Origin of the sequence: Pseudomonas sp. KB-10 (assembly GCF_018221585.1) — a bacterium.
Taxonomy (GTDB): domain Bacteria; phylum Pseudomonadota; class Gammaproteobacteria; order Pseudomonadales; family Pseudomonadaceae; genus Aquipseudomonas; species Aquipseudomonas yangonensis.
In genome coordinates, this window is sequence record NZ_QYYB01000011.1 from 56,556 (window position 1) to 114,226 (window position 57,671).

General features: G+C 61.7%; 45 protein-coding genes and 3 pseudogenes (2 of these 48 cut by a window edge). 31 read left to right on the forward strand and 17 right to left on the reverse strand.

Going from position 1 to position 57,671, the window contains the following annotated elements; genetic code table 11:
- The 14 genes and pseudogenes from DXK50_RS23230 to DXK50_RS23290 all read left to right on the forward strand — a co-directional run.
- A protein-coding gene (locus DXK50_RS23230) for an SDR family NAD(P)-dependent oxidoreductase (protein WP_212631898.1) crosses the window boundary here: on the forward strand, positions 1-719 show its 3' portion. It extends 46 nt beyond the left edge of the window; only the last 719 of its 765 coding nucleotides appear in the window; its start codon lies off the left edge, out of view; the stop codon is at positions 717-719.
- Between the two features lie 113 nt (positions 720-832).
- Positions 833-2,065 carry an ethanolamine utilization protein EutH gene (eutH, locus tag DXK50_RS23235; RefSeq protein WP_212631899.1) on the forward strand — a complete coding sequence of 411 codons (1,233 nt, stop codon included), beginning with the start codon at positions 833-835 and terminating at the stop codon, positions 2,063-2,065.
- A 142-nt stretch (positions 2,066-2,207) separates the two neighbouring features.
- Positions 2,208-3,011: a helix-turn-helix domain-containing protein gene (locus DXK50_RS23240; RefSeq protein ID WP_212631900.1), complete on the forward strand. Its 804-nt coding sequence runs from the start codon at positions 2,208-2,210 to the stop codon at positions 3,009-3,011.
- A gap of 366 nt (positions 3,012-3,377) precedes the next feature.
- Entirely contained in the window at positions 3,378-4,304 is a 927-nt protein-coding gene (locus tag DXK50_RS23245; RefSeq protein ID WP_212631901.1) for a LysR substrate-binding domain-containing protein, read from the forward strand.
- 495 nt (positions 4,305-4,799) lie between these two features.
- Positions 4,800-5,990 (forward strand): aromatic ring-hydroxylating oxygenase subunit alpha, encoded by a 1,191-nt coding sequence (locus DXK50_RS23250; protein WP_212631902.1) that lies wholly within the window; start codon positions 4,800-4,802, stop codon positions 5,988-5,990.
- Positions 5,991-6,000: 10 nt separating this feature from the next.
- Positions 6,001-7,446 carry an aldehyde dehydrogenase family protein gene (locus tag DXK50_RS23255; RefSeq protein WP_212631903.1) on the forward strand — a complete coding sequence of 482 codons (1,446 nt, stop codon included), beginning with the start codon at positions 6,001-6,003 and terminating at the stop codon, positions 7,444-7,446.
- A 5-nt stretch (positions 7,447-7,451) separates the two neighbouring features.
- Positions 7,452-7,616: pseudogene (locus DXK50_RS25040) on the forward strand (rubredoxin); the annotation flags it as partial.
- A gap of 63 nt (positions 7,617-7,679) precedes the next feature.
- Entirely contained in the window at positions 7,680-8,858 is a 1,179-nt protein-coding gene (locus DXK50_RS23260) for an FAD-dependent oxidoreductase (RefSeq protein ID WP_249186999.1), read from the forward strand.
- 12 nt (positions 8,859-8,870) lie between these two features.
- Positions 8,871-10,199 carry an NAD(P)/FAD-dependent oxidoreductase gene (locus tag DXK50_RS23265; RefSeq protein WP_212631905.1) on the forward strand — a complete coding sequence of 443 codons (1,329 nt, stop codon included), beginning with the start codon at positions 8,871-8,873 and terminating at the stop codon, positions 10,197-10,199.
- Positions 10,196-10,567, forward strand: coding sequence for a cupin domain-containing protein (locus tag DXK50_RS23270; RefSeq protein ID WP_212631906.1), 372 nt, complete (start codon positions 10,196-10,198; stop codon positions 10,565-10,567). Before DXK50_RS23265 ends, DXK50_RS23270 begins: the two co-directional genes overlap by 4 nt.
- Before the next feature lie 80 nt (positions 10,568-10,647).
- Positions 10,648-11,934, forward strand: coding sequence for an MFS transporter (locus DXK50_RS23275; protein ID WP_249186989.1), 1,287 nt, complete (start codon positions 10,648-10,650; stop codon positions 11,932-11,934).
- Between the two features lie 37 nt (positions 11,935-11,971).
- Entirely contained in the window at positions 11,972-13,219 is a 1,248-nt protein-coding gene (locus DXK50_RS23280) for a M24 family metallopeptidase (RefSeq protein WP_212631907.1), read from the forward strand.
- A gap of 225 nt (positions 13,220-13,444) precedes the next feature.
- Complete coding sequence (locus DXK50_RS23285; protein ID WP_212631908.1) at positions 13,445-14,998, forward strand: BCCT family transporter; 1,554 nt, start codon at positions 13,445-13,447, stop codon at positions 14,996-14,998.
- A gap of 95 nt (positions 14,999-15,093) precedes the next feature.
- A complete protein-coding gene (locus tag DXK50_RS23290; RefSeq protein WP_212631909.1) occupies positions 15,094-15,651 on the forward strand; it encodes a cysteine dioxygenase family protein in 558 nt (185 codons plus the stop codon).
- 477 nt (positions 15,652-16,128) lie between these two features.
- On the opposite strand, the gene DXK50_RS25595 is transcribed toward DXK50_RS23290, so the two are convergent.
- The 7 genes and pseudogenes from DXK50_RS25595 to DXK50_RS23320 form a co-directional block, all read right to left on the reverse strand.
- Entirely contained in the window at positions 16,129-17,010 is an 882-nt protein-coding gene (locus tag DXK50_RS25595) for a methyl-accepting chemotaxis protein (protein WP_461818890.1), read from the reverse strand.
- Positions 16,987-18,084: pseudogene (locus tag DXK50_RS25600) on the reverse strand (HAMP domain-containing protein); the annotation flags it as partial. The gene DXK50_RS25595 and the pseudogene DXK50_RS25600, both read right to left, overlap by 24 nt.
- A 116-nt stretch (positions 18,085-18,200) precedes the next feature.
- Entirely contained in the window at positions 18,201-19,304 is a 1,104-nt protein-coding gene (locus DXK50_RS23300) for an FAD-binding oxidoreductase (RefSeq protein WP_212631911.1), read from the reverse strand.
- A 59-nt stretch (positions 19,305-19,363) separates the two neighbouring features.
- A complete protein-coding gene (locus DXK50_RS23305) occupies positions 19,364-20,866 on the reverse strand; it encodes an aldehyde dehydrogenase (protein WP_212631912.1) in 1,503 nt (500 codons plus the stop codon).
- A 30-nt stretch (positions 20,867-20,896) separates the two neighbouring features.
- Positions 20,897-22,225 (reverse strand): NAD(P)/FAD-dependent oxidoreductase, encoded by a 1,329-nt coding sequence (locus DXK50_RS23310; RefSeq protein WP_212631913.1) that lies wholly within the window; start codon positions 22,223-22,225, stop codon positions 20,897-20,899.
- A gap of 25 nt (positions 22,226-22,250) precedes the next feature.
- Positions 22,251-23,141: a 4-hydroxy-tetrahydrodipicolinate synthase gene (dapA, locus tag DXK50_RS23315; RefSeq protein ID WP_212631914.1), complete on the reverse strand. Its 891-nt coding sequence runs from the start codon at positions 23,139-23,141 to the stop codon at positions 22,251-22,253.
- A gap of 240 nt (positions 23,142-23,381) precedes the next feature.
- The gene (locus DXK50_RS23320) at positions 23,382-24,332 is read right to left on the reverse strand and encodes a LysR substrate-binding domain-containing protein (RefSeq protein ID WP_212631915.1); all 951 of its coding nucleotides are present in this window, start codon (positions 24,330-24,332) and stop codon (positions 23,382-23,384) included.
- 222 nt (positions 24,333-24,554) lie between these two features.
- Here DXK50_RS23320 and DXK50_RS23325 point away from each other — a divergent pair, with 222 nt between their 5' ends.
- The gene (locus DXK50_RS23325) at positions 24,555-25,775 is read left to right on the forward strand and encodes an aromatic ring-hydroxylating oxygenase subunit alpha (RefSeq protein WP_212631916.1); all 1,221 of its coding nucleotides are present in this window, start codon (positions 24,555-24,557) and stop codon (positions 25,773-25,775) included.
- A gap of 209 nt (positions 25,776-25,984) precedes the next feature.
- The gene (locus tag DXK50_RS23330; protein WP_212631917.1) at positions 25,985-26,896 is read left to right on the forward strand and encodes a DMT family transporter; all 912 of its coding nucleotides are present in this window, start codon (positions 25,985-25,987) and stop codon (positions 26,894-26,896) included.
- An 80-nt stretch (positions 26,897-26,976) separates the two neighbouring features.
- Here DXK50_RS23330 and DXK50_RS23335 read toward each other — a convergent pair whose 3' ends face one another.
- From DXK50_RS23335 to DXK50_RS23345, 3 genes are all read right to left on the reverse strand, one after another.
- Positions 26,977-27,969: an isopenicillin N synthase family dioxygenase gene (locus DXK50_RS23335; protein ID WP_212631918.1), complete on the reverse strand. Its 993-nt coding sequence runs from the start codon at positions 27,967-27,969 to the stop codon at positions 26,977-26,979.
- Between the two features lie 85 nt (positions 27,970-28,054).
- Positions 28,055-29,038, reverse strand: coding sequence for a GlxA family transcriptional regulator (locus tag DXK50_RS23340; protein WP_212631919.1), 984 nt, complete (start codon positions 29,036-29,038; stop codon positions 28,055-28,057).
- A 445-nt stretch (positions 29,039-29,483) separates the two neighbouring features.
- Positions 29,484-31,520 (reverse strand): NADH:flavin oxidoreductase, encoded by a 2,037-nt coding sequence (locus DXK50_RS23345; protein ID WP_212631920.1) that lies wholly within the window; start codon positions 31,518-31,520, stop codon positions 29,484-29,486.
- 244 nt (positions 31,521-31,764) lie between these two features.
- Here DXK50_RS23345 and DXK50_RS23350 point away from each other — a divergent pair, with 244 nt between their 5' ends.
- From DXK50_RS23350 to DXK50_RS23385, 8 genes are all read left to right on the forward strand, one after another.
- Positions 31,765-32,436 (forward strand): TetR/AcrR family transcriptional regulator, encoded by a 672-nt coding sequence (locus DXK50_RS23350; RefSeq protein ID WP_212631921.1) that lies wholly within the window; start codon positions 31,765-31,767, stop codon positions 32,434-32,436.
- Positions 32,437-32,448: 12 nt separating this feature from the next.
- The gene (locus tag DXK50_RS23355) at positions 32,449-33,267 is read left to right on the forward strand and encodes a pyrroline-5-carboxylate reductase family protein (RefSeq protein WP_212631922.1); all 819 of its coding nucleotides are present in this window, start codon (positions 32,449-32,451) and stop codon (positions 33,265-33,267) included.
- 461 nt (positions 33,268-33,728) lie between these two features.
- Positions 33,729-34,904 carry a glycine betaine/L-proline ABC transporter ATP-binding protein ProV gene (gene proV / locus DXK50_RS23360; RefSeq protein ID WP_212631923.1) on the forward strand — a complete coding sequence of 392 codons (1,176 nt, stop codon included), beginning with the start codon at positions 33,729-33,731 and terminating at the stop codon, positions 34,902-34,904.
- 47 nt (positions 34,905-34,951) lie between these two features.
- On the forward strand, positions 34,952-35,902 hold the full coding sequence (gene proW, locus DXK50_RS23365) for a glycine betaine/L-proline ABC transporter permease ProW (protein WP_212631924.1): 951 nt from the start codon (positions 34,952-34,954) through the stop codon (positions 35,900-35,902).
- Between the two features lie 60 nt (positions 35,903-35,962).
- Complete coding sequence (gene proX / locus DXK50_RS23370) at positions 35,963-36,988, forward strand: glycine betaine/L-proline ABC transporter substrate-binding protein ProX (RefSeq protein ID WP_249187002.1); 1,026 nt, start codon at positions 35,963-35,965, stop codon at positions 36,986-36,988.
- An 88-nt stretch (positions 36,989-37,076) separates the two neighbouring features.
- Entirely contained in the window at positions 37,077-38,420 is a 1,344-nt protein-coding gene (locus DXK50_RS23375; protein WP_212631925.1) for an MmgE/PrpD family protein, read from the forward strand.
- 184 nt (positions 38,421-38,604) lie between these two features.
- The gene (locus tag DXK50_RS23380) at positions 38,605-39,363 is read left to right on the forward strand and encodes an SDR family NAD(P)-dependent oxidoreductase (protein ID WP_212631926.1); all 759 of its coding nucleotides are present in this window, start codon (positions 38,605-38,607) and stop codon (positions 39,361-39,363) included.
- A gap of 64 nt (positions 39,364-39,427) precedes the next feature.
- A complete protein-coding gene (locus DXK50_RS23385) occupies positions 39,428-39,595 on the forward strand; it encodes a hypothetical protein (protein ID WP_212631927.1) in 168 nt (55 codons plus the stop codon).
- Between the two features lie 292 nt (positions 39,596-39,887).
- Here DXK50_RS23385 and DXK50_RS23390 read toward each other — a convergent pair whose 3' ends face one another.
- The 3 genes from DXK50_RS23390 to DXK50_RS23400 are packed head-to-tail and all read right to left on the reverse strand — an operon-like array spanning position 39,888 to position 42,529.
- Complete coding sequence (locus DXK50_RS23390) at positions 39,888-40,592, reverse strand: DUF4198 domain-containing protein (protein ID WP_212631928.1); 705 nt, start codon at positions 40,590-40,592, stop codon at positions 39,888-39,890.
- A 12-nt stretch (positions 40,593-40,604) separates the two neighbouring features.
- The gene (locus tag DXK50_RS23395) at positions 40,605-40,928 is read right to left on the reverse strand and encodes a DUF3325 domain-containing protein (RefSeq protein ID WP_212631929.1); all 324 of its coding nucleotides are present in this window, start codon (positions 40,926-40,928) and stop codon (positions 40,605-40,607) included.
- A complete protein-coding gene (locus DXK50_RS23400) occupies positions 40,925-42,529 on the reverse strand; it encodes a PepSY-associated TM helix domain-containing protein (RefSeq protein ID WP_212631930.1) in 1,605 nt (534 codons plus the stop codon). The genes DXK50_RS23395 and DXK50_RS23400 overlap by 4 nt, the downstream gene beginning before the upstream one ends.
- 448 nt (positions 42,530-42,977) lie before the next feature.
- Here DXK50_RS23400 and DXK50_RS23405 point away from each other — a divergent pair, with 448 nt between their 5' ends.
- Complete coding sequence (locus tag DXK50_RS23405; RefSeq protein ID WP_212631931.1) at positions 42,978-43,658, forward strand: response regulator; 681 nt, start codon at positions 42,978-42,980, stop codon at positions 43,656-43,658.
- A 4-nt stretch (positions 43,659-43,662) separates the two neighbouring features.
- On the opposite strand, the gene DXK50_RS23410 is transcribed toward DXK50_RS23405, so the two are convergent.
- On the reverse strand, positions 43,663-45,657 hold the full coding sequence (locus DXK50_RS23410; protein ID WP_249186990.1) for a TonB-dependent receptor domain-containing protein: 1,995 nt from the start codon (positions 45,655-45,657) through the stop codon (positions 43,663-43,665).
- A 66-nt stretch (positions 45,658-45,723) separates the two neighbouring features.
- On the opposite strand from DXK50_RS23410, the gene DXK50_RS23415 reads away from it, so the two are divergent.
- Positions 45,724-47,088, forward strand: a complete 1,365-nt coding sequence (locus DXK50_RS23415) for a sensor histidine kinase (protein ID WP_212631932.1) — start codon at positions 45,724-45,726, stop codon at positions 47,086-47,088.
- A 215-nt stretch (positions 47,089-47,303) separates the two neighbouring features.
- Here the strand turns inward: DXK50_RS23415 and radC are convergent.
- From radC to DXK50_RS23430, 3 genes and pseudogenes are all read right to left on the reverse strand, one after another.
- Positions 47,304-47,809, reverse strand: a pseudogene (radC, locus tag DXK50_RS23420) (RadC family protein).
- A 494-nt stretch (positions 47,810-48,303) separates the two neighbouring features.
- Positions 48,304-48,651: a LasR-specific antiactivator QslA gene (locus DXK50_RS23425; RefSeq protein ID WP_212631933.1), complete on the reverse strand. Its 348-nt coding sequence runs from the start codon at positions 48,649-48,651 to the stop codon at positions 48,304-48,306.
- Positions 48,648-48,917, reverse strand: coding sequence for a hypothetical protein (locus tag DXK50_RS23430; protein ID WP_023106401.1), 270 nt, complete (start codon positions 48,915-48,917; stop codon positions 48,648-48,650). Before DXK50_RS23430 ends, DXK50_RS23425 begins: the two co-directional genes overlap by 4 nt.
- Positions 48,918-49,423: 506 nt before the next feature.
- Between DXK50_RS23430 and DXK50_RS23435 the strand changes: the two genes are divergently transcribed.
- The 5 genes in view from DXK50_RS23435 to DXK50_RS23455 are tightly spaced (at most 48 nt apart) and all read left to right on the forward strand, a layout consistent with a single transcriptional unit that may run on beyond the window.
- Complete coding sequence (locus DXK50_RS23435; protein WP_249186991.1) at positions 49,424-50,956, forward strand: sigma-54 interaction domain-containing protein; 1,533 nt, start codon at positions 49,424-49,426, stop codon at positions 50,954-50,956.
- Between the two features lie 48 nt (positions 50,957-51,004).
- On the forward strand, positions 51,005-54,388 hold the full coding sequence (locus DXK50_RS23440; RefSeq protein ID WP_212631934.1) for a type I restriction endonuclease subunit R: 3,384 nt from the start codon (positions 51,005-51,007) through the stop codon (positions 54,386-54,388).
- 32 nt (positions 54,389-54,420) lie between these two features.
- Entirely contained in the window at positions 54,421-56,004 is a 1,584-nt protein-coding gene (locus tag DXK50_RS23445; protein WP_212631935.1) for a type I restriction-modification system subunit M, read from the forward strand.
- Positions 56,001-57,176 (forward strand): restriction endonuclease subunit S, encoded by a 1,176-nt coding sequence (locus tag DXK50_RS23450; protein ID WP_212631936.1) that lies wholly within the window; start codon positions 56,001-56,003, stop codon positions 57,174-57,176. Before DXK50_RS23445 ends, DXK50_RS23450 begins: the two co-directional genes overlap by 4 nt.
- A gap of 14 nt (positions 57,177-57,190) precedes the next feature.
- Positions 57,191-57,671, forward strand: partial view of an AAA family ATPase gene (locus DXK50_RS23455; protein ID WP_212631937.1) — the 5' portion only. Its footprint extends 1,346 nt past the window's final position; 481 of the gene's 1,827 nt are visible here — the first part of the coding sequence; it begins with the start codon at positions 57,191-57,193; the stop codon falls past the right edge of the window.

Here is a 57,671-nt window from a genome sequence, read left to right on the forward strand (position 1 = left end):
GTGGTTGCGGGCTGGCCGCCTCACAACTGTTCGCTAAAGAAGGCGCAGCGGTAGCCATTCTCGACCTACCGAGCAGCCAGGGTGAAGCACTGGCCGCAGAGATAAATACCGATGGGGGCAAGGCCTGCTTCTTCGCTGCGGATGTGTCAAATGCCGAGCAGGTCAACCGCGCGGTGCGCCACGCCGAGGAGCTCTTCGGCCCTATAACAGTGCTGATCAACCATGCAGGCACCATCTCCGCCGGTCCTTTCTTGGAAACCAGCGAAGCTGAGTGGGATCGTTTGATGAGCATCAACGTCAAGGGCATGTACCTGGTCACCAAGGCCGTGTTGCCGAAGATGATCGAGGCCGGTGGCGGCAGCATCGTCTGCACCTCGTCGATTTCCGCCGTGGTCGGCACGCCGATGGAAGTCCTCTACTGCACCACCAAGGGCGCCTGCCACATGTTCGCGCGCGGTATCGCCGTGGAATACCGCGACAAGAACATCCGCAGCAACGCAGTGTGCCCAGGCTTTATCGGTACCGCCCACGGTCAGCGCGAACTCGAACTGTTGCGTGGCTATGGCGTCGACGTGTCGGATGAAAGCATCGCCGCGATGCAGGGCCGTCTGTGCGATCCGAAGGAAGTGGCCGCAGCCGCACTGTTTCTGGCCAGCGACGAGGCGAGCTTCGTCAACGGTACCCATCTTTTTGTGGATAACGCCTACACCGCGATCTGACGCAGTTGCAGCAAGACATACCAATAATACTTAGCCACAAGAGCCTCATTCAGCTCAACTTGATCGCTTCACTTCTGCCAGAACCACAAGTCTTACAATAGAAGAGGCAGCAAATGGAAAACATCGGCACTTACGTCGTCTACGTCATCATGGTGTGCGCCGTCATCGGCGCGATCGCCTCGATCTTCGATGCGGAATCCGAACTCGGCCGGGAGTTTACCGCCGGCCTGCATAGCATCGGTCCGATCTTCATCCCGGTGGCCGGGATCATGGCCTCCATCCCCTTCATATCCAGCTTCATCAGCCAGTTCATTGGTCCGATCTTTACCGCCATGGGCGCCGACCCGGGTATCGCCGGGGCGATTTTCATCGCCTCCGACCTTGGTAGCTACCAACTGGCCCATCAACTGGCAGAGAGCCCGGAAGGCTGGATTCTCGGCCTGATTACCGGCTTTCAGTCCGGCTCTACGGTGATCTTCGTCATCCCGGTGGGCCTGGCCATGCTGGCCAAGGCCGATCACAAGTACATGGCGTTGGGCATCATGGCTGGCCTACTGAGCATCCCGGTGAGCATCGTGGTCATCGCCATGCTTATACAGGGCCTGGGCATTGGCGTGCGTCCGGACATCGCGACCAGCGGTGAAGCCAGCCAGGTGCTGCACTTCACCCTGCCGCTGCTTATCCAGAACCTGATGCCGCTGATCCTGTTCTGCATCGCCCTGGCCGCTGCTCTGCGCTACCTGCCGAACCTGATGGTCTACCTGTTCCTCAAGCTCGGTCAGCTGATGTATGCGGCCGTGACCCTGGTGCTGGTGGCTTCGGTGGTCGAGTACTTTACCCAGGTCTTCAGCACGGTGTTTGGTGGCTGGGGCTTCGCGCCGATCATTGCCGATGCCGAGGACCAGTTCCGCGCGCTGGAGATCGCCGGCTACGTCGGCATCATGCTGTGCGGCGCGTTCCCGATGGTCTATCTGATCAAGCGTTACCTGTCCAAGCCGATCGAGAAAGTCGCCGCGCTGATGGGCCTGTCGGCCACTGGTGCCGCCGGCATGCTCGCCGGTTCCGCCAACGTGCTGGCACTGTTCCGCCTGATCGGCGAAATGCCGCCGAAGGATAAGGTGCTGGTGATTGCCTTCGCGGTCTGCGCGGCCTTCACCTTCGGTGACCACATGGCCTACTCGGCCAACTTCCAGCCGTCGATCATCCTGCCGCTGATCATCGGCAAGCTCAGCGGTGGTCTGCTCGGCATGCTGCTGGCGTACTGGCTGGCGGTGCCGAAGGCACTGGAGCTGGGCGCGCAGGAAGAAAACAACGGCAAGTCCCTGGCCTTGCCAGAACTCGCCTGAGTCTGAAGCTCGTCCCACCACCCCGAGTCTCGCAAGAGACTCCGGGTTTTGTGCTTGCCGCGTCTTTGCCCGCTGCGCAACGACCGTGGCAGTATCCACGAAGCGGCAGGGACCGCCGTCTGGACCAGACCCTGTGCGAACCATGAAAGCCGAAGACGCCGCTACGTTATCTACAGTCATCGCCGCCATTGGCTCCGACCATCTCGGCGCCGCCATCGACGATGCCCTGCGCCGCAGCCTCAGTTTCGACATGAGCTGCTGCTACCTGTTTCGCTTCAATCACAATGCCGTGCTGCTGCATAACGGCTACAACGCGCACGTGTCGGAGAAAACCCTGGACGCCTACCGGCGCGGCGGCTATCTGCTCGACCCGTTCTACGTCGCCTGCGTCAACGAACACCCGGCCGGGTTGTGGCGCATGAGCGAGCTGGCCCCGGACAGCTTCTATTCCTCGGGCTTCTCCATCTCCAAGGACATTCACCCGTGCGTCTCGTCCGAGCACGGTGCGCTGATCGAGGAAGTCGGATTCATCATTCCCATCCGTCCGCAGGTGGCGCTGGTCTACTCGCTGATGCGCAACCTCGAAAGCGGCGCCTTCAGCGCAGAGGAAATGCAGGCGCTGAGCAACCTCGAAGCACTGTTCGGCTCGGTGCTCACCCTGCACTGCCAGATCCGCCACAGCGACTGCTTCAGCGACACGAGGGCCAGCGGTGCACGCCTGGAAGATGCCTTCGTCGACATCCTCCAGGGGCAGCTGACCGAGACCCAGCGCTACATCGCCAAGCTGATCCTGCAGGGCCACAGCACCGCCTCGATCGCCGCCCTGCTGAAGATTTCCGAAGGCACGGTGAAGGTGCACAGGCACAATATCTACCAGCGACTGAATATCTCTTCCAATGCTGAGCTGTTCCGCCTATTTATCGACTATCTAGCGGGATCAGGATAACCCTCGGTGGACTTGCCCCTATCAAACCGATCAGGCCGTATCAATTCAATCACGGGCTACCACCTGCGGTGGCCGAGGAAAAACTTAACCCACTGTCCGGGATGGGTTGACCACTATAGGCCAGCACGATGTGGCGTAGCAGCAAGAGGGGGCTAGGTGGCTCCGCTGTAAGCACGAAGAACTGACGACCAAGAGGAGACACAAGATCGACATTTCAGCGATGACATAGGTACCAGCGGCTACCGGAGTGCGCAGGTCCATTTTGATAGGGGAGAAGTGACCTCTCGGCATAATTTGTATGTCGGAGGTCTGACCTGCCCTATAGACTCGTATAAAAGAACAACAACGCCTGCGTGAAAAGCCTGCATGAAAATTCAACCACTACCGCCCTTGAACAGCCTGGTGGCGTTCGAGTCCGCGGCCCGGCACCTGAGTTTTACCCTGGCCGCCAAGGAACTGAACGTCACTCAGGGGGCGATCAGTCGACAGGTTCGCCTGCTTGAGGACTACCTCGGCAAGACCCTGTTCGAGCGCACCACTCGCGAGATCAACCTCAGCCCCACCGGCAGCCAGTACTACGAAACGGTACGCGAAGCCCTGTTGCAACTGGCTCATGCCACTGGCGAGATCCGCCATTGGCGCGGTGCGCAGCAGGTGACGGTGGTCACCAGCACCGCCATGGCCTCGCTCTGGCTGCTGCCCCGGGTCGCCGAGTTCCAGCGCGACAACGAGGAAGTCGACCTGCGGATCATCGCCTACGATCATGTGAAGGATTTCTCCCGGCTCGATTGCGATTTGGCGCTCTACTATTGCCGCACTCCACCGAAGAACATGCAGGTGACGCCGCTGTTCTCCGAAGAGGTGTTCCCTGTGTGCAGCCCTGGCTATCTCGCCAAACACGCTAACCTCTCCCGTCTGGAGCAGTTGGCCGCGGCTACCTGGCTTTGGCTGGAGGACCCGCAGCGCGACTGGATCAGCTGGCCGGAATGGTTTCAGCGGCTGGGCCACAAGGCGCAGGAGCCGAGGCAGCGGATCAATATCAATAGTTACTCGATGCTGATTCAGTCGGCCCTCAGCGGTCAGGGCATCGCGCTCGCCTGGTCGAATCTGGTCGACAATCACCTGCAGACGGGGGCGCTGGTGCGGCCAATCGAAGACGTATTACACACCGATGCGCAGTTCTGCCTGCTCGAACCCATCGGTCGCGGCAGCAGCAGGCAAAGCGTCAAGCGTTTTCGCGGTTGGCTGATGGAGCAGGTGGGCAAGCCGAACGGCGAACAAACCACTCCCTGAAATGTACGCTGCCGCCGGCTTGTGGCCTGCGGCAGCGGCTCGTTTGAGCAGGTAACCTCAGATGGTGCGGATACCCGTCAGCGGCAGGCCATCGTATGGCTGATACGAAACGGCTACGCCCGCGCGACGTTGCTGACAACAGCGGTGTCGTCGGGTTGGTTGGGTTGAAAGCCAGCGTTCCGCTGGTTGGCGGATAGCCGGTAGAGCTCACAGCCGCACCGAACGGTCGGTTCGGCTGCATCCATAAGGTGGTTTCTCCCCAGCCTTTGGACAAATCATTTCTTCTCATGAGTCGATTACTTCTTCGCGGCAGTGAAGCCAAGAAGCTAGCTCCGCACTTGCTCTTGCCCTGCCTATTAATGAGCTAATGTCATAAGTTGACTGGCAAAAAATCGTTTGTCGAACAATCCCTGCTTTTCGAAACTGGCGGCCCACGAACGAGGCCCACGAGCCCGTTTCGATCATCACCACCGTGCCTTGCAGGGGATAACAACAATGACCCACACCACTTCTCAGCAGATCCCAGTGCATCAGCTGGAAAGCGTACTCGCTCCGATCCATGAGGCTACCGGCCTGTCGAACGAGTTCTATACCGATCAGAAACTGTTCGAGCTCGAGCGCGACCAGATCATGGGCAAGACCTGGGCCTGTGTCGGTTTCGCCAGCGACCTGCCGAACAATGGCTCGGTCAAGCCAGTCGACTTCATGGGCCTGCCGCTGCTGCTGATGCGCAACCGCGAAGGCCTGGTGCAGGTGTTCCACAACGTCTGTAGCCACCGCGGCATGAAGCTGGTGGAGGAGGAGGGCACCGTGCAGGGCGTGATCCGCTGCCCCTATCACTCCTGGACCTACGACCTCAACGGCGGCCTCAAAGGCACCCCGCATGTCGGCGGCATCGACAAGCACAAGGACGAGCGCTTCGCCTGCGAGAAGCACGGCCTCAAGGCGCTGCGCAGCACCATCTGGATGGACATGGTGTTCGTCAACCTGTCCGGCGACGCGCAGCCGCTGGAGGAGATGCTCGCGCCGCTGACCGAGCGCTGGAAGCAGTTCCTTGGCGAGGACGGCATGGGCCTGATGCGTCGTCGCGCGCATATGGATGCCACTACCCTCGACATCGCCTGCAATTGGAAATTGGCGGTGGAGAACTATTGCGAGGCCTATCACCTGCCGTGGGTGCACCCGAGCCTGAACTCCTATTCGCGCCTGGAAGATCACTACAACATCCTGTTCGACGAGCAGTTCGCCGGCCAGGGCAGCTACGCCTACAACCTCTCCGATGTCGCCGGTACCCACCTGCCGCAGTTCCCCAGCTGGCCGCAGGATCGTCTGCGCAACGCCGAGTACGTGGCCTTCTTCCCCAATGTGCTGCTGGGCATCCAGGCTGACCACGCCTTCGCGATGCAGCTCGAGCCGGTCGCGCCGGGGCGCACCATCGAGCACCTGCGCCTGTTCTACGTCGGCGACGAGGCGCTGGGCGACGAGTACGCTGCCTGCCGCAACGCCATCCTGGAGTCGTGGAAGGTGGTGTTCGCAGAGGACATCGCCTCGGTCGAAGGCATGCAGAAGGGCCGTCATTCGCCCGGCTACGGCGGTGGCGCCTTCTCCCCGGAAATGGACATCCCCACCCACTACTTCCACCAGTGGGCCGCGCGCAAGTTGCTCGCCGTCGCGCAGAACGACTGAGGAATTGGCCATGTACCCGATTGCCGAACACTGGTTGAACTATATCGACGGGCAGTGGTGCGACAGCGAGTCGCGCCTGACCGTCAACAATCCCGGCACCGGCGAGCCTGTGGCGAGTATCGCCCAGGCCTCGGTGGAGGATGCCGAGCGCGCCTTGCTGGCGGCGCGCCGTTGTGCCGACAGTGGCGAGCTGACCCGCGCCCGCCCGGCGCAGCGGGTGACCTGGTTGCTGCGCATCGCCGCGGAAATCCGCGCCGTGGCCGAGGAAGGTGCCTGGGTGCTGTGCCAGGAGAACGGCAAGAGCCTGAATGATGCCCGCGACGAGTTCATCGAGGCGGCGCGCTACTTCGAGTACTACGCCGGCATGGCGGACAAGATCGAGGGCACCTCGATCCCGCTGGGCGACGGCTACATGGACTTCACCGTCTACGATCCGATGGGCGTGTCGGCGCAGATCGTGCCGTGGAACTTCCCGGTTTCCATCTGCGCCCGCTCGCTGGCTCCGGCCCTGGCCGCCGGCAACGCGGTGGTGATCAAGTCGCCGGAACTGTCGCCGCTGGGCATGTGCGTGCTGGTCCACGCCATCGCCCGCGCCGGCCTGCCCAAGGGCGCGGTCAACCTGATCTGCGGCCGTGGTCGCGAGGTTGGCAGCCACCTGGTGCAGAGCGCCAAGGTCGACCAGATCGTCTTCACCGGCTCGGTGCCGACCGGCCAGACCATCCTGCGCGACGCCGCGGCGCATGCCATTCCCAGCGTCATGGAGCTGGGCGGCAAGTCGGCGGCCATCGCCTTCGCCGACGTCGACCGCGCGCAGTTGCTGGCCAGCGTCAAGGGCGGCATCTTCTTCAATGCAGGCCAGGTCTGCTCAGCCATGTCGCGCCTGCTGGTGCAGCGCGAAATCTACGAAGAAATCGTCTCCGCCGTGGTCGAGCTGGCCGAAGGGCTCAGCGTCGGTCTCGGCCAAGACAACCCAGACCTCACCCCGGTGGTCAGCGCCGGACAACTGGCCAGCATCGAAACCTTGTGTCGGCGCGCAATCGATGAGGGCGCGGTGGTGGCCACCGGTGGTGAGGCCTTCAGCGACCGCGCCGGGCATTTCATGCGGCCGACCGTATTCCGCGACGTGCGCCCTGACATGTGCATCGCCCAGGAGGAAGTCTTCGGCCCGGTGCTGGCGATCATTCCCTTCGACAGCGAGGAAGAGGCTCTGGCGATCGCCAACGGCACCGAGTTCGGCCTGGTCGCCGGCGTGTTCACCCAGGACATCAGCCGCGCCATGCGCTGCGCGCGCCGCCTCAAGTCCGGCCAGGTGTTCGTCAACGAGTGGTATGCCGGCGGCATCGAGACGCCGTTCGGCGGAGTGGGGCTGTCCGGTTTCGGCCGGGAGAAGGGCCAGGAAGCGCTGTACAGCTACGTGCGTACCAAGAACGTCGCCATTCGCGTGGCGGGGGAGTGAGCGAGATGTTCAAGACCTGGCTCTGTGTGGTCTGCGGCCTGATCTACGACGAGGCCCTGGGCTGGCCGGACGACGGCATTGTCGCCGGCACCCGCTGGGAGGACGTACCGGCGGACTGGAAGTGCCCGGAATGCAAGGTCGGCAAGGAAGATTTCGAGATGCTCGACATCAGCCCGGTGGTGGCCGCGGCTGCGGCTCCCGCTAGCACTCCGCTGCCTGCGGCGCCGCAAGCGATGCAACCGCTGGCCGCCGAACTGCGTCAGCCGATCGTCATCATCGGCAGCGGCTATGCCGGTTACGGCCTGGCCCAGGCGCTGCGCCGCGCCGATCCCGAGGTCGAGATCCGTGTCTTGACCCAGGAGTCCGGCCACCTGTATTCCAAGCCGGCATTGTCCATCGGCCTGGCCCAGGGCAAGACTGCCGACGCGCTGGCCGGCGAATCGGCCCTGGCCATCGAGAAGCGTCTGAAGATCCGCGTCTATCCGCATTGCAGGGTCGAGCGCATCGACGCCGCGGCGCGGCGCCTGCACACGAATATCGGCGAGATGGACTACGGCCAACTGGTGCTGGCCAGCGGCGCGGCGCCGATCCGTCTGCCGATCGAAGGCGACAGCGACGCGTTGATCAGCGTCAACAACCTGCACGACTACCATGCGTTTCGCGAGCGGCTGGTCGGCGTGCGCCGGGTGGCCATCCTCGGCGACGGCCTGATCGGCTGCGAGTTTGCCAACGATCTGGCGGCCAGCGGCTTCCAGGTCAGCGTGATCGGCCTCGGCCAGTGGCCGATGGAGCGCCTGCTGCCGGCCGAGGCCGGCCAGCAGTTGCAGGCGGCCCTGGCGGAACTGGGCGTGCGTTGGCATCTGCAGAACACCCTGCAGTGCATCGAGCGCGCCGAGCAGGGCTACCGCCTGACCCTGGCCAATGGCGAAAGCCTAGAAGCCGATCTGGTGCTGTCGGCCGTCGGGCTGCGGCCCAACCTGGAACTGGCTGAGAACGCCGGCCTCGCCGTTGGGCGTGGCATCCAGGTGGACGCCCGCCTGCAGTGCTCGCAACCGGGGATCTATGCCCTGGGCGATTGCATCGAAATCGACGGTCAGCTGCTGCCCTACCTGGCGCCGATCAACCAGGGCATCGCGGCCCTGTGCAAGACCCTGCTCGGCCAGCCGACCGCCGTCAGCTATCCGCTGATGCCGGTGACGGTGAAGACCCCGGCCGCGCCGCTGTGCCTGTTGCCGCCTGCCGTCGGCATTGCCGGCGAGTGGCGCTGCACGGCGACGGCTGATGGTCTCAGTGCCGGTTACTACGACGCCGCCGGCGCGCTGCATGGTTTTGTCCTGCTCGGCCGCCAAGCCCAAGCGCAGCGCAACAGCTGGCTGCAATCCTGTCAGAACGCACAACGGGCCGTGGCCTGAGGGCGCAAGAAAATGAACAAGAACGTCAATCTGCCCCACGACGATTCCAGCTGCGGCTGGTACGCCGCGCTGCCTGCCGCCGAGCCCGCCATCCGCCTGCAGGGCGAGCAACGCGCCGACTATGCGGTGATCGGCGCCGGCTTCGCCGGCCTGGCCGCCGCCCGGCGCTTGGCCGAGCACCACCCCGCGGCGCGCATCCTGCTGGTCGATGCCCAGCGCGTCGCCCAGGGCGCCTCGGGGCGCAACTCCGGCTTCGTCATAGACCTGCCGCACAAGTTCGCCCTGGAGCATCCCGATCCGGCGCACAAGCAGCGCCTGCTGGGCCTCAACCGTGCCGCCATCGCCCAATTGCAGGGGCTGATCGAACAGCACGGCATTGACTGCCAGTGGTCCCACGCCGGCAAATACCAGGGCGCCGTCGGGCCCCGTGGGATGGCCTATCTGCAGCACTTCGAGCGCCTGATGCAGGATCTCGGCGAGCCGTTCGAGTGGGTCGGGCGCAACGAGCTGGCCAAGGTGTTGGGTACCCAGCACTACAGTGGGGCCATCTTCACCCCGGGCTGCTATCTGATGCAGCCGGCGGCGCTGGTCACCGGTCTGGGCCGCTCGCTGCCGGGCAACGTCGAGCTGCTCGAAGAGTCGCCGATCCAGCGCCTGGAGCGCGACGGCCAGGGGGGGTGGATTCTGCACGGCAGCGCCGGGACCATCCGTACTCCATGCCTGCTGCTGGGCACCAGCATCTTCACCCAGGAATTCGGCTACCTGCGCAACCGCCTGCTGCCGGTGATGACGTTTGCCAGCTGGACCCGGCCACTGAACGACGCCGAGTTGGCCGTTTATGGCGGACAGCTCGACTGGGGGCTGACCCCGGCCGACCACGCTGGCACCACGGTGCGCATGACCCAGGATCGCCGCCTGATCATCCGCAACACCTACAAGCACGTGCCCAAGTACGGCAAGAGCACCAGCGATGCCATGCGCGAATCGATTCGCAACGATCACCGCAAGGCTTTCCTGGCGCGCTTCCCGCAACTGGCCAACGTGCCGTTCAGCCATACCTGGGGCGGCGTCTATGCGATCTCGCGCAACTTCACCAACTTCTTCGGCGAGCTGGAGCAGGGCGTCTTCGCCTCGGCCTGCGACAACGGCGTCGGCGCGGCCTGGGGCACGATTTCCGGGACGCTGCTGGCCGATCTGGCGGTCGGTGCCGACTCGCAGCAGCTGCGCGATATCCGTGCGGTCACCGGCATGCCGTCGCTGAATCCCCCTGAACCTTTCCTCGGCCTCGGCGTGCGCTCGCGCATTCGCCTGGCGGCCTGGAACAGCCGGAGCGAGCTATGAGTCAGGGTACTTCCGGCAAAGGGCCGGTGCTGTTGGTCGATCATCGCGACCTGGACTTCGTGCCGCGCGGCGGACCGCCCGGCGCCGCCTTCGTGGCACGGGCGATCAGCAACGAAGTTTCGCCGAACATCGGCGTCGGTTTCGCCCGCTGGGAGGGCGCGGAGGTGGCCTGGACCCTGCTGTACGACGAGGTAATCTTCGTCATCCAGGGCTGCTTCGAGCTCAAGGCCAACGGCGAGCTGTACCGGGTCGAACCGGGCCAGCTGCTGTGGATTCCCGAGGGCACCGAGCTGGTCTACGGCGGCCATGCGCTGTTCGGCTACGTGGTGCATCCGGGCGACTGGAAGCAAAGACACGGTCTGGCGTAGTCGATGAATACCCTCGTGTTCCTATTCGCAGGGGCGCAAGCCCTCTTTGCCTGCCGCTGCGGGAGCCGGGGGGCGATTCGATGCTTGGCCTGACTCGGGCCTTCGCGGCGCTGTATCTGTCCAGCCTGCTGATGCAACTCGGTTCGAATCTGCTGATGACCTACCTCGCCTTGCGCGTGGTCGCCAACGGCCTGGACGAGTTCTGGGGCGGTGCGTTGATGGCGGCCAATGCCCTGGGCATGGTGATCGGCTGGAAGGCCGGCCAGATCCTGATCGGGCGTGTCGGTCATATCCGAGCCTATGTCGCCTGCGGCGGGGTGATCTGCGCGGGCGTGCTGGTCCACGCCTTCAGCGACGCTCTGTCTCTGTGGCTGGTGCTGCGCGCGCTGGTGGGCGTGGCCTGGATGTGCCAGCTGATGGTGCTGGAGAGCTGGCTGAACCACTCCGCGCGAAGCGATCAGCGCGGCAGCGTGCTGGGCATCTACATGGTGGCGGTGTACGTCGGCATGATTCTCGGCCAGCTGGCCTTGAGTCTGGATGGCGATCTCGGCATTCACACCCTGCTCGGCATCGTCATCGCCTTTGCCCTGAGTCAGGTGCCGATGGCACTGACGCGCATACCCCATCCGGAATCGACGCAACCGCAGTCGATCGATCCACGCCTGTTCCTGCGCAAGGTGCCGCAGTCATTGTTTACCGTCCTGGTGTCGGGGATGCTCAACGGCAGCTTCTTCGCCCTGGCATCGATCTACGCCAGCCGGCAGGGCTTGGGTATCGCCCAGGTCGGCCAGTTCATGGCGCTGACTATCGCGGCCGGCTTGCTCGCCCAGCTGCCATTGGGCTGGCTTTCCGACCGGCTGCCGAGGGTGAGTCTGATTCGCGCCACGGCGCTACTGCTGGCGCTGGCATGCCTACCCTTGGGTTTCTACCAGGGGCTGTCGTTCCCGGTATTGCTGCTGTGCGGCGTGCTGATCGGCTTTCTGCAGTTCTGCCTGTATCCGTTGGGCGTGGCTCTGGCCAATGACAACATCGAGCCCGAGCTGCGGGTTTCCCTGGCCGGCCTGTTGCTGGTGGCGTTCGGTATCGGCGCCGGGCTCGGCCCGTTGCTGGCCGGCGCGCTGATGGAGCACTTCGGCTCCGGCAGCCTCTATTACTTCTTCGCCGCCTGTTCCGGCCTGCTGGTATTGGCGGTGAGCCAGAAACGGGTGACCGGCGAATATCTCCAGGCGGACGCGCCGCTGCACCACCAGGCCACTCCGGTTGGCCTCGCCTGCGCCACCCTGGCCGCGGTGGTGGAGCCCGCCCTGGGCAGCGAAGACCAGCAAACCGAGACGCCGTTGAGCGTCGTCGACCCGCCCGAGGGCTAACGGCGCCGCCCATTTCTAATCCCAAGGAAGCCCTGCCGTGTTCGAAAACAAGAATAAGTACCTAGCCGACGAGGCCGCCACGCAGCCTTTGCGCAACCCGGTCAGCGTCGAGACCCACGAGGCAGCGCGTAGCTATCGCCTACAGCGAGTGCGTCAGCAACTGAAGGCCGCCGATTGCGCGGCCATCCTGCTGTACGACCCCGTGAACATCCGCTACGCCACCGACACCTCGAACATGCAGGTATGGACCCTGCATAACTACGCCCGCTATGCGCTGGTGTTCGCCGAAGGGCCGGTGGTGCTGTTCGAGTTCCACAACTGCGAGCATCTGCACCAAGGCAACGAACTGCTCGACGAGATCCGTCCGGCGATCAACTGGAGCTATTTCGGTGCCGGTTCGCGCATAGGCGAGAAGGCCGTGGCCTGGGCCGACGATTTGCGCGCAGTGATCCGCCGGCATGCCGGCGACAAGGTGCGTCTGGCGGTGGACAAGGCCGACCTGGAAGGACTCGATCTGCTGCGCGAGGGTGGTCTATGCCTGGTGGAAGGTCACAGCCTGATGGAGGAGGCGCGGCGGATCAAATCCACCGAGGAGCTGGAGCTGATGCGCTGGACCATCGCCGTGTGCGAGCGTGGCATCCAGCGCATGCACGACGAACTGCGCCCCGGCATGACCGAGAACGAGCTGTGGGCCTGGCTGCACTACGAGAACGTGCGCCACGGTGGTGAATGGATCGAGACCCGCCTGCTGGCCTCGGGGCCGCGTACCAATCCCTGGATGCAGGAGTCCAGCGACCGGGTGATGCAGGAAGGCGAGATCGTCTGCTTCGACACCGACCTGATCGGCCCCTACGGCTACTGCGCCGACATCTCTCGAGCCTGGACTGTCGGCCACGTCGCCCCCAGCGCCGAGCAGCGCAAGCTCTATCGCCTGGCCCATGAACAGGTACAGCACAACATGACGCTGTTGCGTCCGGGCTTGAGTCACCGCGAGTTCGTCGAGCAGTCCTGGGATATTCCGCCGGCCTACTGGCACAACCGTTATTGCTGCGTGGTGCACGGCGTCGGCCTGGTCGACGAGTACCCGGCCCTGGCGCACAAGGGCGCCGACTGGACCGGCAGCGGCTACGACGGGGTATTCGAGGAAAACATGGTGCTCTGCGTGGAGAGCTATATCGGCGAGCAGGGCGGCAAGGAGGGCATCAAGCTGGAGCAGCAGGTGCTGATCACCGCCAACGGCTGCGAAGCCCTGTCGCGCTACCCGTGGCAAACGGACTGGTTGTGAGGGGGCCACAGGATCGGGCGGTGGAAGGTACCACTTTGGCAGTGCGAGGCTCCGCTCTATTGATGATGAAAAATCATGAATTGCGGAGATTAAATGGTTTGTCCCAGGCATGACCCTGCCTGACCATGAGGTATCTGCAGAGCTTTAAACACTGGAAAAAACCAAGTTTTCCGGTGCGACCTCCTGCAGACAGAAGTAATTACAAGAACAAATAGAGGTGCGTGCATGAAACCTGTAACAGCGGAAGGCCTGGACACTCGGGATTTCAATATTCGAGTGCTGGGTTTCAACTTCCATCGCGTTATTTTCCCCCTGTCGTTCTCGATAACCTTTGCCCTGGTTCTGCTGGCACTGAGCAACCCGGTAGTCTTCGGCCAGACGCTCGAAGGCATCAAAGGCTGGATTCTGCAGAACTGCGACTGGTTCATCATCATCATGGGCAACCTGGCCGTGCTGTTCTGCGCTGGCCTGGCGCTGTCTCCTCTGGGCAAGGTGCGTTTGGGCGGGCGCGACGCCAGGCCCGAGTTCAGCACGCTGTCCTGGTTCTCCATGATGTTCGCCGCAGGTATGGGCGTAGGCCTGCTCTACTGGGGCGTGGCCGAGCCGGTGGCCCAGTACACCGCCTGGTGGAAGACGCCCCTCGAAACAGCTGCCAACACGCCCGAGGCCCAGCATGCGGCGATGGGCGCCACACTGTTTCACTGGGGCTTCCATCCCTGGGCCATCTATCTGACCAGCGCGCTGGTGGTCGGCTACTTCTCCTACAACAAGGGGCTTCCGCTGTCCCTGAGTTCGGGCCTGCAGCCGCTGATCGGTAAGGCGCACAAGGGCCTGCCGGGGCAACTGGTCGACGTGTTCACCGTGGTACTGACCGTCTTCGGCCTGGCCACCTCCCTGGGCCTCGGCGCCATGCAGGCCACCGCTGGTTTCTCCCATGTATTGGGCGTGCCCAACACCTTCACCTTTCAACTGCTGTTCATCGCGGCCGTCACCGGTATCGCCGCGATTTCCCTGTGGCGCGGGCTGGATGCCGGGGTCAAGTTGCTGAGCAACATCAACATGCTGCTGGCCTTGGGGCTGTTCCTGTTGGTGGTGGTGGGTATCGGCGTGCTGGAATTCTTCTTCGGCGTACTGACGACCACGCTCGATTACGGTCGCTACTTCCTGCCTCTGAGCAACTGGGTCGATCGCCCCGATCAGGACTGGTTCCAGGGCTGGACCGTGTTCTACTGGGCCTGGTGGTGCACCTGGGGGCCGCTGGTCGGCATCTTCGTCGCGCGTGTCTCCAGAGGCCGCACCCTGCGCCAGATGGTGGGCATGGTGATGCTCGCACCGACCGTGGTGGCTGTGCTCTGGTTCGCCGCCTTCGGTGGCGGCGCCATCGCCCAGGTCATCGATGGCAGCGGGGCGTTGGCGGCAGGTTTGAGCGACGTCAACATGGCCATCTTCCAGTTCCTCGAAGTGCTGCCGCTGGGAGGCATCGCCTCGCTGCTGGTCGTGGCGTTGCTGATCATCTTCATGGTCACCTCCGTCGACTCCGGCGCCATGGTCGTCGACAACCTGGCCGCCGGCGGCGATCCCGATACCCTGCCGCTGCAGCGAGTGCTCTGGCTGGTGATGATCGCCTTGGTCACGGTCACGCTGTTCGTGGTGGGCGGCGATACCGCGCTGAAGGGCATCCAGGCCGGCGCGATCGCCATGGGCCTGCCGTTCATGGTCCTGATGCTGCTGCTCATGATCGGCCTGGTGAAGGGGCTGATCAGGGACTGCCGTAGCTGAACGATCAGCCCAGGGGTTGTTGCATAACCCGCCTCTGCGCCTGATCCGATCATGGGCGCAGGGGCGTTTTTCGTAGTGTGTTCGGGAGCGTAAAAATGGCCTACGGTCTGATGGGGTTCATCAGAGATTTGCGCCGGGTCGTCGCCTCGGCGACAGACGAGGCGAGTATTCTCGCGCAAGTGGAGCCGCTGGCTCGACGGATGGCTCAGCTGCCAGACTGGCTTAATGACTCGATGTACGAGGCCGATCCCGCATGCGGCTACGGCACCACGTTGCTGCATGTGGAGGCCGACCAGACCTTGTTCGTGGTAGTGGACAGCTGGCTTCCCGGGCGTGGCGTCGAGCCCCACGACCATGGCACCTGGGCCGCGGTGGTAGGGCTGGTGGGGGAGGAGCGCAATTGCTTCTGGCAACGTACGGACGATGGGTCGAATGCGCCGGGCAGCGTCGAGTTGCAGCGCCTCGAAGAGCATCGAATAGGGCCGGGCGAGGTCTTGCTGATGCCGAGCGGAACCATACATAGCGTGACGAACGATTCCGCTGCCGTGACCCTGTCCTTGCATATCTACGGACGGCATCTCAACTGTACGGACCGGCGCTTGTTCGACTTGCAGAACAAATGCGAGCGCCCCTTTCTAATAGAGCCCCGCTAACGGCCTCAAGGGCCGTCGGCCGGCTCCCAGCCGATTAACGCGCCGACATCTTTCAGGTCGCAAGCGGAGGCTGGCAGCTCGTCGCGGTGGGATTCGCTGCGCTAGTTGCCGCCAGCGGATGACGGCTCGGGTCTCAAGACTATCCGCAATCCCACGGCCATTAACGGCCGCATACCGCTAGCTGTCGAATGTTGAGCCTGAAGACGGGGCAGGCGATAGCAGCCGAGATCTGCGTATGGCCTGGGGAGAGAAGACAGTCGCCATCAGAGGCGCCATCCTTTTCCTCAACTGCGCCGTCACGCGGAAGCGTCTGATTCGGCGTCAGGGTAGTACATAGGTCGGGCACGATAAGTGCGGCGGCGTTCGGTGGCGCTGCACAGGCCGTGGTTGGTTTGCACGATCGCTTCTGCCATCCTGCCTTGCCTGGGCTTACCTCGCCCGCACTGTATAGCGCGAGGGGCGAGGAGAGCGAATGATCTAGGTACGAAACTCCGCCACCAGCGCCTGCAACTCGCCGCCCAGGCGCGCCAGTTCGGCGCTCGAGGCGGCGGTCTGCTGGCTGGCGTTGGCGCTCTGCTCGCCAATGTCGCGCACCCGGGTCACGCTCTCGCTGATGTTTTCCGCCACCGCACTCTGCTGCTCGGCCGCGGCGGCGATCTGCTGGTTCATCTGCTCGATGGTGCTCACCGCCTGGGTGATGCGCGCCAGGGCGTCACCGGCCTGCGCGGCGAGGGCGACGGTGTGCTGGGTCAGGTCGCGGCTGGCGTCCATCTGCTGCGCTGCACCCTTGACCATGCGCTGCAGCCTGGCGATCAGGCCTTCGATCTCCTCGGTCGAGTCGTGGGTGCGCCGCGCCAGTGCGCGCACCTCGTCGGCAACCACGGCGAAGCCGCGGCCCTGGTCGCCGGCCCGCGCGGCTTCGATGGCGGCATTGAGCGCCAGCAGGTTGGTCTGCTCGGCAACGCTGCGGATCACTTCCAGCACGCCGCCGATTCGTTCGCTCTCCTGGTTCAGCGCGGCGATCGCCTCGGTCGACTGCTCGACCTCCGTGGCCAATTCGCCGATCTGGCTCACTGCCTGCTGCACCACCCGGTTGCCCTGCTGCGCCTCGTGATCCGCGTCGCGTGCGGCCAACGAGGCCTGTTCGGCGTTTTGTGCCACCTCCTGTACGGTGGCGGCCATCTGGTGCATGGCGGTGGCGGTCTGTTCGGTTTCAAGTTTCTGACTCTGTACCCCGGCGCTGGTCTGTGCGGTGACCGCCGACAGTTGTTCGGCCGCCGTGGCGATCTGCCCCACCCCGCCGCCAATGCGGCAGACCAGGGTACGCAGGCTGACGGTCATGCCCTGCATCGCCGCCATCAGTTGGCCCAGTTCGTCGCGGCGCCGCTGCTGCAGGTCCTGGCTCAGATCACCGCTGGCGATGCGCTGGGCGAAGGCCACGCTCTGGCGCAGGGGGGCGATGATCGAGCGGGAGATCAGCAGGGCGGCGAGCAAGCCGAGCACCACGGCGGCGCCGCCAATGGCGCCGAGCAGGATCGGCGCACGCTCGCTGGTGGTCGTCATCCGCCGGCCTTCCTCGGTCTGCGCCGTTTCCGCCAGACCGAGTACCGCACCGGCCCGCTCGATCATCGCGTCCTCGGCGCTGCGGCTCTGTTCGCGGGTCTGCTGGTAGTTGGCGAAGGCCTGCTGGTAACTGACCAGGGCTTGCAGCGCGCCGTCGATCACCTCCTTCTGCTCCTCGTTGAGCCAGCTGCGCATGCTGCCAGCGACATTGCGCAGGTCCTCGCTGATGCGCGACCAGCGGTTCAGTGCCTCACTCGAACCGTCGATGATGAACAGGCTTTCCTGGCCACGCAGATCCAGCATGCGCTTGCTCAGCCCGGAGGCGGTCTCGGCCAGTGCCAGCGGGTCTCTGCCGCGCATGCCAGTGGATTGTTTGAGCAGTTCGCGCACGGCGTCATACATGTCCAGCTCCACCACTTCGAACTGATCGCGCGCCTCGGTGGCGGCTTCGTCCATGGCCAGGCGTGCCTCTCGCGCGCGCTCCTGCAATTCGACATAGCGGTCGAACTGCTGACGGTACTCGGCGGCGGCTTGCTGCATCTCGCTGACTGGCGTGCGCTGCGATTGCGACGCGCTGCGCGACAGATGTTCGAGCAGCTCCTGCAGATGCAGCAGGCTGTCGCGCACCCGGCTGGCGCTCTCGACGCTCTGCTCGACGGCGAAGCTGCGTTCCAGGCGGCGCGCCTGCAGGATCTGCATATTCACAGCGGCCAGTCGTTCGACCTGCTCGTGGCCCTGCAACACCGCGCGCACGGCCAGAAAGCCGCTGGCCGTGACGGCGAGGGTAAGCAGCAACACCAGGGAAAAGCCACAGAAGAGCTTCTTGCCCACGCCAATGTCGGTGAACAGGCGGGTGGCGGATTGCAGCATATGCACAGCTCCATTGTTGTTATTGGAAGCGCCGTGCTCGCCCGCAGGCGGAGCGCGCCAGATGGCGCTGAAGGAGGAGGCTCAACGGGGCAGGGGCCGCCTGCCCGCATGGAGCGCTAATACTCGACGGTCACCGCTTCGGTCACCCGTGAGCAGCAGCTCAGTACGTAGCCTTCCGCGATTTCTTCCTCGGTGATTCCGCCGTTGTGTTCCATAGCCGCCGTGCCACTGGCCAGGCGCACCTTGCAGGTGCCGCAGATACCCATGCCGCAGGCCTTGGGAATGGTCAGGCCGGCACTGGCCGCAGCTTCGTAGAGGGTCGTGCCCAGCTCTGCCTGAACCGACTTGCCGGACTCGCTGAAGGTCACCCAATGACTGGCCTGCGGCGTCTCGCTCTGCGCTACCTCGGCCTGTTTCTCGGCGGCGGCGATATCCTCGTCGGGCGTCGCGCCGAAAGACTCCTCGTGGTAGCGCGACATGTCGTAGCCGGCTTCGCCGAGGATGCGCCGTACCGCGCGCATGTAGGGCGTCGGGCCGCAGCAGAACACCTCGCGCTCGAGGAAGTCCGGTGCGATCAGTTGCAGCATTTCGCGACTGAGGAACCCGCGGTAGCCGCCCCAGACCTGACCGATTTCGTTGCGCTCGCAGATCAGGTGCAGCTTGAAGTTGTCGATGCGCGTGGACATGTAGTCCAGTTCGGCGCGGTAGATGATGTCGGCCGGGGTGCGTGCGCTGTGGGCGAACACCATGTCGACTTCGCCGTTGGTGTTGAAGAACCAGCGGGCCATGGACATCACCGGGGTGATGCCGACGCCACCGGACAGCAGCAACACCTTGTCAGCGGGAAAGTCGATGCAGTTGAACTGGCCGACCGGGCCGTGCACCGCGATCACGTCGCCTTCCTCGAGGTTGTCGTGCAGCCAGTTCGACACCCTGCCGCCGGGTACGCGCTTGACCGTGATGGAGAAGCTGTAGGGAATCGAGGGGGCGCTGGAAATAGTGTAGGAGCGCATCACCTGCTGGCCGTCGATCTCCAGTTCCAGGGTGACGAACTGCCCTGGCTTGAAGAAGAACAGCACTGGCTCCTGCATACTGAAACAGTAGGTGATGACATCCGCAGTCTCGCGGATCACCTTGAGGCAGCGCACCAGATGCCGGCCGTTGGCCCAGGTCTGGGTGTTGACCGGATTGAGGTAGACGTTGCTGCTGATGCTGCTCATGTTGGTTCTCTATATCAGGGACGCGCCCGGCTGCTGTCAGCCGGGGCGCATCGGGGGACTCAGGACAATTGAATCCAGGTGGTCTTCAGTTCGCAGTACTGGTCGTGGGCGTACACCGACTTGTCGCGGCCGCCGAAACCGGACTGCTTGTAGCCGCCGAACGGGGTGCAGATATCACCCTCGGAGAAGCAGTTGACCGACACGGTGCCGGCGCGGATGGCCGCAGCCACGCGGTGGGCCGTGTTGATGTTGGCGGTCCACAGCGAGGCGGCCAGGCCGTAGCAGGTGTCGTTGGCGATGGCGATGGCTTCTTCCTCGGTGTCGAAGGTGATCACCGCCAGCACCGGGCCGAAGATCTCCTCTTGGGCCACCGAGGCGGCATTGGAGTCGACTTCGAAGATGGTCGGGGCGACGAAGTAGCCACCGCTCTGCTCGTGCAGGCGCACGCCGCCGGTGATCAGCTTGCTACCCTCGGCCTTGGCCTGGGCGATATGGCTCAGGACCTTCTCCATGTGCGCCTGTTCGATCAGCGCGCCGAGGCGCACGGCCGGATCCAGCGGGTCGCCGGTGACCCAATCCGCCAGCTGGCTCTGCAGCTCCTCGAGCAGGGCGTCCTTGATCGAGCGATGCACGATCAGGCGAGAGCCGGCCGAACAGTTCTCCCCCATGTTCCAGAAAGCCGCGGCGAGCACGTTGCTGGCCACTGCCGAGAGATCGCCGGCATCATCCATGACCACCTGCGGGTTCTTGCCGCCGCACTCGAGAACCACGCGCTTGAGGTTGCTCTTGGCCGAATACTCGAGGAACAGACGACCGACTTCGGTGGAGCCGGTGAAGGCCGCCAGGTCGATATCCGGGTGCAGGCCGATGGCCTTGCCGGCGGTATGGCCGAGGCCCGGTACCACGTTGAGCACGCCGGCCGGGATGCCGGCCTCGAAAGCCAGTTCGGCCAGGCGCAGGGTGGCCAGGGAGGTCAGCTCGGCGGGCTTGAGCACCACGCTGTTGCCGGTGATCAGAGCCGGGCCGAGCTTCCAGCCGGCCATCATGCAGGGGAAGTTCCACGGCAGCACGGCGCCGACCACGCCGATCGGCTCGCGGCGAATCATGCCGACGTTGCCAGGGTTGGATGGCGAAATGGCGTCGTACAGCTTATCGCCGGCCTCGGCGTGCCAGCGGATGGTGTTGGCGGTGTCAGGAATGTCGATGCCGAAGCACTCGCCCACCGGCTTGCCGGCTTCCAGGGATTCGAGCACTGCCAGCTCCAGACGGTTGGCGTCGATCAGGTCGGCGAAGCGCAGCATGATGGCCTTGCGCTCGGCCGGCGCCAGGCGCGACCAGACCCCGGCCTCGAAGGCGGCGCGGGCGGCCTGCACGGCGGCATCGACATCCTCGGCGTCGCATGCGGCCACTTCGGTCAGCACCTTGCCGGTCGCCGGGTTGAGGGTGTTGAAGGTGGTACCGGAACGGGCGGGGACGAAGCGGCCGTTGATGAAGGCCTGGTTGCGATATTCCAGGCGCTCGATCTGCTCGTTGATGGCGCTGCGGGTGAGGGCGTCGCTCATGATGATTCTCCTGAAGTGGGGTGACTGTTCTTAGAGTTCTACGCCGGCGGTCCACTCTTTCCAGGCGAGGGACGAGCGCACGCCGATGCCGAGGAAGGGCTCCGGCGGGTTACGGCAGGGTTTGGGTTGTTCGAGCATGATGCTCAGCAGGTCGCTGTCCATTCCCAGGGCATATTCGGCGATCAACTTGCCGGAGATGGTGCCGCGGGTCAGGCCCAGGCCGTTGCAGCACACCGCGCTGAACACGTTGGGCGCGATCTCGCCGAACTGCGAGCCGGAATTGCGCGACAGGCACAGGGCGCCGCCCCAGGTGTATTCGAACTCGATGCCCGGTAGCATCGGGAAGCGATTTTCGTAGGAGCGGCGATGCGCTCGCTTGACCCGCTCCAGGGTGCCGGCCGAGGCGTGTACATCCGGGTTGTAGGTGAACGAGTTGCGGATGCAGATACGCCCGCTGGCCAGACGCCGCACCGTAGTGCCCAGCGGATCGGCCGGGATCAGCCCCCAGCTTTCCTCGCCGCCCAGGCGTGCCAGTTCCTCGGCGCTCAGCTGACGGGTCATGCTGGCGTAGGTGTAGATCGGTAGCAGGCGCCCCTTGAGGCCCAGCTCGCCGAAGTTGGAGGCGTAGGCGTTGTTAGCCAGGATCAGGCGCGGCGTCTGCACACGGCCATGGGCCGTGGTCAAAGTGTGCGGTTTACCCACCTCGATATTGAGCACCGGGCTTTCTTCGAACAGCTGCACGTTCTCCGGCAGCGTGCGGCCCAGCCCGCGGGTCAGCGCCGCCGGCTGCACCAGCACGCAACCAGGTGCATGCAGGCCGGCCTGGTAGAAGTCGCTGCCGGTGACCGCCTTCATTTCCTGGGCACTGAGCAGGCGATAGGGCTCGCCGAGCGATGACAGGCCCTTGGCGAACGACTCCAGGGCATGGGCGCCACGCGCATTGGCGGCACCGTGCAGCTTGCCCTGTTCGCGCCAGTCACAGTCGATGCCGTGACGCTTGACGATCTCGCGGGTGTAGTCGATAGCGCCGCGACTGAGGCGGATGATCTTGTGATCGGCCTCATGGCTGCTGGTGTAGCTGTGCGAGTTCAGGTCGTGCGGCAGGTCGACCATGAATCCGGAGTTGCGTCCGGCGGCGCCGAAGCCGACGCGCTTGGCCTCGATTAGCACCACCCGGGCCTGCGGCTGAAGCTCGGCCAGGCGGCGGGCGGCAGCGAGGCCGGTCAGCCCGGCGCCGAGCACCACCCAGTCGGCCTGCACGGCGCCGCGCAGCGGCGTGCTGGGCGGCGGCGGAGGCAGGGTTTCGTACCAACCGCAGTGACCGTCGTCCTGGGGCAGGAAGTTGCATTGCAGTTGCATGGAAGCTGCCTCCGGGTCAGGCCTGTTAGGCGCGATGGGCGATCAGTTGCTCATAGGTCTGCTTGAACACGGTCAGCTCGGCCTCGCTCGGTGGCAGCAGCGGGCGACGGGTCGGGCCCACCGGCAGGCCGGCCAGCTCGCAGCCGGCCTTGATGTACTGGCAGAATTTGCCGCCACCTTCGAGCAGGTTGAGCATCGGCAGCAGGCGCTGGGCCAGCTGGCGACCCTTGATCATGTCCTGCTCGACCACACAGGCCTGGTACAGGGCGACATGCTCGGGGGCGAGGAAGTTGGAGGCGCCGCATACCCAGCTGCGCGCGCCCCAGGCAAAGAACTCCAGTACCTGGTCGTCCATCCCGCAGCTGACCTGCAGTTGATCGGCATAGTCCTGAGTCAGGTGGTGCATGCGCTCGATCGAGCCGGTGCTTTCCTTAATCGCCTGGAAGTTCGGTCGGCTCTTGAGTGCGTCGATGAACTCGAAGCTCATCGGCGTGCCGGTACGCGCAGGGAAGTTGTAGAGCATGATCGGCAGGTCGAGGGCGTCGTCGACGCTGAGGGCGTGGGCGAGCAGTTCGTCCTGGGTCGGCTGGCAGTAGTAGGGCGCGGCGAGCAGGATGCAATCGAAGCCGGCGGTCTTGGCGTAGCGGCCCAGGTCGAGGCTTTCCTCGGTGCTGGTGGCGTTGATCCCGGCCATCAGCGGAATACGGCCCTTCGCTTGCTCGGCGACTGCGGCGAACACCTGCTTACGCTCGGCGTTGCTCAGAGCATAGTACTCACCGGTGGTGCCGCCGATGATCAGGCCATGGACGCCTTGGCCGATCAGCGTGTCGACGACCTTGGCCAACACCTCGAAATCGATCGCGCCGCTGGCGCTGAAGGGTGTTACCACGGGAGTCCAGATACCATCGAAATTCATAGGGCCACCTAGTTGCAAAGAGTTGAATGTGCGGTCTAGTTCGAGAAAAAGGTTACGGGCGATCTTTGCGAGGCAACAAGAAACATTTAGGGGCGGGAATTAATAATCAAATGTTATTGATTGGAGTCGTGGTGACTGCAAATGCCGAAAAACGTGTCGAGAAATCGTGGCCATAAAAAAACCTGCCGTTGGCAGGTTTTTTCATAACTTAAAGTGCAGGCAATCAATAACCCTGGTTAATCAGAGCTGTTGCATCAACCAGTCGCGCAGGCGGCAGCAGGCCTCGTCACCTTCCTTGTCCTCGTTGAAGGTCAGGTAGTGCAGGCTCTCGCGGTGCACGACTTCTTCCTCCACGGGGCGTACCAGTACCCCTTGTTCGACCAGATGCCCGATCAGGTGATGCCAGCCCAGTGCCACGCCCTGATGGCTGAGCACCATCTGAATCAGCATGTTGTAGTCGTTGGCGTTGAAGAAATGCGGACTGTCGTGGGCGCGGGTCTCGATATCGATATCGTTGAAAGCCAGCCATACGCCCCAGTCGACGTGCTCGGCGACCTGCGAGCGACCATAGGGGCTGAGGTTGAGCAACACGCTGTCGCGCAAGCCTTCGAGGCTGCGCAGCTCCGGATGCTGCTCGAGATACTGCGGCGTGCAAACTGGATAGATGACGTCATGAAATAGCGGCGTGCTGCGATAGCCCTCGTGCACCTTGGCCATCTTGGTGATGAAGATATCCGGGCGCACGCCGGGCTCCATCGACAGGAAATTCTGCGTGGTGATCAGGTTGAGATCGATGTCCGGGTTGGCGCTGAAGAAGCTCGGCAGACGGCGCGCCAGCCACAGTCCGGAAAACGCCGGCGAGCAGCACAGGGTCAGCACGCGCTTGCCGGTGTTGTGGCTGCGAATGCGCTCGGCGGCCTGGGCGATGTTGACGAAGGATAACTGCACCGCATCGTAGAAGATCGAACCAGCGGTGGTCAGCTCGACGGCGCGCCCGGCGCGGGAGAACAGCTCGGCGCCGAGATAGCCTTCCAACTCGCGGATCTGCCTGCTGATGGCCGCCTGAGTCACGCACAGGGCTTCGGCGGCTCGGGTGAAGTTCTGGTACTTGGCCGCGGCGATGAAGGCTTTTACCGCACGCAGGGACGGCATCTTGATCAGCGTCTGATCGGGTTCGGTATGTAGGACCATAACAACAGGTATTCAATTTCCTGAATAAAAAGTCGGTTCTGTCGGCTATGGCCGCGCTCTAGACTTCTTCTTATTGGCGATAGCATCAAACCACTGATGCTGGCTTTTTGGAGGGTAGCCGAAAGAGCTACCGAGCAATAGCCCCGGTCAACCGGGGGGGGGGTGCCTTTGCGGGCTTCCTGATAACGACTTTCAACAATATTGACCGGGATTGGTGTGGATATGACAGCAGACAACAAAGCGGCGGTGGCAAAGCTCATTCAGCAGCGCAAACCGCGCCATGCGCTGCCGAGCGCGCTTTACAACGATCTCGAGGTATACCGTCAGGACCTCGAGCAAATCTGGCACAAGGAATGGATCTTCGCCGGGCACACGTTCGAGCTGGAGAAGCCGGGGCAGTACATTACGCTGCAGGTCGGCGACTACCCGGTGATCGTGGTGCGCGGTGCCGATGGTCAGGTGCGGGCCCTGCATAACGCCTGCCGCCACCGCGGCTCCAAGGTCTGCAGCGAGCACCGCGGCAAGGCTGCCAAACTGGTCTGCCCCTACCACAAGTGGACCTTCGAGCTCGATGGCAACCTGATCTACGCCGGCAATATGGGCGAGAATTTCGACAAGTCCCAGCATGGTCTGAAGCAAGCCCATTGCGAAGTGGTCAATAGCTACATCTACGTCTGCGTGGCCGAGCAGGCGCCGGACTTCGAGAAGTTCCGCGCCGCCGTCTCGCCTTTTATCGCCCCGCACAACCTCGACGACTGCAAGGTGGCCTTCGAATCCAATCTGGTGGAGAAGGGCAACTGGAAGCTGGTATTCGAGAACAACCGCGAGTGCTACCACTGCGACGGCACCCACCCGGAGCTGCTCAACTCCTTCGTCGAGAACCTCTCGGTGGCCGGCGTCGGCGGCGAGGAAGACCCGGAGCTGGCCGCCCACTGGGATCGCTGCGAGGCCGCCGGCCTGCCCAGCCGCCTGGTGATGGACGAGGATGGGCAGTTCCGCATGACCCGCATCCCGCTGTCGGCCGGCGCCGTCAGCTACACCATGAACGGCAAGCCGGCGGTGGCCCGTCGCCTGGACAACAGCGGCGAAGAGAACATCGGCGCGCTGCTCTACTTCAACTACCCCTCGACCTGGAACCACTTCCTCGGCGACCACGCACTGAGCTTCCGCGTGCTGCCGCAAGGACCGAACGAGACCCTGGTGACCACCAAGTGGCTGGTGCCCAAGGATGCCCAGGAAGGCATCGATTACGACATGGAAACCCTGACCCGCGTGTGGCTGGCCACCAACGATCAGGACCGTCGTCTGGTCGAAGGCACCCAGGCTGGGGTCAATTCGCCGGCCTACGAGCCGGGCCCGTTCTCCGATATCGCCGAGAACGGCGTCTGTCAGTTCGTCGACTGGTACTGCGCGACCATGACGCGCAAGCTCAACGACCAATAGAGCGGACCTCAAATACCTGTCCGGTGTCTCGCCAGTCAGGGCAACAGCGGTTTTCGGCGCGGCAGACATCGGACAGGTCGTAACGATCAACTCCTTCCCGCATGGCGTCTTGTCATGCGGTTTTTTTATGGACGACCGCTCGACGAGCCACCCCTGGGCAATACCAGGAATTCTTCCACGCTTCTTCGTGCCGAGACCAGGGAGCCACCATGCTCAGTGCACCGCATACGGTATTCAGCAGCAGCTATTCCCGAGGCTTTGTATTGGTGCTGCTGGCTGCCTTCTGCTATGGGCTGCAACCTCTGTTCGCACGATATGCCTATGCCGGCGGAGCCAACCCCGTGGGTTTGCTGCTGGTGCGCTTTCTGATTGCCGCTTCCGTGTTGTTGCTACTACTTCGCCTGCGCGGTATTGGCCTGCCCAGTTGGCAACTGACCCGGCAGAATCTGTTGCTGGGTGTGGGCTATGGTCTGGCCGCGCTGGGTTACTACAGTGCCAGCCATTCCACCTCGGTAAGCCTGGCGGTGATCCTGATGTATTCCTTCCCGGCTTTCGTCACGGCGCTGTCGATTCTCTATCTGGGCGAGCGCACCAGCCGGCTGAAACTGCTCAGCCTGCTGTTGGCGTTGTGCGGCGTGCTGCTGGCCACCGGCCTGAGTTTCCATGGCGATCTGGAAGGCGTGCTGTGGGCATTGTTTGCCGCATTCAGCTACGGCGCCTCGATCATCTATGGCACCCATCGCATTCGCCATGTGCAACCGCTGGCCTCGGCGGCCGTCGTGCTGCTGGGCTGCGCGCTGACATTCGCCGTGGCGGCGCTGTACTGGGATGCGCGACTACCATCCGGCGAAGAGGCCTGGAGCGCGACACTGGGGCTGGCTGTTTTCGCCACTATCTTGCCGGTCGCGGCTTTCCTCGCCGGTTCGCCGAATATCGGCTCATCGACTGCGGCGACACTCTCCACTCTGGAGCCGGTCGTGGCGGTATCCATCGCCGTCATGCTGATCGGCGAGCCGGTGAGCACTGGGGTGCTGGGCGGTGGTGCGCTGGTGGTGCTGGCCGCGATCCTGCTCGCCCGGCAAGGCGATAGCCATTCCCCTGAGCCGGCAGACAAGCATTAACTTGAGCTCCAAACGCAGAAGCCAGGGGACGGGCCCTGGCTTCCTGACGAAACGGTCACAACCTTCTGCTCAGGGTTGCATTACCCACCGACAACCACATCCTGTAAATGGGTATAGCTGTCGACGAAGCGCTTATACTTGTGCTGGCCACTGGTATAGGGCGTGTACTTGCTGGGGTTGGTGGCGCTGAGGCAGGTCGGCACCACGTCGACCACGGCATCGAAGTCCAGGTCGATGAAGAACGGTACCGAGTAGCGATCCACGCCGCTGGTATTGATGACCCGGTGCATGGTCGAGATATAGCGGTCGTTGGTGAAGGTCTGTACCAGATCGCCAATGTTGACGATGAAGGTATCCGGCACCGGCGGGGCGCTGACCCATTCGCCATCTCTGTTTTGAACTTGCAGGCCGCCATTCTCATCCTGCGACAGGATGGTCAGAAAGCCGTAATCGGTATGCGCACCAATACCGATCTCTTTCAGGGTGATGTTACCGAACTGCGGTGGGTAGTGCAGCAGCCGCTGAATGGTGATGGGTTTCTGCTGCAGTTTCTCGAAATAGTCCGCTGGCAGATCCAGGCTCAGGGCAATGGCGCTTATCAGCTTGCGCGCCAGTTGTAGCATCGCCGCATGATATTGCTCCATTACCTGAGTGAACTCTTGCGGTGTCTCGGGCATAAGGTTCGGCCCGAAGAATGGAGAGACCCTTTCCTCGGGCAGGCCAAAGTCGAAGCACTCCTTGAAGTCCTTGGTGTTTTTAGGGTCGACGTTTTCCCCGTACATGGGAATGTAACCGCGCAATGTCTGCCCGGACTTGACGATATTCAGTTGATCCTTCGCTTCGAAGGGCTGGGCGAAGAACTCCCGGGAGAGCCGGTATACATCCTTGATCAGAGAAGCCGGGACTCCATGGTTTTTAATATAGAGGAAACCTATGTTCTCACAGATGTAACCGATTTGCCGCGCGACCGAACTAGCATCGCTGCCATCGAGCAGAGGGGCGATGTCGACGATAGGGATTTCATGGAACGAAGTCGATTTGCTAGCCAGACAACTCTCGATTGTTTGCGCCACGGTCTTTACCTCATCTCAGCGGGATTGGTGTGACCGTTAGCTTCCGCTTGTTCGCAGCGGCGAGATATAACAAAGCCGAAGAAATTTATAATCTTTTGTCGCTACGCAAGCGACTCGGGGAAATGCCGTAGGCCTCACGAAAACGCTTGGTGAAGTAGCTCTGCGAAGCGAATCCGGTGGCCTGGGCGATGCTGGCAATCGCCATCGACGTGTCTTCTATCATGGTCCTGGCGTGCCTCAGGCGCAGCTGCAGGTAGTAATTGACCGGGGTGGTGTGCTCATGAGTGCGGAACGCCTGTTCCAGGGTTCGTACCGTAGCGCCGATCTTGTGTGCCAGCACCTCGATGGTGCAGGGCGTTTCAATGTTGGCTTCCATCATCTCAATGGCCGCGCCCAGGCAGGGCGCCTTCATCTTTAACTCGAGATAACGGCGCGCATTCTGTAATTCATTCTGGCTCCTGATCCTATCTTGACAGAATTGCCGGGACACTTTCAGTGCGAAATCGGCACCGTGATCCTGGCTGATTATGTACAGCAACATATCCAGCGCAGTGGTGCCTCCCTGGCAGGTGAAAATACCGTCGCCTACGGTGTACAGGCTTTCTGCGACGGTAACGCAAGGGTAGAGTTCCTTGAAGGCCGGAATCTGTTCGCTGAACAAGGTACAGGAGTTGCTTTGCAATATTCCGGCTTTGGCCAGGATAAAGCTGCCGCTGGAGAGGGAGGCCAGCCTGCATCCGGAGTTTTTCAATGCGCGCAGTTTTGCAAAGAGCGTAGCGTTGTCATAAGTCGCAGCCCGTCTGTATGCACATATGAACAACAAGCTGCACCCCTCTATTCCGTCGAGCCCTTCCGAAACCTTGATTGGAATACCATTCGAGGTGACGACCTCGGTCTGCGTCGGATCGGTATCGCCACTATAGAGGTGATAGTCATAAGCACTGTTTCCCAGAAGAAGGTTGGATACGCTGAGTGCTTCGACTGCCAACGAAAACGAGGTCAGGGCGAAACCGGGAATCAGAATGAAACCTACGCGTCTGAACTCGGTTTGACGCTCTAGTTTGTGCATGGCTGCGATATCTCCGGCGAGGCTTTCAAATCGGACCAGGGCGATATCCCGGCTGCAGATCAAACTGACCGGGAGCCAGCTTGATAACGTTGAAAACCTGGAACTAGCGCAAGTAGCCTGCCAGCGCTGACAACGTGCTTGCCCGTGCACCGCACGCCCGATATCCGCTGGTAACTGCTACGGCGAAGTACGCTCCCTATATGTAGAGCCTCCGGTGGTTTGTGCTGCCCCGCGTTGAGGCTCGATACCTCGGTCTGGTTCGGGCGGCGCGACCAGCGATAAACACCATCACCGTGGGGTAAAACTGCTTATGCCAGATCGGAGTGCCCACCCTCGTTAATCGCTGCTCAGATTTGGTGCGCCGTTTGGCAGGGCGAACCCAAGTGGGTCGGCGTCGACCACGCCCCCGAGCCGTCTCGGAGGCGTGGCGGGTCGAACCAGCGGATCAGAGGTCCTTGACCAGGCGCAGGGCGTCGTAGATGGCTGCGTGGGTGTTGCGCGCGGCCACCGCGTCGCCGATGCGGAACAGCTGGAATTCGCCATCCGGGTTGTCGTCGCGTTGCTGCGGCTTGCCGACGATCAGGTCGGCGTATTCCACCGCGCCGCGGTTGCGCGAGAGCGGCTTGAGTTCCAGATAGAGGTCGTCCAGCGGCCGGGTGCCGTGGTTGATCACCACCTGGTCGACCTGGCGCTGTTTGCGCACGCCGCCATAATCGCTGACGATCTGCGCCACCAGTTCCTGGCCTTCGCGGGCCACCGCGGCCAGGCGATAGGTGACGGTGAAGATGGTGTCGAGCCGTTGCAGCGAGCGCATGTAGGGCACCAGGTTCATCGCCATGACTTCCGGGGCGAAACTGCGGTCCGGGGTCATGATCTCCAGGCGGGCGCCGCTTTGGGCGATGAACTCGGCGGCCTGCAGCGCGGTGTGGTCGCCGGCGTCGTCGAACAGCAGCACGTTGCGTCCCGGTTTGACGTCGCCGGAGAGGATGTCCCAGGCCGAAACCACCAGTTCGTTGCCGCTCTCCAGCACCTCGGTGTGCGGATAGCCGCCGGTGGCGACGATGACCACGTCGGGCCGTTCGCCGCGAATGGTCTCGGCTTCGGCCCAGGTATTGAAGTGAAAGCGCACGCCCAATGCGTCGCACTGGCTCATGCGCCAGTCCATGATGCTGAGCATCTCGCGCCTGCGCGGACTCTGCGCCGTCAGGCGGATTTGCCCGCCGGGTTGGGCGGCGGCCTCGAACACCACCACTTCATGGCCACGTTCGCCTGCGACCCGCGCCGCCTCCAGGCCGGCCGGGCCGGCGCCGACGACGACCACCTTGCGTCGCTGGGTGGCCTTGGCGATCTCGTGCGGCATGCTGGTCTCACGGCCGGTGGCGGCGTTGTGGATGCAGTAGGCCGCGCCACCCTGGTAGATGCGGTCCAGGCAATAGTTGGCGCCGACGCAGGGGCGGATGTCCTGTTCGCGGCCCTCGATCAGTTTGCGCACGATGTGCGGATCGGTCATATGCGCGCGGGTCATGCCGATCATGTCGACCTTGCCCGAGGCGATGGCGTGGCGGGCGGTGGCCACATCCTGAATTTTTGCCGCATGGAAGGTGGGGAAGTCGGTGGCCGCGCGAATCTGCCCGGCGAAATCCAGATGCGGCGCGCTGGCCATGCCCTGGATCGGGATCACGTCGGTCAGCCCTGCATCGGTATCGATGTGGCCGCGGATGACGTTGAGGAAGTCCACCATGCCGCTGTCCTTGAGCCGGCGCGAGATTTCCAGGCCTTCCTCGGCGCCCAGGCCACCTGGCAGGACCTCGTCGGCGGTATAGCGCACGCCGACGATGAAGCGTTCGCCGACACGCTGGCGAATCGCCCGCAGCACGTCGAAGGTGAAGCGCAGGCGGTTGTCCAGCGAGCCACCGTAAGGGCCGTCCAGCTCGTTGGTCAGTGGCGACCAGAACTGGTCCATCAGATGGCCGTAGGCCTGCAGCTCGATGCCGTCGAGGCCGGCGGCCTGCATGCGTTCGGCGGCATCGGCGTAGTCCTTGACGATGCGCTCGATGTCCCAATCCTCAAGCTGCTTGGGGAAGGCGCGATGGGCCGCCTCGCGATTGTGCGAGGGCGAGACCACCGGCAGCCAGTCGCCCTTGTCCCAGCGCGTGCGCCGGCCCAGGTGGGTGAGCTGGATCATCACCGCCGCGCCGTGCTCGTGGCATTCGTCGGCCAACTCCTTCATCCAGCCGACCACCTCGTCCTTGTAGGCGAGGATGTTGTTGAACACCGGCGGGCTGTCGCGCGATACCGCGGCCGAGCCGGCGGTCATGGTCAGGGCCACGCCGGCCTTGGCGCGCTCGACGTGGTAGGCCCGGTAGAGCGCCTTGGGCATGCCGTCCTCGGGGTAGGCCGGCTCATGGGAGGTGGTGATGATCCGGTTTCTCAGGGTCAGGTGCTTGAGCTGATAGGGCTGCAGCAGCGGGTCGTTCGACATGCTCGGGCTCCGGTGAGTGAAGGCATGAGCCTGTAGGGAGAGTTAATGTACACAGGTGTCCATTAATCTGACTTGGATGTACATTTCTCGCAAGCGACATGTCGCGTACGGTTATCGCTTGTCGTAATAGGTGCTGCTGGCTGGCGTTTGATGGCGTTTCGTTAATGTACAGCGGTGTCTTTTTTCCGGACGATGATGAACACTTCACATTGTGAAAGGACGACCGGATGGCTACCATCGACGCATGAACACACCTATCAAAGCGACTGACAGCGGCTGGCGCGGCTCGGCCGATGGCTGGCTGGAAGCGGCATACGAAAGCCTGATCGAATCGGGCGTCGAGGCCGTGCGCATCCTGCCGTTGGCCAAAAGGCTCAAGCTGTCCAGAACCAGCTTCTATTGGTTCTTCAAGGACCGCGAGGAGCTGCTGGCGGCGTTGCTCGAACGCTGGCGGGCGAAGAACACCGACAGTCTGGTGAACCAGAGCCAGGCCTATGCCGAGAGCGTCGCCGAGGCCACGTTGAATGTCTTCGATTGCTGGCTGAACCCTGCGCTGTTCGATTCGCAATTCGAGTACGCGGTGCGCAGCTGGGCCTTGCAGGACCCGCGTGTCGCCGCCGAGGTCGAGATTGCCGATAAGGCGCGTCTGGCGGCATTGACCGGTCTGTTCGTGCGTTTCGGCTACGAGGCCTTGCCGGCCGATGTGCGGGCGCGCTCCATGTACCTGACCCAGATCGGCTACATCAGCATGAACAGCCACGAAGACCTGCTGCTGCGGATGCAGCGGATTCCCGAATACGTGCGGGTTTTCACCGGACAAGAGCCGCAAGCCCGCGAGCTGCAACGCTTCTATGCCCGCCATGGCTATGCGCTGGCGGAGCAGCCGGTGCTGGTCTCGATCGCTTCAGGCTCTTAGGGAGAGACGCCCATGTTCAGTCGCTTGAAGGTCGGCATCATCGGCGGCGGGGGCTGGTTGGGGCGTGCCATCGGCGCCGCTCTGCTCGACAAGGGCGTTGTGGCGCCGGCCGACCTTATTCTTTCCAGCCGCAGCGGGCGGGTAGAGGGCTTCGATGCCTGGTCCGAGGTGCAGATCACCGCGGACAATCGGCAACTGGCGCGACAGGCCGACGTCATCGTGCTGTCGGTGCGGCCCGAGCAGTTCGCCGCGGTCTCCATCGAGGCGTCCGACAAATTGGTGATTTCCTTTATGGCCGGCATCTCGCTCGCCACCCTCGGCGAAGCTACCGGGAGCCGGCGGGTCATCCGCGCGATGCCCAATGCCGCAGCGCAGATCGGCCAGTGCTACACGCCCTGGTTCGCCGCGCCAGCGGTCGACGCGGCCGACAAGGCGTTCACCCAGGCGATGTTCGAAGCCTGCGGCAGCGCCGACGAGGTGGGTCGCGAGGCCGATCTCGACTACCTGAGCGGTCTGGTCGGGACCGGGGCGGCCTATCCAGCGCTGCTGGCCGAGGCGCTGCTGAGTCACGCGCTGGCCAGGGGCCTGCCACGGCACATTGCCGAAAACGCCGTCCGCGGCGTGGTGGTCGGCGCGAGCCAGCTACTCGGGCGCGACGGCATGCCGCCTGCCGAGATGCTCAAGGCCATGTTCGACTATCGCGGCACCACCGCGGCTGGCCTGCAGGCGATGATTAATGGCGGTTTCCAGCAGGCCGTCGAGGCCGGACTGGATGCGGCCGATGAAGCCGCGCGACGTATGCAGGCGCGCTTCGCCAGGCTGCGGCAATAATCACCCCACCGCGGACGACTGGCGGCTTTCACCCGTTACGGTGCCCCCGTCGCTGCCGATAGGTCGGGTGTTGAGCCGCTGCCAGTATGCGCTGCGGTAATTGTCGTGCGTCGTAGGGGAGAGAAGGTGGGCGCGTCTTGGTTGTTATCCGCACTGCAAGACGCGGCTTCGCCGCCTTCCTCGGCCACTTACGTTCGGCTCGCATGCCACGCAGGACGAGGCCTCAACCAATAACAACACGTTATGGTTTGGGCCGAGCAAATGTCGTTGGACGCTATAAACACCAGTCTCTACTTTTAACCCTACAAGAAGGCGGCACTTGCAGCGTGTGTGCCGTGAGTTTCCCCTATTTCAGTTCCTGCCGATCATTAAATAGTCCAGTTTCAAAAGGCACGGTCGCCCCAGTTACACCATGAGGCCGACCGATTGCCGATTGATTACAGATATAAGAAGAGGACGTTATGACCCAAGCCGACGAGATACTCTCGGTCAAGAATGTATTCAAGGTATTCGGCGCCCAGCCGGAAGTTGCCATGAATATGTTGCGTAATGGCGAGTGCAAGGACGACATTTTCCGTAAGACCGGCCAGGTGGTGGGCGTGTTCGATGCCAGCTTCTCGGTCAAGCGCGGTGAAATCTTCGTCATCATGGGGCTGTCGGGGTCGGGCAAGTCGACCATGGTGCGCTTGTTCAACCGCCTGATCGAGCCCACTTCCGGCAGCATTCACTTGAACGGTCGCGAAATCACCGGGCTGTCCGACAAGGATCTGCTGGAAGTGAGGCGCAAGGAAATGGGCATGGTGTTCCAGTCCTTCGCCCTGATGCCGCACATGAGCGTGCTGGAAAACGCCGCTTTCGGCCTGGAGATATCCGGTGTTAGCGAGACGGAACGCAAGGCACGCGCCATCGAGGCGCTGCGCCAGGTCGGTCTGGCCGGGCACGAGAACAGCTACCCACACCAGTTGTCCGGCGGCATGCAGCAGCGCGTCGGCCTGGCCCGCGCATTGACCAACGACCCCAGCATCCTGCTGATGGACGAAGCCTTCTCCGCGCTGGATCCGCTGATCCGCAGCGAGATGCAGGGCGAGCTGATTCGCCTGCAGGCCGAACAGCAGCGCACCATCATCTTCATCTCCCACGATATTGAGGAGGCGATCCGTATTGGCCATCGCATCGCGATCATGGAGGGCGGTCGGGTGGTGCAGATCGGCACTCCTCAGGAGCTGCTGTGCAACCCGGCCAACGAGTACGTGGAGAACTTCTTCCACGGCTTCGACAGCTCCCGCGTACTCAACGCGGGCGACGTGGCGCAGGTCGATCCCGCCGCGGTGTGCCGGGTCAATGGACACGCGCCGGGCTTCAGTGCCGGTGTGCAGTTTGGCTACCTGATCGGAGAGGGTGACCGCCTGCTCGGCGTGGTCGAGCCCGAGACCCTGAGCAGCGACGGCTCAGCCCTGCAGAGCCTGGAGCAGTTGCGTCTGGATCGCCATCAGCCGATCTACGTCGACACCCCGCTGCACGACGTGCTCAACCTGGTGGCTTCGGTGCCTTACCCGGTACCGGTGCTGGATCATAGCGGCGCCTTCAAGGGCACCATTTCCAAGAATCTGCTTTTGCAGACCCTGAGTCGCCACTGAGTGGCCGGCTGCAATCCTCCAGCAGAATCGAAGAGCAGGTAACTCCCATGTCCGAATTCAGCATTCTCGACCCCTTCCAAACCCTGACCATTCCCCTCGGGGACTGGGTGGAAAGCACTCTGAATTACTTGGTACACAACTTCCGCGAGTTCTTTCGCGCAGTGCGCTGGCCGATCGATCAGGTGCTCAACGGCACCGAATACGTGTTGCAGAGCATCCCGCCGTCCATCGGCATCCTGTTGTCATCGCTGCTGGGCTGGCAGGTGGCGGGGGCGCGCATGGGCTGGTTGTGCGCCATCACCCTGACCCTGCTGGGGCTTATCGGCGTCTGGTCGGAGGCCATGACCACCCTGTCGCTGGTGCTCACCTCGGTGTTCTTCTGCGCCCTGATCGGTGTACCCCTGGGCATCCTGACGGCCCGCAGCGATCGGCTCGAGAAAATCGTACGGCCGGTGCTGGATGCCATGCAGACCCTTCCGGCGTTCGTCTACCTGGTACCGGTGGTGATGCTGTTCGGCATCGGCAACGTGCCCGGTGTGCTGGTGACCATCGTGTTCGCCGCACCGCCGCTGGTGCGCCTGACCAACCTGGGCATCCGCCAGGTACCGGAAGACAAGATCGAGGCCGCCCGCGCCTTCGGTTGCACGCCGTGGCAGATGCTTCGGCGCGTGCAGTTGCCGCTGGCCGCACCGACCATCATGGCCGGCGTCAACCAGACCCTGATGCTGTCGCTATCGATGGTGGTGATCGCCTCGATGATCTCGGTCGGCGGCCTCGGCCAGATGGTGTTGCGCGGCATCGGCCGTCTCGACATGGGCCTGGCCACGGTCGGCGGCGTCGGCCTGGTCCTGCTGGCGATCTTCCTCGACCGCCTGACCCAGGCCATGGGCGAGCGCAGCAATGCCGATCCCAGTCTGCGCTGGTATCACAGCGGCCCGGTCGGCCTGGTGCTGCGGCTGTTCGGCAGCCGCCAGTCGGCCGCCAAGGTCAATGCCTGAATTCTGCCAACCCAATCGACACCGTTAAACCGAGAAGAAAACCACAAGAGGTAGATGACGATGATGTTGTACAAGCGTGGATTCACCCAGAAGTTGCTGCACTGCGCCGCGGTTGCATCCCTGAGCCTGCTGCCGCTCTACGGTCAGGCCGCCTCGGCCGAGAAGCCGGGGGAGGGTGTGAAGGTGACGCCGATCTTCCCGAGCATCGCCGAGGAGCGTTTCCGTGGCGAGCTGGCCATGGCAGGCCTGCGCGAGCTGGGCTACGAGGTGCAGGAGCCGAAGGAAACCGAGTACGCGACCATGATGGTGGCGCTGGCCTACGGCGACGCCGATTTCAGCGTGCACCTGTGGGACAAGCTGCACGACAACTTCTATCAGAAGGTTGGTGGTGACAGGGCATTGGTCAAGGCCGGCGATGTGATCCCGGGTGTACTGCAGGGCTACCTGATCGACAAGAAGACTGCCGAAGCACATAACATCAAGTACATCACCGATCTGAAGAAGCCTGAGATCGCCAAGCTGTTCGACAGCAATGGAGACGGCAAGGCCGATCTGACCGGTTGCAACCCGGGCTGGGGCTGCGAGCTGATGATTGATCACCACCTTAAAGCCTACGACTTGGAGAAGACCGTCAGCCACAACCGCGGCTCCTACTTCGCCCTGATGGCCGACACCATCGCCCGTTACAAGGAAGGCCAGCCGATTCTCTACTACACCTGGGTGCCGCAGTGGATTGCCGGTGTGCTGGTTGAGGGTAAGGACGTGGTCTGGCTGGAGGTGCCGCATACCGACCTGCCGGGCGGCGACAACTCGGTTGATACCAGTTTTGACGGCAAGAATCTCGGTTTCGCCGTGGACAAGGTCGAGGCGGTGTTGAACAAGGACTTTGCCGAGAAGAACCCAGCGGCCATGAAGTTCCTCTCTCTGATGCAGATCGCCACCGTCGACGAAAGCGTGCAGAACCTGAAAATGCAGAACGGCGAGAACAAGCCCGCCGATATCAAGCGTCATGCCGACGAGTGGATTGCCGCACACCGTACCCGTTTCGATCGCTGGCTGAAGCAGGCTCGTGCCGCGGCCAACTGAGGCCATTACTGATCAGGTCAACCCTTTTGGGCGCCCGATGGGCGCCCTTTTTTCCTCTCGATTCGAGCCTCGTCCGTGGAGTTCGCGCATGTCGCTGTATTCGTTCGTCCGTGATTTCACCTTCGGCCAGGCACCGCGGCATACCCGTGAGCTGCTGCAGATTTGCCTGCTGGATATCCTCGGGGTCGCCGCCGGCGCCCGCGATAACCACACCAGCCGGATACTCCGGCAGTACGCGACCGAGCACTATCCGGCAGGCAATCTGTCCAGCCGGCTGTTGTTCGATGGACGGCCGGTGCATCCGCTGGGCGCGGCGTGGGCCGGCGGCTTCAACATCGACAGCCTCGATGCCCACGAGGGGCATTTCACCTCCAAGGGTCACGCGGGCGCGACCGTAGTGCCGGCCGTGCTGGCATTGGTCGACGCCTTCTGCCAGCAGGGCCGCGACATCAGCGGCGAGGAGCTGCTCAGCGCCCTGTGCATCGGCTACGAGACGGGGCTGCGCGCCGGTGCCGCGCTGATGGCCACTGCGCCCGAGTACCACGCGTCCGGCGCATTCTCCGGGATCGGCGTGGTGTGCGCCGGTGCCCGCCTGCTCGGCCTCGACGAACAGCGTTTCCGGCACGCCCTGGGTATCGCCGAATACTTCGGCCCGCGTTGCCCAATGATGCGTCTGGTCGACCATCCCTCGATGCTGCGCGATGCCCACGGTGCCGGCGCCTATGCCGGGCTCAATGCGTTGTTCCTCGCTCAGGCGGGCGTCACCGGGGCGCCCGCCGAGACGGTGGAAACCTCTGCCGTGGCCGCGCAATGGCATGATCTGGGCCAGCGCTGGGAGATCGATGCGCAGTATTTCAAACCCTGGCCGGTATGCCGCTGGGCGCAGCCGGCGTTGACCGCGCTGACCGCTCTGCTCGCCGAGCATCCGCAGATCGACGGCACGACCGTCGAGCATATCCGGGTCGAGACCTTTCACGAGTCCATGCGTCTGCAGGGCCATATCCCGGCCAACGCCGACGAGGCGCAGTACGCCCTGGCATTTCCGTTGGCGGCCCTGGTTGCGCGTGGCCAGGTCGGACCGCTGGAAGTGACCGGCGAGGCGATTCATGCCGCCGACATCCTCGCCGTGAGCCGGCGTATCGAGATCGTCGAGGCCGAGGATCTTTCGGCTCGTTTCCCCAACGAGATCCTGTCGCGGGTGACGGTGACGCTCAAGGACGGTCAGCGCTTCGCCAGCCCGATCTCCGCGGCCAAGGGCGACCCGGCCACCGCCATGAGCGCGGCGGAGTTCAGCGCCAAGTTCCATCTGCTGGCTGGCGTCAGCCTCGAGCAAGACCATCGTGACGCCATCGAGCGGGCCGTAGCCGAGCTACCGACCAGGTCCGACTGCTCGGAGCTGTTCCAGCTCCTGTTCCGGATGGACGATGCCTGATCGAGCGGCGGCAACCGACGAGGTGGCGCATGTGGCATGAAGCTCGCGCAGCCGTCCCCCTGTACGTCGACGGGGCGGGAGAAGTCGACCGCGATCGCCATGCCGACACCGTAGACAGCTCGCTATAAGGTCGGCGAGCCCTTGAGGCTACCGGTACCGAGGCGGTATCGACTGAGGAGACAAGATGTTACTGACTGGAAAAAATGCCCTGGTAACCGGCGGGGGGCGCGGCATTGGCCGCGGTATCACCGAGAAACTCTTGGCCGCCGGAGCGCGAGTGCTGGTGGCCCAGCGCCAAGCGCTGGATGCCGATCTGGCGGATAATCCGAACCTGTTCTACGTCGAGGCGAACCTTGCCGATTCAGGGGCCCCGGCAGATATCGCCCGAGCCGCTTCCGAGTTGCTCGGCGGTGTCGATGTGCTGGTGAACAACGCCGGCTTGATGTTCGAGCAACCCATCGAGGAAATGAGCGAGCAGGACTGGGATCGCATGATGATCCTCAACCTGCGGGCGCCGGTATTTCTGGCCCGAGAGCTTTTGGGGCAGATGCGCCGACGGGGCGGTGGAAGCATCATCAATATCGGCTCCATCGAGGGGCTAAGCGCCAATCCCGAACATGCCGCGTATTGCGCGTCCAAGGCAGGGCTACATGGTCTGACTCGGGCACTGGCAGTGGATTTGGGGCGCGACGGCATTCGCTGCAACGCCATCGCTCCGGGATGGATCGATTCCGATCTGAGCAATGCCTACATCGACGCGCAACGCGATCCTGCAGGTGCCCGTCTAGGGCTTCTCGCCATGCACCCGGTCGGCCGTACCGGCGCGCCGCAGGACATCGGCGGGGCGGTGGTGTTTCTCGCCTCCGACGAGGCGGCGTTTATCACCGGTCAAGTATTGGTGATCGACGGCGGGCGTACGGCCAAATTGCCGCTGCCGTTCTAGCGCTTCGCCGTGGCCGGTTTCCTGATCGATGGACGTCAGATGACGATCGTCGCTCGAGAGCGTGTTGAAGGACAAGAACCAGATACACCTGGAAGGGGGGCAGTGTGGCGAGCCGACAACGGCTGCGCACCGGGCCGCCTTTGCGCTGCTGGACCACTTCTCGATGATGGCCTTAACCGGCGCAGTGGATGCGCTGGTAACGGCCAAACTGATGAGCGCTACGCCGCTATAAGCTATAAATAGCAGGGTAAAAGGTACCTGCTACACAGCTATGAACGCTGCCGCGCCCCCAGACAAAGCGGGTTTCGACTCCCGGCCCTGGTATTTACCACGACGGGCGCACTCTAGCCCGAGGGTTTCAGGATGGCAACCTACTGTGGCGTAGTTGATTGAGAGGGGACAGTTATTCTCGTTGCAGGTAGGGCTGAGGTCGTGCGATCTAGCTTGAGCTCGCTCGGACGTCATCAGCTTGGGCCGGTGTGTCCTCCTTGCTCTGGCGTCACCTCTACGGTCTTTGCGAGTCTTCAATCTATCGTTAGCAGCAGGCTGGCACTGGCCTCGTAACGGGCGCTACGCGCGTCGGCTTCATCGATATGGTGTCCACTGCGAATGACCCACGACCCAGCTGCAGGCAATTGCAGGTTGGCGACACCATTGGCGTCGGTGTGCGCCACCAGGCGATCCTGCTGTGGTGCCATGGCAGCCACTCGGGCATTGGCCAATGGCTGGCCATCGAACAGCACTGCCACACGCAGGGTATCGCCGGAGCTCAGGTGTGCAGGGTTATCCAGCGGCGCCAGTTCAAGTCGATCACCCGCGCGCAGGGTGTAGGCCTCTCCCGAGCCTTGCGGGTTGATCAGCGCCTTGGCGAAGGCTTCTATACGCAGCGTCTTGGCCGGGTCTTTGGTCTGTTGACCTTTCTCAATGGCGCGATAACGCGGGGCGCTGCGTGCGAGGGCGATGGCACTGCTGGCCGGCGTCGGGACCTCGCCGATGAGGGCCTTGGCCGTTTCGTCGGCGTGCAAGGTGATGTCTTGTTGTCCTTCGGCGCTAAGTAAGCGGAGGCTGACATCGCTGCTACTGAGTAGGCGTTCGCCCTGGAAAAGTTTCTCCGTCATCAGCACCGCTATCGATAGCTGATCGTCAGTTTGCTCGGGCTTGACCAGAAATGTGTGTGCTTGGGCAGCTATGGGGGCCAGCAAAAGGCTAGCAAGTAAAATGATACGCATTTGGATACTCCATCAGATGAGGTGTAAGAAAAGGGCGAACGGCAGGGCGCCGATGCTCAGCGCCGGTACTAGGCTGGGTCGATAGCTGAGCAGCGTAATCTGGGCAAAGGCAGCAAGGCCCAGCACCGATGTCCACAGCGCCAGTCCTATCGAGGTGCCGAGCGCGAAGATCGCGGGTGCAGCAGCACTAGTCAAAAGCAGCCAGCCAAGCAGGCGCAGCAGTTGGCGCCTGAGGGGAACGGGCTTATGCCCGAATACCTGCTCATGATGACGGTCGACTCCAAGACACAGCGAGCCGAAACCGCTGAAGCAAAAAGCAAGGCAAAGCACGATCATGCAGCGGCCTCCTGAGTCGTTTTGCGCGTCTGGCGTACTTTGCTCGGCATGGCTTGGTGGCGGGCGATATGCCAGGTTGCCAGGGCCAGTAGCGCGGCACAGGCCAACAGGGTCAGATCCATACCAGCAAGTAACCATTGGCCTTGGCTCAGGGTCGTTATCAGGTCGCTGCCTGGCAGTAACACGGCGAACAGCGGCAGGCCGCCGAACAACAAAGCGGCGAGGCTGGTCTGTTCGAGCCAGGCACGTTTGTGCGAGCGCAGCAGAGGATGCAGCAGGCACAGGGCCCAGGCCATGAAGAAGCAACGAATCTCCCAGTCGGCTCGTTGCACCAACCCTGCTGGCAAAAGCCGGTTGGCCCAGAAGTAGGCGCCGATAGCCACTGGCAGGCCGGCGATGCTGCCAACGTTGAGAACCTCGACCAGGCGCTGACCGAATGGGGTATGGCCAAGCTTCTTGCGCTCAGGCAGGCGCTTGACCACCCACAGCACCAGCCCGGTGGCGATCATGGCCGTACCCAACAGGCCGCTAAGGAAGAACAGCCAGCGTAGCGGTGGGCCGGCGAAGCGGATCAGGTGCAGGCTGGTGAAGACGTTGTAGATGGCGCTGGCCACGGGCGTTGTCGCCGTTTTGGGACCTTGTAGCGGCTCGCCGGTGACGCCGTTGAAGCGCAAACGCTCGCCATTACCGCGCTCAAGCAGGCTGTCTCCACCACGCTGTCGCAGTTCGATCACGGCCCGCTCGGTGTTGGGTGCGGAAATCGACAGACTGGCGATGCCCTGCGGCCAGCGCTGCTGAGCTTGCCCCAACAGGGGCGTGACGTCGGTCATCGTCGCGGGTTTGTTCGGCGGCTGAGGTGTTTGTGCAAGATCACCTCGGCCGCCGCCACCGCGACCACCGGCCTCATTGAAGAAAGCCTGACGATCACCTTGGTACGCGCTTTCGACGCCCCAGGGCATGAGCATGAACATCAGCAGAAGCAAGCCGCTGTAGGTGATCATGAAATGGAAGGGCAGGGCGAGTACCGCGGTTACGTTGTGAGCATCTAGCCAGGAGCGTTGTCCCTTGGCAGGTCGGAAGGTGAAGAAGTCCTTGAAGATCTTTTTGTGCGTGATCACGCCGCTGACGATGGCGACCAGCATCAGCATGGTCGCGATACCGACTATCCAGCGCGCCACCTCGCGAGGCATGGCGTAGAGCTCGAAGTGAAAGCGGTAGAGGAAGCTGCCACCGCGTGTTTCGCGCACCTCTACAGGTTCGCCGCTGCTCGTATTCAGCGTCAGGCGCTGCCCTCCGCCCTTGCCAATGCGTTCGCCCGGCTCGAACCACTGGATCTGCAATGCCGCATCGCGTGGTCCGGGCAGGCTTACGTTCCATTGCGCTGCATCAGGCGCGTGCTTCTGCAGCTGTGCCAATGCAAGTCTGGCGCTGTCGTCCCTTGGGCCAGAGGCGTGCAGCTCAGGCTTCATCCAGTAACTGATCTCTTCCTGAAAAAAGCTCAGCGTTCCGGTGAGGAATATCGCGTAGAGCAGCCAGCCAAGCAGCAGTCCGGTCCAGGTGTGCAGCCAGGCATTCGCCTGGCGGAAGGCCAAAGGCTTCATACGCTGGCGCTCCGCATCAGGAGATGTGCGGCAGGGATGGCGCACAGCAGCGTCGCCACGCACCAGGCACGTCGCACACTTTTGGCGCTGAAGGCCCATATCGCCAAGGCGCAGTACAGCGCGAAGGACAGCTGCGTGGCGGCGAGCACCGCCTGCGGTTTTGGCAGGGGCAGTGCCAAGGCCAGACTGGCGCAGCACAGAGCGGCAAAGCCGTAGCCCCCCAAGACTGCGAGCAGTGTGCGGGCTGCAATCGTCAGACGATAGCGGAAGGCGTTCTCAGACGAATGAGTGCGTGCCATTAGTGGGCCCGCCGACTGATTGTGAGGCCTTGAGAAGCGAAATACGTTTGTATATTGATGATAATGCTAATCATAATGATTTAATCCTAAGATGCTCTCACTATCCCAGCCTTTGCTGACCGAAGGCTGACAAGCGCACGGTGCATGTCATGAAATTGCTTGTCGTTGAAGACCATCCGGCGTTGGGTGAACTGTTACAGCGCCACCTGCAGCGCACCGGTTTTGTGGTCGATGTCGCAGAGCGCGGGCGGCAGGCTCAGGCGATGCTGGAGCTGAGTCGCTATGACGCGATGATTCTTGACCTCGGCCTGCCCGACATGGATGGCCTGTCGCTCCTGGCTGCACGTTCTGCGACCCGCAACAACGATCTGCCCTGCATCATCCTCACGGCCAACGATGCGCTTGAAAGGCGCGTTGCCGGGCTCGATGCGGGAGCCGATGACTACCTGCTCAAGCCGTTTGAGATGGCTGAGTTACAGGCGCGCTTGCGCGCTGTTCTTCGACGCCCTGGATCGCGCCGCGAGCGCCGCCTGCAACTGGGAAATCTCAGCCTGTGCCAGGACAGTCGAGACGTCTGCGTGGGTACATGCCCATTGCTGTTGTCCAAACGTGAACTGGCCCTGCTCGAGGAGTTATTGCGTAATGCGCCGCGCGTGGTGATCAAGGACCACCTCGAGGAGCGCCTGTATGCGCTCAGCGAGGCCGTCACACCCAATGCCATCGAGGCGTTGGTTTCACGCTTGCGGCGCAAGCTGGCGGATGCCGGTGCCGACAGCAGCATCGAGACCCTGCGTGGGCTGGGCTATCGCCTGACTCTTAACGCAGGGTGACTGCTCAGAAGCTCAGCGCGACGCCCAGATTCAAACGACGTCCGTCCAGGGTCTTGCCGTATTCCTCGCTGGAAATTTCCTTGTCGAAGACGTTGTACAGACCGGCATAGACGTCCATGTGCTTGCTGACCCGGTACAGCCCGCCGAGATCGACCAGGGTATAGGCTGGGCGTCGCTCCAGGTCTTCGTCCGAAACGGTTTCGCTCTTGTAGCGAGCCTTCGCCCAGAAATTCAGGGCATCGGTGGCACGCCAGTCGAGGCCGACGTTGAACATGTGCTTGGGCAGGTTGTTGAAGGGTTTGCCAACGTCTTCTGGAGAGGCTTCGGACTCTGTGATCTCGCTGTCGGAGAAGGTGTAGTTGGTGCGCAGGTCCACTGAGGCGCTCAGCGGTACGTTGAAGAAGGCCTCCACGCCGCGCAATTCCGCTTGATCCTGGTTCACGTACTGGTTGATGGTCTGCCGTGGGGCGATGCCGTTGACGGTGCAACTCGGGTTGTTGGCCGGGCTGGTGCACCACAATTTTTTACCGATCTTGTCCTCGAACTCGGTGAAGAACACGGTGACGCCGGACTGGATGCCGTTGTCCGCATCCCACATCAAAGCCATCTCGTAGTTGATGCTGCTTTCCGGCTGCAGGTCGGAGTTGCCCATGTCGTAAGAGCGGCCACGGCCGGCATTCTCGACAATGCTGGAGTCGGCCTGCTTCAACGAAGGCGCCTTGTAGCCACCGCTGACTCCACCCTTGAGCACCCACTCGTCAGTCAGGCGGTACACGCCATAGAGGCGAGGGATGATTTCTTCGCCATAGTGTTCGTTCTCATCGAAGCGCAGGCCGGCCGTCAGCGAAAAGGCATCGGTCAGGGCGTATTCATCCTCGACGAACAGGGCGCGCTGCCAGCGTTCCAGCGTCATGTCGGCCCCATAGAAGCGCCCCTGGTCATGATCGATGGTTTCCCACTTGTACTCGCCGCCCAGGGTGATGGTGTGGCGTTCCAGCGGAATGAAGGTCTTGCTGTTGATCAGGTCGTCGCTGTACTCGGATTCCGAGCTGCCATTCTCGATTTGTTCGCGGGCCTGAGTCGCGAAGGTGGTGGTGCGAACACCGTTGCCCCAGTTCAGGTCGTGGGTGATGCCGTAATGGGTGCGGTCATTGTTCATCTCACCAGGCGCGCCGCTGATTTCGGTCTTCTGGTTGTCGCTCTCGGCACGCCCGGCTTCCAGCTGGAAGCTGTGCATGTCATTCAGGACGATATCGAGTTTGGCCGTGTTGTTCTCGCTGGTCTTCTCGGGGTAACCACCGATGATGTCGTCCTCATCGCGCTTATAACGCGAGCCGTATAGGCTCAGGGCCAGATGCTCCTGGACCAGCGGCCCGCTTAGGTAATAGCGAGTCTGTCCCGCCGTGCCGGCGGCGTCATCCTCGTGCAGCAAGTGGTCATAGCTGATCTGACCGGACCAGCGCGAAGCAGTGGTCTTCTTGGTGATGATATTGATCACGCCAGCCAGGGCGCTGGAGCCGTACAGCGAGGACATCGGGCCGCGGATCACTTCGATGCGCTCGATGGCCGACATCGGCGGCAGCCAGCCGAACTGGGTCGCACTGCCAAAACCGTTGTAGTAAGCCTCGCCTGAGGAACCCAGCGGCTTGCCGTCGACCATGAACAACGTATAGGCCTCACCCAGGCCGCGGATATTGATCGACGTGCTCTCCAGCTTGCCGCCCGCGCCACCTTCGATGGACACGCCGGGAATGTCCTGCAGTGCGTCGGTCACGTCGCGGTAGTACTTGCCTTCCAGTTGTTCCCTGCTGATGACAGTGATCGAGGCCGGTGCCTCGATCAACTGTTGCTCGTAACCAGATGCTGTGACGACTACGTCTTTGAGGTTCAGCGCTTCTGTACCCTCAGCGGCGTATCCGACTGCTGGTGCCAGCGAAATGGCCGTGGCGAGAACCGTAGGACGAAAACCAAGTAGACGTTTGGCATGTCGCATAGACATTATTGCTGAACTCCCCTTAACGGATAATATAAATGATAAGTGATCTCATTATTGTGGGCGGCGACTATGCCAGCGATTGCTGACGCCAACCTGACGGGGGAGAGAACTAATCCGACGCGGAGAAGCCTGCGCCTGCGCATCCTAGTTGCTCTGTTGCTGGTGTTCGCATTGGGCTTCGGCAACCTGGCTATTCACCTCTACGGCACCCGTGACGAGCTGCGAAGGACGATGCTGGAGCTTCAGGCGCATGCCGTAACAGAGGGGATACGGGACGAGAACGACATGAGGCGCCTGCCACTCAGTTATGCCGGAGAGTCATTGGGCTACACCCTTTATTCGGCACAGGGAGAAGTGCTGTGGTTCTCGGAAAACCTGGATCGACCAAGCCGTTTGCGTACTGCCATGTCGGAGCAGGGAAGTCGCTGGTGGCGCTGGAGCCCAATCGGTGGGCGCGTGATCAATGTTCCGGTGCGCCTGCCTGATGGTGCGACGTTGATGGTGACGCGCAACGACGCGAAAGAACGCGGGACGATCGATCGCCTGCTGCTCGAACGTCTACTGCAGAGCCTCTTGATCATGCTGCCGCTGGGTCTGCTGTCGGTGCTGTTGATCCTCTGGTTACTCAACTGGACGCTGCGCCCGGTCAGACGTGCTGCCGATCTGGCTGCTTCCATTGGGCCCGGGGAATTGAACCGACGCATCCCTCTCACCAATTTGCCCGTGGAAATCCGGCCCCTGGCCGACGCGGCCAATCGAGCACTTGATCGTCTAGCTGAGGCCTTTGCTGGTGAACGTCGTTTTGTGGCGGATGCGGCTCACGAACTGCGCACGCCACTTACAGTACTCGACCTGCGCATGCAGGAGGCTCGTGAGAGCGAACGCCCGGATTGGCCGGCCTTGGAGCGTGAAATGCGTCAGATGCGTCGTTTGGTCGGGCAACTGCTCGAACTGGCGCGTCAAGAGGGTATGGCGGGTAAGCAGCAGAGGGGCGAGCAGACGAGTCGCGTGTCACGTGTGATCCGTGAGTCGGTGGCGAGCATGCTGCCCTTGTTCGAGGCCAGGGATCGTGACCTGAGCGTTGACGTGGAGGATGGCTTGGTTTGCTGGGGCAATCACGATGAATTACGCGAGGTGATGCTCAACGTGCTGGAGAATGCCCTGCTGCACGGCGCAGGGAAAGTCCGGGTGCGGGGACGGAAGTTCGCTGGGAATGTCGTCATTGAGGTTTGCGATCAGGGTGAGGGGGTTGCACAAGATCAGCGGGAAGCAATGTTCCAGCGTTTCAGCAAGGGGCGCCAGGGCAGCGAGGGGACGGGGCTTGGCTTGGCCATCGTGCGCCGTATCGTGGAAAACGCCGGTGGCCGCGTTGCTTTCGTCGATGGACAAGCCAGCACGTTAGGTATCGTGCTCCCTCTGACTCAGGCTTGCTGAATATCACCAGCAATCGTATCGACGTCCAACCAAGTGCCAGCTGATTGCAGGCCATCAGTTCTTTGAGTGACGTCGCGAGAGGCACTTGCAGGAGGATGCTCACAAGCTCGCGTCCAAACGCCAAGAAAGCCAAGGGCGCTGGACGAGATGAACCGGCGGAACCCGCTGCGCACGCCTGCAAGGGCGCGGCAAAAAGGGGGCTCAGCCCCCTTGGTTCATAACAGCCCAAGCTCAGCGAAAGATACGGTGCGCTGGCCTGCCACGATGATGTGATCCAGCGAGCGGACATCTACCAGCGCCAAGGCTTCTTTCAAACGCTGCGTTAGCACCTTGTCAGCCTGGCTTGGCTCTGGATTTCCACTTGGATGGTTGTGCGCGAAGATCACTGCCGCTGCATTCAGGCGCAGTGCTTCCTTGACCACCTCGCGCGGGTACACAGACGCACTGTCGATGGTGCCGCGGAACATCTCGACGTACTGGATCAGGCGATGCTTGGCATCCAGAAACAGCGCTGAGAAAACCTCGTGCTCAAAGCCACCCAGCTTCGCGATCAAGTACTCCTTGACCAGCTCTGAAGATGTGAAGGCTGCGCCCCGCTGAACCTTCTGATCGATTACCTTGCGAGCAGCGTCCAGGATCTGCTCCGCAGTAGCAGGCAATAACGACCTTGCTCGTCGCGAATCATCAGAGAAGCGTCAAAGGCGAGAGAAAGCTGCGACATGATCATGCTCCAGTTGCTCGGGCGGAATTGCCCGGAACCGGTCCAGCACGGCGCAGCGCAGCTGTCAGGGGGCGATAGCCGGCCCCGCCGCAAATGCGCGAAGCGCATGCAGCCCTTGACGGCGAGAACGCCGTGATAGGGTGAGAGGAAACAGCAAGACCGCCATTCCACCGATCTCACAGGCGCCACCAGCAAGCGCAGCGCGCAGGCTCTATCGGTACAGCCTAAAACGCCCAGAGGCGTTGTTGGCGAGCACTAGAACTGCAGATATGGCCTGCACCAACAACGAGAAAGGAACGAGGCTGGTCGCCACTTTATAGCCAGTGCCCAATCAAAACGATTGGCAGACGGACGCTACCGAAATATTCTCCGGTCTCTGGGCTAACGAAGTGCAAACAGTCAGTACGCTGACCCTGCACTCCGTTAGCTCAGAACCTTCCTTCCTGGTCTGTGTAAACAGGCCACTTCTTCATTGGCATTTGCCATGGCTCAGGTCAGCCCTGACAGCTCGCTCCTGCGAGCGTCAGGGTCTTTCTGTGGCCAAAGCAATCACCCGCGGTATAGATCTCGGCCTGCTCACCGCAGCGAAGATGCGAGCACATACGCTGGTGGATACGACTCAGGAAACCCACCTCAAAAGCTCGCCGCTCAATAGCGCAGGGCAGCAGGTCGCGCTCGGCGATCATCACTGCCCATAGCCATCCACTGCGGGCATTGTCGATCCAGGTCTGTGCCAGCTTCACGCCTTGGTCGAATGCCTCTCTGCAATCGGCAGCCCAGGTGATCTCCATTCCTGGATGGCCGTCGTGAGGTGGAAGGTAGGTCATCACGCCCTTGCTCATCTGGCACCTCCTCGAACGTCAGAGAGGGCACGGCGATAGAGCACGACCATTTCATCGAGCAGAGCCAACGCTGAATAAGCAGCGATACGCACGCGCAGATCCGCAGGCTGCAAGCCCTCAGGTTCAGCCAACTGATCAAGCAGATTACCGAGCATCACGCCACGCAGTTCAGCGGCAGCTTCAGAGGGCAGGGGAGAGCGTTCGGATTCATGCAGCGGGCTTCGCTGCAGCGGGAAAGGTACGACGCAGGATTCGAACTCAGCCATGGCGCACCTCCTGATCAGAGGTGAACAGCAAGACCTGAAGCCCAAGGCGGAGCTCTCGGGTAAAAAAGGGGTAGCGCATTTTCCTTATGCTCCTTGGTTCGATTAAGGAGCCGCCACCAATCGTTGCTACACAATATGGAGGCGGACCGCACGGGGGTAGCAAACCGGGAACCAAGGGAACCGGCCAGGCAAAAGCCTGCCCCGTACGGCCCGCCATAGAGACGCGATAACGCAGTGCCGAGGCACTGGCTATGCGCTATGACGCTGCCGCATCTTGGTTTCCTAGGTTGCTACACCCGGCCGTGGGATTTACCACGACGGGCGCACTCTAGCCCGAGGGTTTCAGGATGGCAACCTACTGTGGCGTAGATGCACTGCAAGTTGCGCTTTTGCCGTTTCGTGAGGGGCGAGGTGGTAGAGGGGCCCGGTAAGCTTGAGTTTTAGTAGCTAACAATGAGCCATCATTGGCAGGATGGTTTACCATCCGTTTCGCACGAAAGCGCGCATTGTTCTTCAACCTGAAGGTGGTCTGGAGATGTCTAGGGAGTGCAGGGAAATTGGCGAAACAGCAGAATATGTTGGCCTGCTGGGTAGGTGGGAACGATCTCAAAGCCATTGATGGCCAGGAGTTAGGTCCAATTCTGTCCACCCTGAACACGGTGCCAGTTGATAGCGTCGAGCTTCTCTGTTCATACCCCGCCGAGCGCGTTGAACCCTACCTGGCCTGGCTGCGCCAGCAGGTCGATGTACCAATCACCGCGCATTACGTATCCCTGTCTTCCCCTGTTCATTTCGGGGAGATCTACCAGGCCGCCAGTCAGCATTTAAAGCGCCTCAGTACCTCTGCTAATCAGCTTTCTATTCTGCTCAGCCCCGGCACACCTGCGATGCAAGCGGTGTGGATTCTGCTGGGCAAAACGCGTTATCCGGCGACGTTCTACCAGTCGTCACTTGAGCAAGGCGTTCAGCGGGTCGAGGTGCCTTTCGAGATCGCGGCCGAGTATGTGCCGGCTGCCAATACCATAAGCACCGACAAACTGGTTCAGCTCGCCGGGCTTGATGCGCCTGTGGACGCAGCCTTCGACAGCATCGTGACGCAGAGCGAGCGCATGCTGGCCCTCAAGGCGCAGGCGCAGATACTCGCGGCGAAGCAGGTGCCGGTGCTGATATACGGTGAAACCGGCACTGGCAAAGAATTGTTTGCCCGCGCCATTCACAATGCCGGTCCACGTTCTGCGGCGCCCTTTGTGGCGGTGAATTGCGGTGCCATCGTGCCGGAGCTGATCGACTCAACCTTATTTGGTCACAAGAAGGGCGCATTCACCGGCGCTATTGCAGATCGGCCCGGGGTGTTCCAGCAGGCCCATGGCGGGACGCTGTTTCTGGATGAGTTCGGCGAGCTGACGCCAGATGTTCAGGTGCGACTGCTGCGTGTACTGCAGGAAGGCACCTTCACTCCGGTCGGCTCCAACCAGGAGCTCAAGGTCGACGTACGGCTGATCACCGCCACTCACCGGAACTTGATGCAGGAAGTCGCCCAAGGGCGCTTCCGTGAAGACCTGTTCTATCGCATTGCTGTGGGGCTATTACACCTCCCGCCGCTCAGAGGGCGCGAAGGTGATTTGCTATTACTGTCGGAAAGGCTGCTGGCAGTCATTGCCAGCCAGGACGCAAGCCTCGGCGATAAGAAAATTTCCGCAGAGGCAAAAAATCTTATTCTCCAGAACCCCTGGCGTGGCAATGTTCGCGAACTGCAGTCCACCTTGTTGCGCGCAGCGCTGTGGTGTTCGGGCGATCTGATAACGGCTCATGATATCGAGCAAGCGATGTTCAAATTGCCGCAAGCCCAGGCTGATGTACTGGCCATGGATGTTACGCAAGGTATTGATCTGCAACAGGTAATCGCCGATGTTGCAGGGCATTATCTGCGCAAGGCGCTGACTTTAACCGGCAATAACAAAACCCGCGCTGCCAGCCTGCTGGGTCTTAAAAGCCAGCAAACGCTGAGCAATTGGATGGACAAATACGGCATCGAATAAAACTGGCACGGTCCTCGCTATGGGGCCGATATGGACAGAATCGCCTTTATGAAATCAGTCAACTTCGAGTTCCTCCGCCCCGGCAACGAGTTGCTGGCAAACCTTGCCGGCCTGGCCGAAGCCGTGCTGCATATCGATCCGGGCAGTGCGCTTACCCGTCTGCGCAGCTTCGCTGAAGAGCTGACTAAAGCCATCTACAAGGAAGAACTGCTGCCGCGTATGCCGCAGTCGAGCTTCTACGAACTGGTAAAAAATCCGGTGTTTGTCGATTGCGTCAGCAAGCCGCTAGTGCACCAGATCAACTTCCTGCGCATTCAGGGCAACGACACTGCCCACGGCGCCGAAGGGGATTTGCGCAATGCCCAGCTGGCGCTGAAGACCGCCCACCAACTGGCCATGTACATGGCCATCAAGTACTACGGCACTGAGCAGGCTTCGATCCCTGAGTTCGCCGAGGTCAAAGACCCAACGGCGATGCTGGCCAGCCTGCAGAAAACTGTCTCCAGCTACGAGAAGGAACTCAACCAGCAGCAAGAAGAGCTGCAGCGCGTCATGGACAAGCTGGAGCAGGAGCGCACCCGTCACCTCGACAAGGTCGACGCGCCCGCCAAGCCTGACCAGCAAAAGCGTCAGCAACAGAGCCAGCAGGTGGCCGACAGCCTGCAGTGGAACGAGGCCAAGACTCGCGCGCTGCTAATCGACACCATGCTTTTGCAAGCCGGATGGGATGTCAGCAACTCCGCACAGGTCGGCCGGGAAGTGGAAGTCGATTTCCCCGACAACCTCTCCGGCAAAGGTAAGGCTGACTACGTACTATGGGGTGACAACGGTCAGCCACTGGCCGTGATCGAAGCCAAGAGATCTGGCAACGTCAGTCTGCAGGCGGGGCGCGAGCAGGCCCGCATGTACGCGGACGGCTTCGAGCGCATGGGCATGCAGCGTCCGGTGATTTTCTATAGCAACGGCTACGAAACCTTCATCTGGGACGATACGCAATACAACACCTATCGCCCGGTGTATGGCTTCTACAGCAAAGACAGCCTGGAATACTTGATCTACCAGCGTCAGTACCGCATCCCTGAGCTGGAGAAGCACAACCCCGATCTGAACATTGCCGATCGCTCCTACCAAATCGAAGCCATCAAGACCGTTGCCAAGCGGTTCCAGGATCAACGTCGCAAGGCTCTGATCATTCAGGCTACCGGCACCGGTAAAACCCGGGTGGCTATTGCTCTGGCCGAACTGCTGCTTCGCACCGGCTGGGCCAAGCGCGTGCTGTTCCTCTGTGACCGCAAAGAGCTGCGTGTACAGGCTGATGACGCCTTCAAGCAAAACCTGCCCAGCGAACCGCGCTGCGTGATTGGTGAAACCAACAAAGTTGATCAGACCGCTCGCGTCTACATTGCCACTTACCCAGGCATGATGAACCGCTTTGCCCAGCTGGATGTGGGCTTCTTCGACTTGATCATTGCCGACGAAAGCCACCGCAGCATCTACAACAAGTACCGCGACCTGTTCGACTACTTCGATGCCCTGCAGGTAGGCCTCACTGCTACCCCGGTGAAGTTCATCAGCCGTAACACCTTCGATATCTTCGACTGTGAAACCACGGACCCCACCTTCGAGTTTGGACTGGATGCCGCCATCAATAACGAGCCGCCATATCTGGTGCCGTTCCGTGTGCGTGATCTGACCACCGACTTCCTGCGCGATGGCATTCACTACAACGACCTTACCGACGAGCAGAAGCGCCAGCTCGAAGAAGACCTCGGCGAAGAAGAAGCCAAGCGCACCACCATTGCCGGCAAGGACATCGGTCGCAAGATTTTCAGTGAAGATACCGACCGCATCATTCTGGAAAACCTGATCAATAACGGCATTAAGGACGAGACCGGCTCACTGGTCGGCAAGACCATTGTTTTCGCTCAGCGTCAGGATCATGCCGAGCATCTGGAGGCGCTCTTCTGCAAGCTCTACCCCCAGTACGGCAGCAAGGTCTGCAAGGTCATCCACAACCAGATCCCGCACGTGGATACGCTGATCAGGGAATTCAAAAAACCGGATAACGACTTCCGCATCGCCATATCGGTCGACATGCTCGACACCGGAATCGATGTTCCAGAAGTGGTCAACCTGGTGTTCGCCAAGCCGGTCAAGTCCTGGGTCAAGTTCTGGCAGATGATCGGTCGCGGTACACGCCTGCGTCCCAATCTGTTTGGTCCTGATAAAGACAAGAGTGAATTCTTGATCTTCGATCACTACGGCAACTTCGATTTCTTCGAGCAGGAATATCAAGAGCCTGAAGACACCGGCAGCAAATCCCTGCTGCAAACTACCTTCGAGGCCCGTCTGGCGCTGGCCCAGGCCGCCCTGCATCGTAATCACGCCGCTGCTTTCGATGCCGCCATCGCCTTGTTGCGTGCTGACATCAACGACCTGCCCGATACCAGTGTGGCGGTGAAGCGAGAGCTGCGGGCCGTGCACCAGTTGCAGCAAACCCAGCAACTGCAGCAGTTCGACGGCAAAACTCAACATCTACTGGCAAACACCATCGCGCCGCTGATGTCCGCTCGCGTGCTGCGCGACAAACATGCCTCAGCGCTGGATAAGCTCATCGCCGGTATTCAATGCTGCCTTGTCGAGCAGGCCAGTTGCTTCGATGACGGTAAAATGGTCTTGCTCGCCGAGCTGGACAAGCTCGCAGTCAACATCCAGGCCGTACGTCAGAAGGACGCACTGATCGCCGAAGTGCGCAGTGCCGATTTCTGGCTGCAGCCGAGCATCGACAAACTAGAAAATGCCCGCCAAGAACTACGCGGCATCATGAAATATCGGCAAACCGGCAGCACGGGCGGCTATGTCATGCCCAGCACCCGCACTAGTGACGACGGGGTGGAAGTGAACGAGCGTACGGTCATCATTGCCGGTGCCAATGAGGCCATGATCTACCGACGTCGCCTCAAAGATATCCTCGATACCATGCTCGCGGCCAACCCGACCCTGCAGAGGATTCACAAGGGTGAGCCCATTGCCGAACCGGAGCTGAAAACTCTCACTTCGGCCATTCTCACCAGTCACCCCGGTGTCAGCCTGGAGGTGCTCAACGAGTTTTACGGTCGTACGGCGGATCAGCTGCACCTCACTGTGCGCGAGATCATCGGCCTGGATGCCAAAGCCATCGAAGCGCATTTCACGCAGTTCCTGCATGAGCACCCCAGCCTCACCGCTCAGCAGGTGCGTTTCATGAATCTGCTGAAAAACTACATCGCCCAGTACGGCAGCATCGTTGTGGACAAACTCTACGAGCCACCCTTCGACAGCATTTCCCACGAAGGTATCGACGGTGTATTCGCTCCCGCCGATGTCACCGAACTGGTCGCCGTGCTGAAACCTTTCCTGAAGAACCCTGATCAGCCCAGCACACCCGCCTGATGGCTGTACAACCCATAGATCGAGACCACTGAATGCTCACCGGTAAAATCCGCAACCATATCGACAAGCTCTGGGAAAAATTCTGGACCGGAGGCATTACCAACCCGCTCACCGTGATCGAGCAGATCAGTTACCTGATGTTCGCGCGCATGCTCGACATGCAGGAAGACGTGGCCGAGCGCAAGGCCAACCGCACCGGCAAACCCTTCGACCGCCTGTTCCCCAATACCCCGGCAGGCCAGCTGCTGCGCTGGAAGAACTTCCGCAACATGAGCGGCCGCGAGCTGCACAGCCACCTCAAGCAGAGCGTTTACCCGTTCTTCGCTACCCTGGGCAGCGCCGAAGGCGAGGGCGGTGCGCGTGAAGGTCTGGGCCATATCAGCGAGTACATGCAGGACGCCGATCTGGAGATCAAGAACGAGTCCGTGCTCACCTCCGCCGTGGAGATGGTCAACGACCTGCCGCTGACCCAGAGCGACGTCAAGGGCGATATCTACGAATACCTGCTGAGCAAGCTCACCACTGCCGGCATCAACGGCCAGTTCCGCACGCCGCGCCATATCATCGACGCGATGATCGAGCTGATCGACCCGCAGCCCACTGAGGTGATCTGCGACCCCTCCTGCGGCACCGCCGGCTTCCTGGCCCGCAGCATGGAATACCTCAACCGCGTGCACTCCAGCGCGGAAGGCACCTTCCGTGACGAAGACGGCAACCTGCATTACACCGGCGACCAGCTCGAACCCTACCGCCAGCACATCAACAGCCAGATGTTCTGGGGCTTCGACTTCGACACCACCATGCTGCGCGTCTCCAGCATGAACATGATGCTCCACGGCGTGAACGGCGCGAACATCCGCTACCAGGACACCCTGAGCAAATCCATCAAGGAGCACTACCCGCAGCAGGAAGAAAACTTCTTCGACGTGGTGCTGGCCAACCCGCCGTTCAAAGGCAGCCTGGATGAAAGCAACACCAACCCCGACGTGCTCGGCCTGGTGAAAACTAAGAAGACCGAGCTGCTGTTCGTCGCCCACATCCTGCGCTCGCTCAAGCTCGGTGGCCGCGCCGCCGTGATCGTGCCGGATGGTGTGCTGTTCGGCTCCTCCAAGGCGCACCAGCAACTGCGCCGCGAGCTGCTGGACAACAACCAGCTCGAAGGCGTCGTCAGCCTGCCCAGCGGCGTGTTCAAACCCTACGCCGGCGTCAGCACCGCCATCCTCATTTTCACCAAGGGCGGCACCACCGAACGCGTGTGGTTCTACGACCTGCAGGCCGACGGCTACTCGCTGGACGACAAGCGCACCGAGCTGAAAGGCGAGGGCAGCAACGACCTGCCCGACGCTATCGCGCAGTGGCATAAATACCGGCAGATGGTGGAGGGCAATATCAGCGCCAGCACCATCAATACCCTGTTCGGCGACAAGCGCAAAAAGGCCTTTGTCGTGCCTGCCGAGGACATCGCTACCAATAAGTACGACCTCTCCATCAACCGCTACAAGGAAGTGGAGTACCAGCAGGAGCAGTACGAAGACCCCAAGGTGATTCTGCAACGGCTTAAAGGGCTGGAGCAGGAGATTCTGGCGGATCTGGATGAGCTGGAGGAGATGCTGTGAGTTGGCCGCTGGTTACGCTACAAGAAGTTTGTTCACTGTTAACAGATGGAACTCACTATACGCCTCCTGATGTTGGAGTAGGTATTCCATTTCTTACAGTAAAAGATGTATCTGATAATGGGTTGGATCTATTGTGCTGCTCAAAAATTTCCGAGGAAGAGTATAAAAAGGCTAATGCTGGAAATTCGGCACCTAAGGTTGGCGATGTTCTGTTTTCGAAAGATGGAACTGTTGGAAAAGTTCATGTGGTGCAAGAGGATAAAAAATTTGCGGTGCTTTCTTCATTGGCAATTTTGAGGCCATCAAGTGAGCTTGACTCTAATTATCTTGGTCATGTACTAAGAAGTCCGTCAGTGTTAGAGCAGGCTTCAAAAAACAAGACAGGGTCAGCGCTGAGGCGAATAATTCTCGGGGATATTAAAAAACTTAAAATCCCACTACCCCCCCTGCCTGAACAAAAGCGCATCGCCGCCATCCTCGACAAAGCCGACGCCATTCGCCGCAAACGCCAGCAAGCCATCCAGCTCGCCGACGACTTCCTCCGCGCCGTGTTTCTGGACATGTTCGGTGAGCTTGTCACATCTTCTGGGTACGCAAGCTCGCAAAAGTACAAGCTGCTGGAGTTGGTTGATTACATTGACTACAGAGGTAAGACACCTGAGAAATCAGATTCTGGAATTCCTTTGATAACGGCAAAAAACGTCAAGAGTGGTTATGTTGATGATGAGCCGAGAGAGTACATTCCCGAAGAAAACTATGACGCATGGATGACGAGAGGCTTTCCCAGAAAGAACGATGTTCTTTTTACTACCGAAGCACCACTCGGAAATGTTGCCTTGCTAGGTGAGTATGAGAGGGTTGCAATTGGTCAGCGTTTGGTAGCTCTGCGATCCAAAGGGAAGGTGACACATGAATACCTCCTGTTCTTGTTGCTGCATCCTTTTATCCAAGACTTAATTTATGCTCGCTCTTCCGGTAGTACGGTGAAGGGGATTCGCACAAAAGAGCTTTATGCCATTGAGCTTCCAGTGCCGGATATGCAAAAGCAAAGAGAGTTTTCAGCTGTTTACTGGAAAAGCAAATCGCTCACGAGCAATCAAGAATCTGCACATCAACTGAACGTGTTGAATTTCAGTGCGCTGTCTCAAAAAGCCTTTGCTGGCCAGCTGTAGATAAGGAAATCCCCATGCGCCTTAAGTCCGTCAAGCTCACTCATTTTCGTGGCTACCGCGCCACCACGGTTATTCCCATCGACCAAGCCATGACCGGCATCGTCGGTCGTAATGACTATGGCAAATCGACCATCCTCGAAGCCTTGGCCATCTTCTTCGAGAGCGGCGACGTCAAGGCGGACAAGAGCGATATGAACTGCTTCAGCCTGGGCGAGGGCGCTGAGCAGTTCGAGATTGCCTGTGAGTTCGACGGCCTACCTGAAGCGCTGGTGCTGGATGAAAATGCCCAGACGTCCTTGGCGCAGGAATACTTGCTCAACGCCGAGGGCGCGCTGGAGATTGTCAAAACCTTCAAGGGCAACACCGGCAAGCTGGAGCGTACCGCCATCCGCTGTCTGCATCCTGCGGATGAAGCGCTGGCTGGGCTGTTGAGCCTAAAAATGGCCGAACTAAAAAAGCTTGGTGAGCAGCAAGGCGTTGCCGAGCAAGTGGCGG

Bases quoted from the DNA above. Each gene is read 5' to 3' on its own strand.
- DXK50_RS23285 (WP_212631908.1), top strand. From the start codon at position 13,445: ATGAAACCTGTAACAGCGGAAGGCCTGGACACTCGGGATTTCAATATT.
- DXK50_RS23390 (WP_212631928.1), bottom strand. From the start codon at position 40,592: ATGCGTATCATTTTACTTGCTAGCCTTTTGCTGGCCCCCATAGCTGCC.
- proW (WP_212631924.1), top strand. From the start codon at position 34,952: ATGTCCGAATTCAGCATTCTCGACCCCTTCCAAACCCTGACCATTCCC.
- proV (WP_212631923.1), top strand. From the start codon at position 33,729: ATGACCCAAGCCGACGAGATACTCTCGGTCAAGAATGTATTCAAGGTA.
- DXK50_RS23250 (WP_212631902.1), top strand. From the start codon at position 4,800: ATGACCCACACCACTTCTCAGCAGATCCCAGTGCATCAGCTGGAAAGC.
- DXK50_RS23330 (WP_212631917.1), top strand. From the start codon at position 25,985: ATGCTCAGTGCACCGCATACGGTATTCAGCAGCAGCTATTCCCGAGGC.
- DXK50_RS23425 (WP_212631933.1), bottom strand. From the start codon at position 48,651: ATGAGCAAGGGCGTGATGACCTACCTTCCACCTCACGACGGCCATCCA.
- DXK50_RS23290 (WP_212631909.1), top strand. From the start codon at position 15,094: ATGGCCTACGGTCTGATGGGGTTCATCAGAGATTTGCGCCGGGTCGTC.
- DXK50_RS23260 (WP_249186999.1), top strand. From the start codon at position 7,680: ATGCAACCGCTGGCCGCCGAACTGCGTCAGCCGATCGTCATCATCGGC.
- DXK50_RS23430 (WP_023106401.1), bottom strand. From the start codon at position 48,917: ATGGCTGAGTTCGAATCCTGCGTCGTACCTTTCCCGCTGCAGCGAAGC.
- DXK50_RS23265 (WP_212631905.1), top strand. From the start codon at position 8,871: ATGAACAAGAACGTCAATCTGCCCCACGACGATTCCAGCTGCGGCTGG.
- DXK50_RS23355 (WP_212631922.1), top strand. From the start codon at position 32,449: ATGTTCAGTCGCTTGAAGGTCGGCATCATCGGCGGCGGGGGCTGGTTG.
- DXK50_RS23240 (WP_212631900.1), top strand. From the start codon at position 2,208: ATGAAAGCCGAAGACGCCGCTACGTTATCTACAGTCATCGCCGCCATT.
- DXK50_RS23410 (WP_249186990.1), bottom strand. From the start codon at position 45,657: ATGTCTATGCGACATGCCAAACGTCTACTTGGTTTTCGTCCTACGGTT.
- DXK50_RS23345 (WP_212631920.1), bottom strand. From the start codon at position 31,520: ATGTCGAACGACCCGCTGCTGCAGCCCTATCAGCTCAAGCACCTGACC.
- DXK50_RS23310 (WP_212631913.1), bottom strand. From the start codon at position 22,225: ATGCAACTGCAATGCAACTTCCTGCCCCAGGACGACGGTCACTGCGGT.
- DXK50_RS23325 (WP_212631916.1), top strand. From the start codon at position 24,555: ATGACAGCAGACAACAAAGCGGCGGTGGCAAAGCTCATTCAGCAGCGC.
- DXK50_RS23245 (WP_212631901.1), top strand. From the start codon at position 3,378: ATGAAAATTCAACCACTACCGCCCTTGAACAGCCTGGTGGCGTTCGAG.
- DXK50_RS23300 (WP_212631911.1), bottom strand. From the start codon at position 19,304: ATGAGCAGCATCAGCAGCAACGTCTACCTCAATCCGGTCAACACCCAG.
- proX (WP_249187002.1), top strand. From the start codon at position 35,963: ATGATGTTGTACAAGCGTGGATTCACCCAGAAGTTGCTGCACTGCGCC.
- DXK50_RS23395 (WP_212631929.1), bottom strand. From the start codon at position 40,928: ATGATCGTGCTTTGCCTTGCTTTTTGCTTCAGCGGTTTCGGCTCGCTG.
- eutH (WP_212631899.1), top strand. From the start codon at position 833: ATGGAAAACATCGGCACTTACGTCGTCTACGTCATCATGGTGTGCGCC.
- DXK50_RS23380 (WP_212631926.1), top strand. From the start codon at position 38,605: ATGTTACTGACTGGAAAAAATGCCCTGGTAACCGGCGGGGGGCGCGGC.
- DXK50_RS23270 (WP_212631906.1), top strand. From the start codon at position 10,196: ATGAGTCAGGGTACTTCCGGCAAAGGGCCGGTGCTGTTGGTCGATCAT.
- DXK50_RS23340 (WP_212631919.1), bottom strand. From the start codon at position 29,038: ATGCACAAACTAGAGCGTCAAACCGAGTTCAGACGCGTAGGTTTCATT.
- DXK50_RS23275 (WP_249186989.1), top strand. From the start codon at position 10,648: ATGCTTGGCCTGACTCGGGCCTTCGCGGCGCTGTATCTGTCCAGCCTG.
- DXK50_RS23445 (WP_212631935.1), top strand. From the start codon at position 54,421: ATGCTCACCGGTAAAATCCGCAACCATATCGACAAGCTCTGGGAAAAA.
- DXK50_RS23375 (WP_212631925.1), top strand. From the start codon at position 37,077: ATGTCGCTGTATTCGTTCGTCCGTGATTTCACCTTCGGCCAGGCACCG.
- DXK50_RS23320 (WP_212631915.1), bottom strand. From the start codon at position 24,332: ATGGTCCTACATACCGAACCCGATCAGACGCTGATCAAGATGCCGTCC.
- DXK50_RS23255 (WP_212631903.1), top strand. From the start codon at position 6,001: ATGTACCCGATTGCCGAACACTGGTTGAACTATATCGACGGGCAGTGG.
- DXK50_RS25595 (WP_461818890.1), bottom strand. From the start codon at position 17,010: ATGGCGGCGATGCAGGGCATGACCGTCAGCCTGCGTACCCTGGTCTGC.
- DXK50_RS23350 (WP_212631921.1), top strand. From the start codon at position 31,765: ATGAACACACCTATCAAAGCGACTGACAGCGGCTGGCGCGGCTCGGCC.
- DXK50_RS23305 (WP_212631912.1), bottom strand. From the start codon at position 20,866: ATGAGCGACGCCCTCACCCGCAGCGCCATCAACGAGCAGATCGAGCGC.
- DXK50_RS23440 (WP_212631934.1), top strand. From the start codon at position 51,005: ATGAAATCAGTCAACTTCGAGTTCCTCCGCCCCGGCAACGAGTTGCTG.
- DXK50_RS23400 (WP_212631930.1), bottom strand. From the start codon at position 42,529: ATGAAGCCTTTGGCCTTCCGCCAGGCGAATGCCTGGCTGCACACCTGG.
- DXK50_RS23415 (WP_212631932.1), top strand. From the start codon at position 45,724: ATGCCAGCGATTGCTGACGCCAACCTGACGGGGGAGAGAACTAATCCG.
- DXK50_RS23405 (WP_212631931.1), top strand. From the start codon at position 42,978: ATGAAATTGCTTGTCGTTGAAGACCATCCGGCGTTGGGTGAACTGTTA.
- dapA (WP_212631914.1), bottom strand. From the start codon at position 23,141: ATGAATTTCGATGGTATCTGGACTCCCGTGGTAACACCCTTCAGCGCC.